Origin of the sequence: Natronococcus roseus (genome assembly GCF_043677095.1) — an archaeon.
GTDB lineage: Archaea > Halobacteriota > Halobacteria > Halobacteriales > Natrialbaceae > Natronococcus > Natronococcus roseus.
Window position 1 is genome coordinate 273,105 of sequence record NZ_JBHLJR010000001.1, and the last position, 54,370, is coordinate 327,474.

Here is a 54,370-nt window from a genome sequence, read left to right on the forward strand (position 1 = left end):
CGTGAGCCCGGACCGATAACACGCCGTCACGGAAGGAGAGGTCGATGTCCGCCTTCTCGAAGCCGGGCAGGTCCATCACGAAGACGTACTCGCCGTCCATCTCCTCCAGGTTCGCTACCCCGTGATCCATCGCGGTCGGCTCGGCGGCGTCGGCCCCCTCGAGCGCCGGCCGGCCGAGTCCGCGGTCGTCGGCCGGGAACTCCGCGTCCCAGCTCGAGCGGAACTGGTCGAACATGCGGTCCATCTCGCGGAACATGCGGTTCATTTCATCAAAGGATCTCATAACTGATCGAGATATATAGGCCACAGTTAATAATAAAGATTGCGAGAACCGGGATAGCACGCCGCTACAGCGCCAGATCGCGGGCGTCGGTGTCGTCGACGCAGTCCTGTTCGTCGCCGAGTTCCTCGCAGGCCTCCCGTAGCAGGCCGTCCAGAATCTCGGGCGTCGTCGGGTGGTAGGCTCGCTTGGGCACTTCGCGGACGTCGACTTTCATCTCGACGAGCACCTGCATCGTCTTGGCCATCACGTCGGCGTGGAGGTGGAGCCCCTGAAACCCGAGCACCGTCCCGCCTTCGGCGTCGACGATAATCGTCGCCTGTCCCTCGGAGTGACCCTTCGTCTTGAACACGCCGTCGTCGCTCGCCTCGCGGGTGACGACGATCGTCTCCATCTCGGTCTCGGCTGCGGTCTCGGGCGTGTGACCGATGCGGGTGAACGGGTACGTTCCCAGCCCCGAGAATATCACGTGGTGGGGAACGTTCGCGTACGGCTCGCACTCCTCCTCGCGAGCGTGGCTGACGATGTTCTGTGCGGCCGCAAAGCCCTGTTCTTTGGCGACGTGGAGGATCGGCTCGCGGCCGTTCGCGTCGCCGACGACGAAGACGCGGTCGTCGTCGGCCGCCTGCATCGTCGACTCGATCCATCCCTCACCGGGCTCGAGCCGGGTCTCCTCGAGCCCCAGCCCGTCGAGGTTCGGCCGTCGACCCGTAAAGCAGTAGAGTTGGTCGGCCTCGAGGATCCGCTCCTCGCCCTCCTGGTCGGCGTACAGTCGCACGCCGCCGTCGTCGGTCCACTCGAGCCGTCGTTCGTCGGCGTTCGTCAGCACCTCGATCCCGAACTCCTCGCGGTAGAGCTCGAGGATCGTCTCGCCGTACTCGGACTCGAACTCGTCGAGGGGGTGGTCGTCGTGTTCGATGACGGTGAGGTCGACGTCGCCGGCCTCGCTGAGGTAGGGCGCGAGCTCGAGGCCGACGTACCCGAAGCCCATGACGATCCCCGAGTCGGGAAACGAGGTCGCGTCGAGGACGTCCGCGCTTCCCATGAACTCGACGTCGTCGATTCCCGGAAGGTCGGGGACGTTGAGCGTCGATCCCGTCGCGACGACGACGTAGTCGGGCTCGAGCCGGCGACCGTCGACTGCGAGGACGCGGTCGTCGACGAACCGCGCGGTCTCGCGGAGGAACTCGACGTTCTCGTGGTCGGCGAGCTCGTGAACGTGCTCGCGGCGGTGTTCGGCGAACCCGGAGATGTGCTCGTCCTTGCGGGCGACGACGGCCTCGGGATCGACCTCGGGGACGCCCTCGAGGCGGTCGTCGTGGCGCGCCCGGAACCGGTGGTCGGCCGCCGAGAGGACCTCCTTCGAGGGCATACACCCGCGAAGAATGCAGAGCCCGCCGCCGGGGTCGCCGTCGTCGATCAGCGTCAGTTCGAGCTCGGACAGCTCCTCGGCTCGCTCGAGCAACCCGTCGGCGACGGCGACGCCCGCGCTCCCGTACGCCCCGATAATCGCGACGTGAACCATACCCGGAATACGAACAACGGGCAAAAAGAGATTCTGCAGGCCGGGGCTATCGAGAGATCCCGCCCTCGTCCTCGGCGACGACCGTCTCGACCTCCTCGCGGGTGACCAGCGCGATGTCGCCGGGGATCGTCCGCTTCAGCGCGGCCGTCGCCGCGGCGTACTCGAGGGCGGTCTCCACGTCGTCGCCCTCGAGCCGGCGGGCGAAGAAGGCCCCCGAGAAGGCGTCGCCGGTGCCGATCGGGTCGAGCGTCTCGGTCTCGTAGCTGGGCTGTTCGACGACCTCGCCGTCGTTCCAGGCGAGGGCACCCTCGGCGCCGCGGGTGACGATGACGGTCTCGAACCCGAACGTCCCAGCCAGCTCGTCGGCCAGCTCGCGGGCCTCGCCCTCGAGACCGAGCACGTTCCGGGCGTCCCGGGCCGCGACGACGAGCACGTCGATCGACGGGAACAGCTCGCGAAGACGGTCGTCGGCCTCCTCGGGCGACCAGAGTTTCGCCCGGTAGTTGCAGTCGAAGGCGGTCTTCGTCCCGCTCTCCGCGGCCGTCTCGAGCAGCTCCGCCGTCGTCTCCCGCAGCGTCTCCGACAGCGCGGGCGTGATCCCGGTCGTAAAGAAGAGGTCGGCGTCCTCGATCAGCCCGGTATCGATCTCCTCGGTCTCGGCGGTCGTGACCGCGGCGTCGCTCCGGTCGTAGATAACGTTCGTTCCGCGGGGTTTGCCGCCGTGTTCGAGGTAGTAGGTTCCCTGCCGACCCTCGTCGCTCCAGACGACCTCGGTGTCGATACCGTACCCCTCGAGCTCGCCGACGACGCGCCGACCCAGCGGCGAGTCCGGCAGTTTCGAGGTCCAGGTCGCCGACGCCGACCCGAGTCGCTGGGCCGCGATAGCGACGTTGCTCTCCGCGCCCGCGGCACGAACCTCGAGCTCGGCCGTCTCCTCGAGCCGTCGCTGGTCGGGCGGCGAGAGCCGCAGCATCGTCTCGCCGAAGGTGACGATCTCGCTCACGCTGCTGCCCTCCGATCGCTCCCGTCGGTACTCGCTGGTGTGCTCATGTGCGGGTGATCGATCGGCTGCGGTTAAGGTGTGTCGTTCGACGCTACGGCAGGTCGGGCGACCGCGAGACGACAGCATCCTCCTCGCGGCGCTCGAGATCGATCTCCCGGCCGAACGCCTCGAGCAGCGCCCGGCTGGTTTCGACGTGGTCGCTCACCCGCGGAATCCGTACCCGTCCCCCCGCGAGCGCGAGAAAGACCAGGAGCTGATCGCTCATGTGGCGGTCGACGGGTGCGTCTTCCTCGAGAAACCGGTTCGCCGCGTCGGCGGCGTCCTCGCCGACGCGCTCGGCTGGTTTTCCCCGCTCACCCAACGCGCCGAACCCGGCGATTCCCGTGCCATGATCGACCCTGATCACCAGCGCGGAGCCCGGCGAGGGGCTCTCGGCGGTTCGCTCCTGTCGTTCGAGAACCTCGAGCTGATCGTCCTCGTTGCCCCCGTTGTCGACGTTTCGGTCGGCGCCCGCGAGGTCGAGCCGTTCGAGGGCCCCCTCGAGCTGGCGGTGGGCGACGTCCTGATCCGCGAGCGACGCCGACTCGGTCGAGTACAGTCGGACGCCCTCGAGGTCGCCCCGCCGTTCGAGCGCCAGGGGCTCGAAACTCGAGGGGGCGATCCGCAGCGTCACTCGACCACCCCCGTCGGGGTAGAACCCGCGGCGATCGACCTCACAGGACGCTACGAGCCCGTGCGCTCCGAGCAGCGGGAGCTTGACCTGTCGGAGGTAGTCCAGCGGCGGCGACCACTCGACGTCCGTCCCTCCCGTCGCGGTCACCGACAGCGGCGCCTCGAGAACCGTCGCCAGCGGCAGGAGGGCGTCGAACAGCAGCGTCACGCTTCCGGCCGTCCCGATATCGACGGCGTAGGAGCCGCCCTCGAGCCCGCCCGCGCTCGAGCGGTCGGGATCGAACTCGACCGTCTCCGCGTCCAGTTCGGCCCCCGAAACCTCGGCGTCGGCGACCGCGGCGAGCGTCTCGAGGACGGCCAGATGCTGATTGGCCAGTCCCGGATTCGGTCGGTCGCCGCGGACGTTCTCCAGCCGGACGGGTTCGTCCTCGAGGACCGACAGCGTGAGCGCGGTCCGGAGGAACTGCCCGCCGGCGTCCGAGCCGTCGAGTTCGCGCATGGCTCGGGGTACGGGCTCGAGTTACCTACCGTTGCCGAACGAAAAAGCCGGCCTGGAACCGTTCAGATTCGCTGGACCGTGTTCAGCGCGTTGATGCGCCCGGCGCCGAACTCGGGGCTGCTTCGCCCGTTGACCAGTTCCGCACCGTGGGCGATGTTGTTCTCGACCTGGTTTGCGTTCATCTCAGGCTCGAGTTCGCGCACGAGACCGACGAGGCCCGCGACCTGCGGGGCTGCCATCGAGGTGCCGGCGAACCAGGCGTAGCCACCTGGAACAGTGGACAGGACCTGGTCCTCTTCTTCGGTTTCGTCCTCGGTAGCGCGCCCGCCACCGGGCGCCCCGACTTCGATCTCGTTCGTTCCGTAGTTCGAGTAGAAGGCGAGTTCGTCGTTCGGGCCGCTCGCGGAGACGGTCATCACACCCTGGACGGTACCCGGAAGGTAGTACATCCCTCCCTGCTGGAGGTTCGTCTCGGCGTTACCGGCGGAAACCGTCGAGACGGTGCCGCGACGGGCGGCGTCCTGCATCACTCGCTGGACGGCAACCCGCGTTCCGTCCTCGTTCATCTGCGGCGGGAACGGTCCCGCGCCGAGGCTGTAGTTCGCGGCGTCGGCACCGATGCTGGCGGCGTAGTCCGAGCCGGCGAGAATGTCGGCGAAGGAGCTGCTATCCGGACCGAGGACTCGAACCGAGACGATCTCCGCGTCGGGAGCGGTTCCGGTGACGCCGACATCACCCGTTGCCGCTGCGGTCCCGGCGACGTGGGTTCCGTGGTCACCGCTATCACCGAGGTGGGGAGCCTCCTCACCACCGTCGACGAATGAGACGCTCAAATCCTCGTTGAAGTTCCCCTCGAGATCCGGATGGCTACCGTCGACGCCCGTGTCGGCGATGACGATTCGAGTTCCTTCACCCGTCGCGTAGTCGTGAGCCTCGAAGGTATCGGTGATTTCCTTGTCCCACTGCAGGTCGGTGAACTCCGCGTCGTCGGTCGTCTGCGGTTCGGCGCTCTCGACGGGGTCGGCGAGATCGACCTCGAAGTTCTCGGTCACGCCGCTGACGCCCGATACCGCCTCGAGGTCGTCCTCGGCGTCCGCCGGCCCGGAGACGATCGAAACCGACCCGCCCGCGAGTTCGCGAGTGACCGAGAAGCCGGCGTCCTCAAACCGGCCACTCGAGCCCCCAGTGACGACGTAGGTAGTCGACGAGCCGGCGCTTCCCGCGCCGATCATTCCGACCGACAGTCCCGCCGCCGTGATTCCTTGCAGCACCCGCCGCCGTGTTTTTGTATGTCGTGTCATAGCGACACAAAAGTCGATCATGGTTAGTAATGTAATAGTTGTGGAACCGGTGATCGAAAGGGGATAAAATATCTGCAGCAGCGGTCGAATTTTGGAAAATTTTGGCAGACAGTCGCGTCGTAATCAGCTACGCTCGAGGAGCGGTCGTCAACGACGTGAACGATGGGTTGACCGCGTTACCGAGAACCCCGACGGCGCGGCGCGCGGTTGGACTCTCGACGATCGCTCTCCGGGACGCTCATGCCGGCGAAGAACCCGAGGTACAGGCAGAGTACCACCAGCCACCCAACGAGTATGAGTAACACACTCACTTTCAACAATGTTTTCATTACTGTATTAATATAAGTACTTTCTGCTCGAGCGGGTGGTACTGGCGCCGACCCGCCCCTTCTATCGAGCACAGTGGCGAGTACGGCTTCGAACGGGAGTCAGCCGTGGTGTCCGGGGTAATCCCGCTCGAACCGGTCCTCGATCTCGCCGTCCTCGAGGCGGACGATCACGGGTCGACCGTGCGGACACGAGTAGGGGTTCTCGCAGTCGTCGAGCGCAGCGAGCAGGTCGACGACCGACCCCTCCGTCAGCGAGGTGTTGCCCGTGATCGAAGGGTAACACGCGAGGTCGCCGAGGAACTCGTCGGCCAGCGCGTCGATCGTCTCCGCGCCGGCCTCCCGGTCGCCCTCGACGAACGAGGTGAGGACGTCCCGTAGTCGCTCGGGCTCGAGGGTCTCCTCAAGCACGGCGGGAACGGTCGTCACGGCGACGGTGCGGTCGTCGGTCCGATTCGCGTGGAAACCCAACCTTGTGAGCGCCTCCCGGTAGCTCTCGAAGGCCTCGGCCTCCGCGGCGGTGAGCTCGAGCTCGACGGGCGAGGCCAGCGACTGGGCGGCGGGGTCGTCGGCGAAGGCCTCGCGCAGTCGCTCGTAGTTGACCCGCTCGTCGGCGGCGTGCTGGTCGATCAGGACGAGTCCCTCGGGGGACTCACAGACGAGGTACGTATCCCGGTACTGACCCAGCACCTGCAGCGAGGGCAGCGAGTCGAACTCGGAGACCTCGCCGTTGGCGGCCTCGCCGCCGAGCGTTCGCTGCTCGGTCGGTCCGGAAAAGCGACGGCTCGAGTCCGCCGAGTGCTCGGGTTCGGTCGCACTCGAGTCGGCGTCGGTCGACGGCTCGGCCGCTCCCTCGCTCGGCTCGACCGGCGTTTCGGACTCCGGTGCGACCGAACTGCGAGGCGCGTCCACACCCTCGACGCTCCCCGTCGCCGGACGTTCGTCGACGGTCGACCCGCTCGAGGAGTCGTCGTCGGGTGAGACCCCCGCGACCGAATCCGACGACGCTGAAGCCGGTTCGGCGTCGGCCGCTCGCGAATCAACTGCGTCGGTGTCGTCCGACGGTGAGTCGGACGCCTCGGCGTCGGCCTCTCGAGACGTCGGCCGCTCGCTCGACGGGCTCGAGTCCTGCCGTCCCGGGCCCGCAGCGGCCGGCCGTCCCCCCGAACCCGAGGCCGAGCCACCGGGCTCGAGCCGGGCCTCGTCCGGCGCCGACCGGCCGCGGGGCGCACCCGAGCGAAGCAGGCCGTGCTCGAGCAGCGCCGACTCGACGGCCGAATCGACTTGCCGTCGGACGGCGTCGTCGTCGTCGAAGCGCACCTCCCGCTTTCGGGGGTGGACGTTGACGTCGACGGCCTTCCCCGGAACGTCGAGAAAGAGCACGACAAAGGGGTAGCGATCGCCCCCGAGCTGGGTGCCGTAGGCGCCCATGATCCCCTCGCGGACGGCGTCGGCCGAGACCGCGCGCCCGTTGACGTACGTCGCGAGGTACTCCCGGCTCGAGCGGTTCGTCTCGGGGTGAGAGACGAGTCCTGAGACGGACTCGAGCGGTCCGACGGGAAGCTCGTCCCCGTCGACCTCGACGGGGATCATCGCCGAGGCGACCTCGCGGCCGTACACCGAGAGGACGGCCGCCTGCAGGTCGCCCTGGCCCGTCGTCGCGAACACCTCGCGACCGTCGTGGGTCAGCGAGACCGCGACGTCGGGGTTGGCCAGCGCGTACCGGGTCACGACGCGATTGACGTGGGCGAACTCGGTCGCCGTCGTCTTGAGGAACTTCCGGCGCGCGGGGGTGTTGTAAAAGAGGTCCGTGACCTCGACGACGGTTCCGGCGGGACAGCCCGTCGGCTCGACCGAGACGATGTCCCCGCCCTCGTAGACGAGTTCCGTCCCGACGCCGTCGCCGCCCTGCGGCCGACTCCTGATTGTCAGCTTCGACACGGAGCCGATGGTGTGCAGGGCCTCGCCCCGAAATCCGAGGGTGGCGACGCCGGATTCGAGGTCCTCGAGGCCGGCGATCTTGCTCGTGGTGTGCTGGCGGACCGCGGTCCGGAGGTCGGCCTCGCTCATCCCGTGGCCGTCGTCGGCGATCCGAATCAGCTCGGTGCCGCCCGCCTCGACGGTGACGTCGACGCTGTCGGCGTCGGCGTCGAGGCTGTTCTCGAGGAGTTCCTTGACCGCGCTGGCGGGCCGTTCGACGACTTCGCCGGCGGCGATCCTGGCGACGGTGTCCTCGTCGAGCTGGCGGATGTCTGTCCCCTCCGGGGTGGTGGTGTCGTCGCTCATTGTGGTGGTCCGAAATCGACGCGCTCGAGGCTTCGGCCGCGTCCGCTGATCATCAGTAACGCGTACTCACAGCGGCTGGTTAGGTCTTACGCGTCCGGAGCGAATGTAGTTACACTCGCCGCATCCGCGGTGCAGGCGGCACTCGTAGCGAAAGAACGAGCACGCTGTGTGTCCAACCCGCCACCGATGCTCACCGGCCTCGCGCTCGTCGACGGCGACTCGCTCCTCGTTGCGGCGCTCGTCGTCGCAGTTGCGCTCGTCCACCTTCTTCCCAACCGATTACCCGTCTCGAGCGGCCGATCGCGCCACGGCCTGCTCTCGGCTGCCGGCGGCGTCTCGATCGTCTACGCCTTCCTCCACCTGTTTCCCGAACTCGACGGCCGTCGGGACTCCCTCGAGGGCGTCGACCTCCTCGTCGGCTCGCTCGCGGAACACCACATCTACGGGCTCGCGTTCGTCGGGCTGGTGCTGTTCTACGGGCTCGAGCGACTGGCCGCGATTTCGCGCTCCCGGGAGTTCGAACACGAACTAGGTCCGTTCACCGACGAGCCCGTCTTCTGGATCCACGTCGGCGGATTCGTCGTTTACAACGCGTTTATCGGGTACGTGCTCGTTCAGGGGGAGACCGGCACCGAGAGCGACGTGCTGTTCGCGGTCGCGATGGCGCTGCACCTGTTCGGCAACGATGCGGCGATGGAACAGCACCACCGGGAGGCCTACCGACGAATCGGGCGGTGGGTACTCGCGGCCGCGGTGTTGCTCGGTGCCGGTCTCGGCGCGGTCTACGCGTTCGGCGACGTCGCGCTCACAGTCCTGCTCGGTCTGCTGACCGGCGGCATCGTCTTCAACGCGATCAAGGACGAGCTCCCCCGAACCCAGGAGAGTCGGTTCTGGGCGTTCGCGGCTGGAGCGGGCGGCTACGGCTCGATCCTGCTGCTCCTGTAGCGCCCACGTTTCGGACCACGTCGCTCCGCTCGGTCCGCCGGGATCGCGACGGCCGCGGCAGCTTCCGGCTCCGATCTTTTTGAGTCAGGTGTCGTTCGTCCGGTATGGACCCGCGACGGGTCGGCTCCGTCGCTCGGGATGTCGTGAGCGTGATCCGCGACCACAACGTGACGTTCATGGCGGGTAGCATCGCCCACGCCGCGTTCCTCTCGATTCTCCCGCTCCTGCTGTTGTTGTTCATTGTCGTCGGCGCGGTCGGCAACGACTACCTGACCGAGCAGATCACGGTGCTGGCCCGTCAGTATCTAAGCCCCGCCGGTGAAGGGCTGGTGTTCGAGGCGCTGACCCACGCCCCCGAGCGCGCTGGCGCGTCGCTCATCGGGGTCGCCTCCCTGCTGTGGGGGATGCTTCGGATCTTCCGCGGACTCAACACCGCGTTCGACGAGCTCTACGGCGGCGGAGAGAGCCCGTTCGCACAGAAGCTGCTCGACGGTGTCGTCGTCTTTGCCGTCATCCTGATCGCGACCGTCGGCGCAGGCGCGGTCGCGGCGACGCTGGCCACGGTCGACAGCGCGCTCGTCGAGGCGCTCTCCCCGCTCGCGCTGCTCGTCGGCCTCTCGGTGGCGTTCTTCCCCATGTACTACGTCTTCCCCGACCCCGATATCGGCGTTCGCGAGGCCCTGCCGGGAACGCTCGTCGCCGCGGCGGGCTGGGTCCTGCTCGAGGTCGTCTTCGGCATCTACGTCGGCCTCGCCGACACCGTCGGCACCTACGAAACGCTCGGGGCGGTTATCCTATTGCTCGTCTGGCTTTACGGCAACGCCCTCGTCTTGCTCGTCGGGGCGACGATCAACGTCGTCGGCGGCGGCTACCACACCGACGGATCGGCACGGAACTCGAGCGACGGGTCGGAGACGACGGAACCCGTTCGTCCGTCGTGATTCGTGCTACGCGAGCCGCCGAGCGCCACCCAGTCGTTCGGCGAACTGCCGTAGCTCGTCGGCCTCGAGGGGCTTGACGGCGTACGTGTCCGCCCCCTCGGATTCGGTCCGGAGCGACTCCACCTCGAGTCGCGACCCCGTCATTACGACCACCGGAACGTCGGCGAGACACCCGTCGGCTCGCAATTCGCCTAACACTTCCCGGCCGTTTTTCCGCGGGAGATGCCAGTCGAGCAGGACCAGATCCGGACGCGGCGCGTCGGCGTACTCGCCGCGCTGGCGGAGAAACCGCAGTGCTTCGACACCGTCTTTCACGACGTGTCGATCGCTCTCCACCCCCGCTTCCTTCAGCATCTCTTCCGTGTATCTGACGTCAGCTGGGTTGTCGTCGACTATCAGTAGATTTCGTAGCACCCGTTCCACCTCTCTTACAATCACTGAATATCCAGTAGCTAATAAATGTATTTCAATATCTCTGATTGTAGGCCGTTGCTACTAGTTAGATAGATCATAAATACAACCGACAGTAAGAAAATCGAGAACCGGGAGTGGACGCGATCGTCGTCTACTCTTCGATCGTTCGTTGCCACTCCTGTACCTTCGAGAGCAGTTCTACGGGCGAGGTCTCGTTCACGTCGACGCTCTCGAGATCCTCGAGCACCCGCTCGGTTTCGGCGTCGAGCGCTCCCGCGTCGTCGTCCTCGGCATTCGATTTGGGCGATCCGCCGTCGGTGTTGGCCGCACCCCTGAACTGCCCGCTCGAGACGTCGAACACCGTCTGGACGGGCTCGCTCGATCCGCCGCCTTTCGCCTCGATCGCCTTCTCCTCGCGCAGGCGCTCGAGGACGTCACGGGAGCGGTCGACGACGGGTTCGGGGACGCCAGCCAGATCGGCGACGTGGATCCCGTAACTACGATCGGTGGGGCCGTCGCGGACGGTCCGCAGGAAGGTGACGTCGCCGTCGCGCTCGTCGGCCGCGATGTGGACGTTGGCGACTCGCGGGAGTCGATCGGCCAGCCCCGTTAGTTCGTGGTAGTGGGTGGCGAAGAGCGTCTTCGCCCGCACCTCGTTGTGGAGGTACTCCGTGGCGGCCCAGGCGATCGAGATGCCGTCGTAGGTCGCGGTTCCGCGACCGACCTCGTCGAGGACGACCAGCGACTCCTCGGTAGCGGTGTGGAGGATGTTAGAAAGCTCGCTCATCTCGACCATGAACGTCGAGCGTCCCTGCGCGAGTTCGTCGAGCGCCCCGACGCGGGTGAAGATCCCGTCGACCAGGCCGATCTCGGCGCTCTTCGCGGGGACGAAGCTCCCGATCTGGGCCAGCAGGACGATGGCGGCGACCTGGCGCATGTACGTCGATTTGCCGGACATGTTGGGTCCGGTGACGACCAGAAAGCCCCGGTTATCGTCGAGGCGGACGTCGTTGGGGACGAACTCGGTCGTCTGCTCGACGACGGGATGACGACCCTGCTCGATCTCGAGACGATCACCCTCGTGCAGCGCGGGGTTCACCCATCGGTTCTCCGCGGCGTGGGTCGCCAGGCTCGCCAGCGCGTCGACGGTCGCGAGCGCCCGGCCGACGTCCTGCAGGAGCTCGGCGCGCATAGCGACGTCCTCGCGGAGTTCCTCGAACAGCTCGTACTCGAGGTCGCCACGTCGCTCCTCCAGACGCAGCATCTCGCGTTCTTTCTCCTCGAGTTCGTCGGTCGTGAACCGCTTGGAGTTCTTCAGCGTCTTGATCTGCTCGTAGTGGTCCGGAACGCCGTCGGCCGCGGACTTGCCGACCTGGATGTAGTAGCCGTCGGTCTTGTTCCGGTCGACGGTGACGTGGCTCAAGCCGTGGCGGCGTTTCTCCCGGTCGGCGAGCCCCTCGAGCCACTCCCGGACCTCCTCGTGGCGCTCGATTACCTCGTCGAGTTCTTCGTCGTACCCGTACCGGAACAGTTCGCCCTGGGTTACCGTCGACGGGGGCTCGTCGGCGATGGCCTCCTCGATGGTCTCGCTCAGTTCGCGGGCAGCGTCTCGATCAGGACGCTCGAGAATTTCGGCGAGCGGCGAGTCGGCGAGGTCCGGGTTCGCGGCGACGACGTCGGCGACCGCCGGCAGCGCGGCCAGCGTCTCACGTACCGCGACCAGATCCCGCGCGTCGGCGCTGCCGTGGCTCGCCTTCGAGGCCAGCCGCGCCAGATCGTACGCCTCGCCGAGGACGTCCTGGAGCTCGTCGCGGGCCAGCGCCGCCGTCGACAGCGCGCCGACGCTCGCCTGGCGGCGCTCGAGGACCTCGAGCGACCGTCGCGGCCGCTGGAGCCACTCCTTGAGCAGGCGGCCGCCCGCGCTGGTCGCGGTGTGGTCGATCGTCGCGAACAGCGATCCCTCGCGCTCGCCCTGCATGGTTTCGGTCAGCTCGAGGTTGCGCTGGGTGGTCGCGTCGAGGGTGACGTGGTCGTCGCCGCGGTGGGCCTGGATGCGGGTCATCGAGGCCAGCACGCCCGCTCCCGTCTCCTCGACGTAGTCGAGGACGGCGCCCGCGGCCGCAACGGCGGACTCGCCGACGCCGAGGCGGTCGACGGTGCCGTCGCCGAACTGCTCGCGGACCGCGTGGCTCGCCCGCTTGGGCGCGAAGGCCTCGGTCTCGTGGAGGGTCAGCGTCGCCTCGAGGCGCTCGCGAACCAGTCCGAGCAGGTCGTCGTCGCTCCGGACCTCGGGGCCCGGCAGCACCTCGACGGGGTCGAACCGGTACAGTTCCGTCAGCGCCTCGTCGGCGTCCTCGGCTTCGGCGACCAGAAACCGTCCGGTCGTCACGTCGGCGAACGCGAGGCCGTACGCGGGGTCGTCGCCGCGAGCGCTCGAGTCCGCGACGATCGCAGCCATGTACTGTGCGTCGGCGTCGCTGGTCTCGAGCAGGGTGCCGGGCGTGACGACCCGGACGATCTCGCGGGCGTGGCCGGAGTCGGTCTCGTACTGGTCGGCGACGGCGACCCGGTAGCCGCGCTCGACGAGCGCCTTGAGGTAGGGCGTCAGATCGTCGAGCGGGACCCCCGCCATCGGGTACGACGAGCCGTGCGAGGACTTCTGGGACAGCTTGAGGTCCAGTTCGTCGGCGACGGTCTCGGCGTCCGCCGCGAAAAATTCGTAGAAGTCACCACACTGCATCGCCAGCAGGTCGGCCTCGGTCTCCTCCTTGAGCGAGAGAAACTCCCCCACGATCCCCGTCGCCTCGGTCATACGCGGAGCCTGGCTCTCCACCGCAAAAACCCTGCGGGATCCGCGGCGAAAGTGATCGCCGACCGTGGTGAGTCGATGACTGTCACGGCCGTCGCTACGGAGGTCTATTAGGTTCCCTGACGTACGATATCACGCTTCGCCAATGGCTGTTCCCGACCACCGCGTACTGGTGCCGGTCGACGTCCTCGGCGGCGAAAGCGTCCCGCAGACGGTGATCGACGTGCTCGCGTCGGTTCCGGTCGTCCTGTTGGGCTACCGCGAACTCCCCGAACAGACCGGGACCGACCAGGCCCGCGACCGGTACGGCTCGCGCGTCCGCGCCGAACTCGACGAGCTTCACGCCGTCTTCGAGGACGCCGGCTGTCTCGAGGTCTCGTCGAGGAGCGTCTTTACCCACGATCGGTTGAAGACCTTCGAGCGCGTCGCCGTCGAAACCGACTGCGACGCGATCCTGCTGGTCAACCCCGCCCCGGTTCTCGAGCGAGTGCTCGTTGCGGTCCGGGGCGACGTCAACCTCGAGTACATCGCCCGGTTTCTGGGTGCGGTGCTCGCGAACACCGACCTCGAGGTGACGTTCCTCCACGTCGCCGACGAAGACGAGCGAACGCGTCGGACCGAACTCCTCGAGGTCGCCGTCGACGAACTCGCCGCCACCGGCGTCGCCCGCGAGCGGATCGACACCTCCCTCGTCGTGGACGGCTCGCCGACGCGGGCGATCCTCGAGACCGCGGCCGATCACAACCTACTCGTCGTCGGCGAGAGCCGGCCGTCGGTTCGTCGGTACGTCTTCAAGGACCGAGCGAAGAGACTGGCCAGGGAAACCGTCGATCCGGTGCTCGTGATTCGCGGCGAGTACCTCGAGGGAACGGAGGGAGCGGGGGACGGAGACGCGGCTGACGACGAGTCCGCCTCGACGGACGACGCTGACGGGTCCGACGAGTCCCTCTGATCCGGCTCGAGCCCGCGTCCAAATCCGGTTACCCCTCGTTTTCGGACCCGCCCTCCTCGACGTTCCGAACGACGAGCACCGGACCGACCGACTCGGCCGCGACGCGTTCGGCGTCCTCGCCGAAGGCGAGCGTCAGCAGCGACGGCGCCCGCTCGCCCATCACGACGGCGTCGTGGCCGACCGTCGCCTCGAGGAGCGCCTCGAGCGGCGGTTCGTCGACCGCGAGTTCGGTTCGAACGTCGATGCCGCGATCGGCGAGGGGAGCTGCGGCCGTCTCGAGCAGTTCGCGACCCGCGGGTTCGTCGTCGGCCGCCAGAAAGAGCGTGACGTCGATCTCCCGCTCGCCGATCAGTCCCGCGACGAACGAGACGATCCGCTCGACGGCGACGTCGCCCGTCAGGGCCACGAGCAGCCGATCGATCGGGCCGGTCGCGCCCGGAATCGCGTACGCCCCGGATCTCGTCTCCGCTGCGATTCGATCGAACGTCTGCTTCCGGTCGTGTGTGAACACGAGGCGGTAGTCGGCGGTTCCCTCGTCCGCCCCGAACTCCGCCGCCAGATCCTCGAGCGCGCCGGTGGCGCGCGCCTCGTACTGGAGCCGCGCCTGATCGGGCGTCGTCTGCTCGGGCAGGGCGTGATGGATCGACGAAAATCACATCAACCTATCCAGCCTCGTGAGAGCTTGTATCGACGAACGTATGGAATCCAGTTCCGCCGATTAGCGGCGGCTGCGAAATCAAGTGACGCGATTCACACCCGCCGTGAACAGTAGTTGCGAATGCCAAAATCTGTGCATTGCTTATTTTCACATCACTTCGGTGAATCGGCTGCTCAGTACAGGTCAAGCAGCCATCACTCAATAGAACGACTATCTGAACCGTTCGATGAGATTAATCGAACCGGGATAAGACCATGCTGACCCGGACGCCGCTTTCTGTGTAGCAATGACAGCAAATCCGAATGTAGCGAAAACCGCGACCACCAGTGCAAGTAGCAAGGGAATTCCAATGAAGGTAAACACTGTATCGAGGGGTGACGGTACCGCCAACAGTTCAGTCGGCTCACCGTTGATTGTTACTTCGTCGGCACCAAGGAAGCCTGTCACGAACGCAGCAACTGCCAGAACAATAACGGAGATATGCCAATTAATCGCGTTTCGGGCGTTCTCTCTCGTAAATTCGTGATCTGAGATGGCATACATGATGGCAGGGCCGACGAAACTGGTGAAAAGCGCCAATACGTGGACGAAAATCCCACCCAAAGAACGATTCTCGGCTTGATCAGAGCCAGACTGTATTGCTGTGGAGGACATTATATTTCAATAGTTAGCTTCGTTCCATATATATTTTCTTTGCTTAGTTTGCATCTGTAGGTAACGACTCGACCGGTTCGTATTCACGGCCCGAATTGAATAAAACCGCACTACCAACTACTGATACGCGTCTGATCCCACGGAAGCCACTTGGCCGGTGGGGTGCTATTTTTGAGTTACGTATTCAGTCATCGTTGCAGGTTAACGAAGCGACCGTACCTGCGGAGGAGTTCTCGAGAGTTGGCGTCTTCCGACGGAGACCTTAACTCAACCTCGTTTTCCCCCACCCATTTCACCAAGTCGGCAACCTGGTCGTGGAACTTCCGTTGTAACCGCTTGATAGTTCGATGTTTCTCGGTGATTCCGGCGTGATCCAGTCGAAGACGAAGCTCTGCGCCCGCCTCGGTGAAGACGTATGCGTGAGTTGTCCCTCTTCCCTCGATTCGTTCTCGTTCAAACAGCCCCTCGGCTTCACCCTCTTGCAACCGGTTCGAGACGGTTGTCCTGCTAATTTCGAGTTCATTGGCCAATTCCGTGTACTGCGAGCCCTCGGGGTGAATTTCGCAGAGTAACCCGATTGCCCCCTTACGCCCGAGGAACTCCGCTACTGACGAGTTCGTGGCCGAGTGTGGTTCTCTTCCCATTCCACTAATAAGTACAGTATGTACTATACTAATACTTGTGGTTAACTGGAGGTGGAGAGGTTTCAGAACCCGACTTTGGCGAAGATCGCAATAGACACTCCATAGATACGATATACAATCCGTAAAAATACGGAAGCCCGGAAGCTACACACCCAAGTATTAGTCCAATATGGACTAATCATCATCACATGTCGTCGTTACAACCTCATGTTTCGGACGCAGTTGATGCCCTCTACGAGCAGGCCATAGAACAGGTTGAGCGGGGACACAACGCTTTCACAGTCGCCTGCACCCTCACCCCGGAAAACCTCCACGAATTCGACGACGCGCGAGCTGGCTGGCACCACCAGTATGGCCTCGACTCACACTTTCGCGCGATGGTACTGCGGGAACTCTGGGACTACGGATGGCAAGACCTCCACAGGACGCTATCCAAACACGATCGCGCTCGGACGATTGGCTACGACCCGGAAAAGATCCCGGAAGGCAAGGACGCCCCGCACCGAACCACCCTCTCCCGGGCGTGGAACAACTATCTCGGGGACGATGTCAAACAGGTCGTTGAGGATCTGTGCGGGCACATACGCGATTTCGCTCGTGAAACCGGAAACCTACTTGGAAGTCAGACCCTCAGCGTCGAGGACAAGGAGGACGTATCGCCACGAACCGAGTACCGCGTCAAGCGAAGAACAGCTCACGAGGCGGCCGACCAGTTCCGTGAGGTGTTCTACGATAAGATCGACCTTGGACTCCCCGAAGGAGCTGCGTACACCAAAGAGGATCTACTCGATCTCTTTCTCCATATGGCCTTTTCCAACGACTTCGCCAACAACGGCGCGAAGACGTGGCGCGAAGAGGTGGATGACGAGTCCACCGCCCCCAGCGGTGAAACACTCCGCAACTACATCGGGATTTTCGACGAGCTTGATGATGGCAAGGTGTCCGAAATGTTCGACGCCCTCTCGGACATTCTGTGGAAGATGGCCGACCGTCGGGGCTATCTCGACGGCTTCGTCGATGTGGCAATTGACGGGCACAACTGGTTGTACTATGGCGACTCGGAGACGCCGCGCATCTCGTCGGTCAACCCTGATCGCGGCACGAACAAGGCATACCAGTTCCTCACGTTGAGCGTGGTCGGAGACGAAGGCGAGAAGTTCACCCTTGCTGTTCGACAAGTGACCTCGAAGCAGGAGAAGCTCGAAGCAGTGAAAGCGATGGTGAAGATAGCAGACGAGCGGGTATTCATTCGAGACGCGATCTTGGATCGAGGGTTTGCCGAAGTCCTGTTCGCGCAGGCGTTGCTCGAGACCGGGGTTAACTTCGTGATTCGCGCCCGTCGAAACTCGAAGACGAAGTCGATGTGGATGGAGTCAAAAGACGGTGTGAACGTCGAACACGGTGTGACCATGTCTCGGTCACGACCACCATACGAGTCGGTTACAATCACGCGTCTCGTCTTGCCGGCGCGGGAGCGGGTTGATTACGAGTACATCACGTTTATCACGAATCGAGAGCTAACGCGGCGACAAGCACGGCGAATCGGCAAGTCCTACGAGCGTCGATGGGGAATCGAAACAAGCTATCGGGTTACGCAGGATTTCTTACCAAGGACAGCCTCTACAGACTTCGCGTTACGCCAGTTCTACTATCGGCTCTCGGTGCTGCTGTACAATATTTGGGTGCTGGTGAACGCCGTCGTGGAGAAGAGCATCGATCATCCGTCTGACGCCTCGCCACCGGTGACGGCGAAGTACCTCTTAGTGGTGCTTCGGAACAAGCACGGCGATCAAAGCGTCACTTGACGGCTGCGTGGTCGGGTTCGCCTGCGATCGTAGTGACAACTGATTTTTGAAAGCGGATTTTCGCGCCGTTTACGCCGTCGACGCGCTGTGACGTGTCAGGAACCACACTCTAACTTTTAGTTCTGTAATATGTGGTGTTTCATCAATTAGGCAATCACTTCTCCAATTCCTGTCCAATGCACACTTCCCAACTACTGTGAACGGCGGGATTCTCTCGCTGTTTAAAGATAGAACGCCGTCGCGAACACCAGTCCGAACCACAGCGAGAGACCGACGACGGCTCCGGCGAGGGTGCCGAGCCCGCGGGAGATGAAGTAGTACCCCCCGCCGCTTTTCGGCATCGCCGTCGCGAGTTCGGATGCCGGTAGCGTGACCAGCAGGGCGACAACCGCCCCGATAGCGAAGGAGGCTGCCGCGGCGGGGCCCGCACGGCCTGCCGCCAGCCCGGGAAAGACGAAGATTCCGGCGCCGATCATCGTCCCGATACCGATCGCCAGCCCGCCGGAGAGGCCGAGGGTGCGCTCGAGTTCGGCGTCGTCGGTGATCGTCGCCTCGTCGGTCTCGATCGCCGGTTCGGCCTGTGGCGACTCGCCCTCGATGTTCGTTCCCCCGGGCGGCGGCGGGTCGTCCATACGGGAAGTAACCCTAGCGGGGCGTATATTTCTACAGGCGGAGCAGGCCGACAGTGTGAACGTTGCCAAGCAAGGCGCGAAGAAACTCGATTGGAATGTGCCTGCTCTCAACAGCCTTCCCGTTGTTCGGAAGGTGCGACGTTCACAAGAGCGAAGCTCTTGTGCAGCCCGCAAAGTCGCTACGCGACTTTGAGACGGCAGACATCGGGGGCCGTGGACGCCTCGACCGTGACCCACGACACCGTTCGAGGGTATCAGACCGATGGTGTCGTGGGAGTGTCCGACTAATCCACGGGAAGCCTCGGGGTCGTACGGAAGATCTTCGATCTTCCGTGACTGAGCGGAGCAAAGCTCCGCGAGGTCCGCGAGACTGAAGGTCTCGCTCGATAACGAGAGAGCTTTGCTCTCTCGAACCACTTGACCCCGAGGCGGTTCACTCCGAACGGTCGCTCGACTCGACGGCGGAGCGTCGGTTCAGAACAGCAGCCCGCCGATCGGAACGTCCTTCTCCCGATCGGGCTCGACGAGGATCGGATACCCCTCCTCGTCGGGGACGCCGACGGTCAGCGCCTCGGATTTGAACCCCGCGATCCGGACCGAGCCCAGGTTCGTCGCACACAGCACCCGACGTCCCTCGAGCTCCTCGGGATCGTAGTGGTGATCCAGCTGCGCTGCGGACTGGATCTCGCCGCCCTCGTCGCCGAGGTCGATCCACAGCTTGGTCATCTTCGGCTTGTTCGCCTCGGGAAACGACTCGGCCTCGAGCACGTCGCCGACGCGGATCTCGACGTCGAAGGGGTTCTCGACCATACCTCGAGAGGGCCCGCCGTTCCCATAATTCTACGCCAGCGGGCAGATTCTACGTCGTCGGTCGAGCCCGCTTCTCGGATGAAGTTTCAATACGGTAGTAGCTAATATTCTGACATGAACCGCCGCCCTCTCCTCCGCTCGGTTGCCGGCGCCTCGACCGCGTCGGCGCTCGCGGGCTGTACGTCGTCGCTCGAGAAGCGCCTCTCCGATCCGGGCTCGATCGACGACCGCGATCCCGCCCCGCTGACCGACGGGACGAACGCCTGGCCGCGCGAGGGGTTCGACGCCGCGAACACCGGATACAACCCCGACGCCGAACTGCTCGAGGCCGAACTCGCGGCGACTCGACTCACCCGGGACGGCGCCGGCATCGACACCGCGTTCGGTGGCGGGGGCGTCGCGGTCGTCGACGACCGCTGTTACTTCGGCACCGGCTCCGGCGACGTCGTCTGCCAGACCTCCTCCGGCGAGCACCGCTGGGAGTACGAGGCCGACCCGGCCGCAGGCGTTCGGTCGATCCCGTCGCTCGCTCGAGATGTGGTCTACGTCAGCTCCGACAACGGAACGTACGCCCTCGACGCCGAGGACGGCGAGGAGCTCTGGACGAACGACGACGCGTTCGTCCGGTACGGCTCGTCCGTACTGACGACGGACCATCTGTACGCGATCGGCGGGGGCGGCGTCCTCGCGCTCGACGTCGAAACGGGCGCCCGCGACTGGAGCGCGGACGCCCCGCACCCGCACGCGCTGGCGGTCGCCGACGGCACGGCGTACACGGCGAGTTCCTCGAGTGCCGGGGGCGCGGCCGCGGTCGCCGACGGCGAGACGGACTGGACGCGCGACGACCTTGACGATCTCCGAGCGCCGCCCGTCGTCGCGGCGGACGTCGTGCTCGGCTGCGACGGCGACGGTCGCCTCGAGGCGCTCGACCGCGAGGACGGATCGACGGTCTGGAGCTACGACCGTCGCGGCAGCGGAGGCGTCACGCCAACCGTCGCCCACGGGCAGATCTACCTTCCGAGCGGAAATGGCCCGCGCACGGTCTGTCTCGACCTCGAGTCGGGCGAGGAGCTGTGGGACCTCGCGACGGGGCTCACCCGCGGCCAGCCTGTCGCCGTCGCCGACGCGCTCTATCTTTAGACAGCGAGAGAGTCCCGTCGTTCACGCCGTCATCAGAAATCTCCGATTTCTGATTGCCCGTCAGACGTAGTCTGACGACCGGGCGTGAATCGCGTCACTTGACTACAAAACCCACCGCTCGATAGCAGGCCGGATATTCAATGCCAATCCGAGCCATTAAGTAGGTTTGACTACATAGGCTATGTATGGCGATTAAGGTCACTCGCACCTACGTTGGTTCCATTCAGAACCAACAACAGGTCTGCGATGGTCTTGACTCGCTCGGAGACTCCGCCTCGAAAATCTGGAACGTCGCACGATGGACAGCCGACCGCATCTGGGATGCGACCAGCAAAATTCCAGACGAAGGCGTTCTGAAATCGTACATGAAGAACCAGTCGTGCTGGAAAGACTTGAACGCGCAATCCAGTCAGAAAGTCATTGAAGAACTTTCTGACGCTTTCCAGTCGTGGTTCGACCTGCGACACAAGTTTGACGAGGCGAATCCGCCCGGCTACCGAAAAAACGGCGACGAACGTCCACGCAGTACGGTCACGTTCAAAACAGACGGGTTCAAACACGACCCCGATAACAACCGAGTCCGACTCAGCAAAGGCTCGAACCTCAAGGAGTATTGGTCAGACTTCCTGCTCTGTGAGTACCAGACGCGCCCCGACGTTGACCTCTCGGAAGTAAACAGCGTGCAGAACGTTCGCGCCGTCTGGAACGGCGACGAGTGGGAACTCCACTTCGTCTGTAAAGTCAGCCTCGAAACCAACGACTCCACAGGTGACAAAGTGGCAGGCATCGACCTCGGTATTAAGAACATCGCCACGGTCGCATTCCCCGACCAATACGTTCTCTATCCCGGCAACTCGCTCAAGCAAGACAAACACTACTTCACCCGAGCAGAGTACGATACCGAGGGTGAGAACGGGCCGTCCGAGAAGTCGATGTGGGCACGCTGGAAACTCGCTGACCGTGAAACGCACTTCTACCACGTTCTCACGGACGCCATCATTACCGAGTGTGTTGAGCGTGGTGTTGGAACGCTCGCGGTGAGTTGGCCCGAGAATGTACGAGAATCCGACTGGGGCAAGACCGGCAACAAGAAACTCCATACGTGGGCATTCGACCGCATCTACCAGTACCTTGAATACAAAGGAGAGATACGAGGTGTCGAGGTGTTGAAGGAGAACGAGTGGGACACCTCGAAGACGTGTTCGGCGTGTGGCGACGACACGAAGTCGAACCGTGTCCAACGTGGCCTGTACGTTTGTTCGACGTGCGAATTGGTGGCCAACGCGGATTGCAACGGGGCAGAGAACATGCGACAGAAGATAACTCCGAGTCCTCATGGCGAGGATAGGAGTAACGGCTGTGTGGCACAGCCATCGACATACTTGTTCGACTGCGAGAGCGGGACGTTCAAAACGAGAGAACAGGTCGTGTCGTAGACCGGCAAATATCCCACCTGCGGTACGGGAAGCCTCGCCGTCGTCGGGCTGCGCCCGACTGCTTGAGGGAGCTTCGCTCCCTCTCCGTTTACGGCGAGGAGGATGTCACGCGGTCGCGTTCGGCGGCCCGTTCGGAAGCGGAGATCTGTACGCGCTCGAGACCGCCGATGAGGCGTAACTCCGACCCGGCTCACTCGAGCCGATCGCACAGCTCGAGTGTCCGATCCGCCAGTGTCTCCGTGTCCGCGGCGACGAGCTTCACCGTCGCCTCCTGTCCGACATCGGCGCGAGTGATCACCGCGACGGGCGACGTCTCGCGGTCGGCGAAGACGCCGTTGACCGGTTCGGTGCTGTTCCCGTCCTCGGCGACGGCCCAACCCAGCTCCTCGAGCGCGTCCTCGACCGCGCCGTCGAACCGACAGTTGACGGCGAACCGAAGCTCCGGCGCGGACTCGCGGGCCGCCAGCAGAAAGTCGGCCAGGTGGCTCGAGGCGCCGAAGCGAACCCCGCGGTTCGGGTGAACCCCCTCGAGCGTGCGCGTGATCCGGCCCTCGACGGCGGCCGTCTCGGCGACCGACTCGGCGTAGGGAGTCGCGCCGACGACGTTCATCCCGACCTCGGGGACGAGCCGCGAGACGTCGGCCGCGACGAGTCGACCGACGACTCCCTGAACCGCCTCGGCGGTCGGCTCGCGGGCGGCCGCGTTCCGCAGGTCGACGGCGTGGTTGACCGCGCCGTGGCCCTCGCCGACGTCGGAGTAGTACCGGACCGCCCGCCCGAGGAAGTCGGTCGCACCCTCGACGGCCGGCTCGAGGGGCTCACCCTTCGACAGCCGGGCGGCGATCGCCGCGGCCAGCGTACAGCCCGAGCCGTGGGTCGCCTCGGTGCCGACCCGCGGGTGTTCGAACGTCCTGACCTCCTTTGCGGTGACGAGTCGGTCCCGGACCGTCTCGCCGGGGACGTGGCCGCCCTTCACGAGGACGGCGTCGACGCCGGTCTCGAGGATCGACTCGCCGGCCTCGCGGGCGCTCTCGCCGTCGGTCACCTCGATACCCGACAGTACCTCGGCCTCGTCGGCGTTCGGGGTCGCGAGCGTCGCTTCGCTCAGGAGGTCCTCGTAGGCGCGCTCGGCCTCGGGCTCGAGCAGGCGATCGCCCGAGGTCGCGACCATCACGGGGTCGACGACCAGCGGGAACTCGAACTCGGGAGCGCGGTCGGCGACCAGCCGAACGATCTCGGTGGTCGCGAGCATCCCCGTCTTCGCCGCACCGACCGCGAAATCGCCGGTGACGGCCTCGAGCTGGGCTTCGACCTCCTCGAGGGGAAGCACGAACGACGACTCGACGCCGCGGGTGTGCTGGGCGGTGACTGCGGTGATCGCCGACGTGCCGAAGACGCCGTGGGCGGCCATCGTCGCGAGATCGGCCTGGATCCCTGCGCCGCCGCCGGAGTCGCTGCCCGCGATCGTCAGCGCCACCGGACGGGAATCGGGTGCTGGCGTTCTCATAGGTGTGGCTATCGCTCCGTTGTACTAATCGGTAGTGGTCGACATAACGGAGTGTCGGCGTCGAGGGGTGACGGAGTCTCGAGGACTCGCTCGTTCGTCCCGTCGCGGACGAGAGCTCGACTGCCCGGCCGCAGGACGCGAACTCGTCAGCTACCGCCCGCCGTACCACTCGGCGAACGCCTCGAGCGCCCGCCCGCGGTGGGAGATGGCGTTTTTCTCCTCGGTGTCCATCTCGGCGAACGTCCTCCCGTTGTACTCGAAGATCGGATCGTAGCCGAACCCGCCCTCGCCACGGGGGGCGACCAGGGTGCCCGCGACCGCCCCCTCGAACGTCTCCGTGCGCTCCTCGTCGGCGTAAGCCAGTACCGTCCGGAACCGCGCCCGTCTGCTCTCCTCCTCGCTCGCGAGCCGCCAGACTCGCTCGATCCCGAGTGTGTCCTCGACGTAGGCCGAGTACGGGCCCGGAAAGCCGTCGAGCGCCTCGACGAACAGTCCCGTGTCGTCGACCAGCACTGGCCCCTCGCTTCCGAGCTCGGCGTAGGCCTCCTCGGCCCCGCGGGTGACGATCTCCTCGAGCGAGTCGCTTTGGAGTTCGGCGTAGTCGTACTCGACCTGCTCGACGGTATCGATCCCCTCGAGGTAGTCGCGGGCTTCTGCGACCTTTCCCTCGTTGCCCGTGACGAATCGGACGGTCATGTACGAACAACCGTTCAGGCGCGTCAAAGCCTCGTCGGTCCCGCGACGTGAGCGACGACCCCGTCGCTGCCGATCGCTACTCGCAACACTTTCGTCGGTGTACTGATTTACTCGGCGTGTGAGTAATACTGACACCGTCCGGCTCGGGGTAGTCGGGCTCGGATTTATGGGACAGACCCACGCGACCAATGCCGAGACCCTCGGTCACGAGGTCGTCGCGGGTGCCGACCTGATCGAGCCGGCCCGCGAGGAGTTCGCGGAGACCTACGGCGCGGCGAGCTACGAGGGGTTCGAGGCCATGTACGACGCGGAGGACCTCGACGCGGTCGCGGTCTCGACGCCAAACGCCTTTCACGAGGAGGCGGTCGTCGCCGCTCTCGAGCGGGGATATGACGTTCTCTGTGAGAAGCCGCTGGCGAGCGACCTCGAGAGCGCCGAACGGATCGCCGACACAGCGGCCGACGCCGACGGATTCTGTATGGTCAACTTCCACAACCGCGTCTCGACGGCGACGGAGGTGTTCAAGGACCACCAGGCGGAGGGCTTCTTCGGCGACGTTACCCACGTCGACGCGAACTACGTCCGTCGGCGGGGCATCCCCGGCGTCGGCTCGTGGTTCACCAACCGCGAGCTGTCGGGCGGGGGCGCCGTCGTCGACATCGGCGTCCACGCGATCGACTACGCGTTGTACCTGATGGACTACCCCGACGTCGAGGAGGTCTTCGCGGTCACCCGCACGGAGTTCGGCCACCGCGACGATTACGTCGACCCCGGCGACTGGTACGACGAGACCGACGAGGCCGTCTTCGACGTCGAGGACTCGGCGACGGCGATGATCCGCTGTGAAGACGACCGGACGATCTCGCTCGAGGTCACCTGGGCGGCGAACCAGAAGGAGACGAACGACTTCGTCGTCCGCGGCACCGAGGCGGGCGCGGCGCTCGAGCTCGGCGGCGAGGAACTGACGCTGTACCAGGCGGGCACGCAGGGGACCGACCACCTCGTCGACTCGACGCTGACGGGGGGCTCGCTCGACCGAACGGGATGGGAGGGCAGCGACGAGCGATTCCTCGAAGCCGTACAAACGGGCGAGCCGCCGGCGCTGAACACGGCCGGGCACGCTCTGACGGTTCAGCGCGTGATCGACGCGATCTACCGTTCCGGCGAGGAAGGGACGTCGGTGTCGGTCGAGTAGCGAGGCTGCCAGCGGACGCTGACGATCAGCGCTGGGAGTCCCGCAGGATCAGCGGGCCGATCGCCAGCGTTCGTTTCGCCGCCGTCGCGATCCGCAGGATGTAGGAGGTTAGCAGGAAAAACGGGATGAGCGTGATCGTAAACGTCATCCCGATGAGCCAGAGTAACGTTTCGACGCCGAGGATCCGCCCGGTGATCGTCGCCGTGTCGACGAACGCCAGCATCATCCCCGAAATCAGCAGCGCGGGGATCGCCGCGTAGAGAATGTACCGCGAGAGGTTGATGAGCTCCCACTGGAAGTACAGCGTCTTGACGTGCTCTCGGGCGGGACCGAACATCGTGAACGCGGTTCGAAGGTCCTCGAGCGCGTCGCGTTGCTCCTCGTCGATGTCGTCCTCGTAGTCGGCGATCAGGCGCTCGATCTGGAAGATGTTCCAGGAGTAGTTGTAGTCTATCGAGGCGTAGACGACGTCGAAGGTGCCGAACTTCGCGCCGTCGAGCTTCTCGCGGACGGTCTCGGCGTTGCCCGTGATGCTGTCGACGAACTCGTCGATCTCGTTCCTGAGATCCTCGTTGTCGGTCGACTCCATGACTTCGTCGAGCGTTTCGGCGCGCTCCTGGGTCGCGTCGATGATCTCGCGAAGGAACGCCGACGGATCCGCCGGCGACGGTCTCCCGGTGAGCTCCTTGATGTACCCGCGAAAGTCCATCGTTTCACTCATTCGCGTCCGCTGCACGCCGAGCGGACCGTTCTCCTGAGAGATGATCAGCTGGCTGATGGTGACGACGAGGGTGACGCCGGTGATCAGCGCGCCGATCATCTGCGTGTACAGCGACTCGATGACGCCTCGCTCCTGAAGCAGGTCCGAGAGCGTCGGATCGACGAAGCTCCCGAGCATGAACAGCGCGAAGAACGTCACCGAGAGCACGCCCGTGACGAGCTGCCGGTTCGCGCCGATGAGTAGCCAGAGCTTGAGCTTGCTCTCGTCGGCCCGCTCGCGCATCGTGTCGCCGGTACTGACCTGGTCCTCGTCGGCGTTCTCGCTGTCACTCATCGCCGCCACCGTTCGCGGGTCGTTTGAACACGAGGTACTTCGTGCCGCCGCCGGTGTACTCGATCGTACTGACGAGCTCCCAGCCCTCCTGGCCGTACTCGTTGAGTACCTCCTCGGGATCGCTCGCTTCCTCCATCGTCGCCGCGCGGGGTGGACGAACCGTCTCGTACTCCCAGACGGTTCTCCTGTCCGATGCCATACTCGTATATCGGAGATCCATCGAAAAAGGGTTCGCGTTGCTACCACGCGGTCGGAGGGAACGAACTTGACTGCGAACGAACCGGTGGTCCGCGCGTGGTGGGTCATCATACTGTCTGCTGTAAGTCATATCCGGTGGGACCGCGAACTGTCCTGCGCTCCCACCGGTACATCGTTACAGCAAATCGTCTCAGTCGTCGTCGACGATGACTTCGACGGGCTCGTCCTCGGTGCCTTCCGTTTCCTCGGTGACGCCCTGCTGTTCCTGCCAGAGGAGCGCCCCGGCGATCGCGACGACGATCCACGAGCGCCAGTTCGCGAGGTTCAGCGTGTAACCGACGCCGAACGGCTTCTCGACGAGCATTCCCTCGCCGGGCTGCCAGTACGAGGAGAGCATCCGACCCATGCTCGGCCGATCGAAGTTGTACGGTACGCCGAAAACCTCTCCGGAGCTTGGCTTGTCTGCCATGCGCGACCGAACGTCGTCCACGATTAAGAGTATTGTGTGCGCAGCCCGCGACGAAACCGAACGCCGGCGCGGTCCTCGGGCGATCGACATCTACGCTGGCGACTCCGAGTCCCCCGCAGAACCGCCCTCGACCGCGACCTCGAGCCCCACGTGAAGCCCCCGTTCCATCGCCTCGAGGCCCATACTCGGTTCGCCCTCGTCGCGGACCGCCGCTTGCTCGTGGGAGAGGGGCACGTGGACGAACCCGACTCGGAACGCGCGGTCGGTCGTCTCGACGAGGTGGCGTGCGGCGTACAGCAGGTCGTTGCAACAGTGGGTGCCGGCGTCGGTCGAGAGCCGCGTCGGGACGCCCGCGTCGCACATCGCCGCCTTCATCTCTCGGCAGGGGAGCGTCGCGAAGTAGGCGTCGGGACCGTCCTCCGCGACCCGTTCGTCGACGACCTCGCGGTCCTCGTTGTCCGCCACCCCGCGGGTGTCCCGCAGGTTGATCCCGACGCGCTCGAGCGAGAGCGTCGGCCGCCCTCCGGCCAGTCCGAGCGCGCAGACGACGTCGGCGTCGTGTTCGTCGACGGCGTCCTCGAGACGGGAGGACGCGCGGTCGAAGACGACGGGGAGGTCGACCCCCGCGACGCTCGCCCCGCCGATCTCGGTCCCGTCGAGTCGGTTCGCGAGCCGGCGGGCGGGGTTCGTTTCGAACTCGCCGAACGGTTCGTAACCGGTTACGAGGAGGTCGCTCATCGGTCGTTCCTCGAGCGCTCACCCCAAGAGACTCCCGGTTCGACGGTACAGCTAACTGCGATCGCGTCGATCGATCTCGTATGGAACGGAACGTCGGTGGACTCGATCGCATCGCTCGAGGCATGCTCGGGATCTGGTTGGTCGCGGTCGCCGCAGCAGCCTACCGGAACGAGAGGCACGAGCGCGCGGCGATCGCGGGGATCGCCGGACTCGGCCTGCTCCAGAACGCGACGACGTGTTTCTGCGGCGGTAACTACCTGCTCGGGATCGATACGACGACCGACTCGAGTGGGGACGAGTAGGAGCGCTACTGGTCGTCGACGTACCGGCCCCGCCCCTCGACATCCGCGAGGCGCTCGAGCACGCGCTCCTCGCCGACCTCGAGATAGCCCTCTCGCAGCGCCGTCCGGAGCGGTTCGGGATCCTCGGCGGTCCCGACGAGGCTCTGGTCGAAGACGTGCAGATCCATCGCGTAGTCCTCGACGTGGTCGGTGTGGTAGCCGAGCCCGAAGTCGATGAGGGACGTTCGATTCGTGCTGTCGCGCTCGCGGTCCCCGTCCGTACGGCCGACCCTGACGTTTCGCGTCGTCACGTCGCCGTGGACGAACCCGGCCCGGTGGAGCCGCGCGAGGTGTCGGCTCACCTCGCGGACCCGTTCCGGCGAGAGTGCCGTTCGAAGGTCCTCCCGGCCGACGTACTCGAGTTCGAGCCGCGACTCGCGTCCGTCGACGTCCGAGAGCACGGGCGTCGGCACACCCTCTCGTCGGGCGAGGCTCGTCAGTCGCGCCTCGATGCGGGTTCGCTCGCGCCGGAGCCGCTCGTCGAGTTCGGGGTGGCGGTACGTCTTGGGTTCGCGGCGCTTGGTCACCCGGCCCGCCTCGGGCTCGAGGTCGACGAGCGCTTCCGCACCCTGGACGCTGCCCTCCTCGCGGCCGAGGGTCAGGTCGGGCTCGTCGGCTCTCCAGGATACCGGCACCTGATCCGGCCGGAAGTCCGGATTCACCCGCGACTCCTCGAGTGCGAGCGTGTCGCCGGCGTCGTACATCTTTGCGCCGAGCACGGCGATCATCCCCGCGTTGTCCCGCAGGAAGCGGGGCTCGGGCGCGTGAAAGCTCGCGCCGCGCTGGGCGCACATCTCCTCGAGCATCTCCCGGAGGCGGGCGTTCTGGCCGACCCCGCCGCCGAGGACGAGTTGGTCGCTGCCGGTCAGCGAGAGCGCCCGCTCGGAGACCTCGGTCAACATCCCGAAAATGTTCTCCTGCAGGGAAAAACAGACGTCCTCGACGGGGATACCATCGTCGTACCGCTGTTTGGCGGCGCTCATGATCCCCGAAAAGGAGAAGTCCATCCCTTTGACGACGTACGGCAGGTTGACGTACTCGCCGTCTTCGGCGGCGGCCTCGACCTTCGGCCCGCCGGGGTGGGACCAGCCGACGTGCCGGGTGAACTTGTCGATCGCGTTGCCGACACCGGTGTCCATCGTCTCGCCGAGCACGCGGTAGCGGCCGTTCCGATAGGCCAACAGGTGGGCGTTCGCACCGCTTGCGTTCAGACAGACCGGCGAGGAAAAGCCGGAGGTGTGGCGACCGATCTCGAGGTGGGCGACCATGTGGTTCACCCCGACGAGCGGTACCTCGAGTGACTGACTCAGTGCCCGCGCGGCCGTACCGACGATCCGAAGACAGGGGCCGAGACCGGGGCCGCGGGAGAAGGCGACGCAATCGACGGGCGGCTCGTCTGCGGGTCCGTCGTGGGTTTCGCGGGCGCGCTCGAGGGCCGTCTCCACGACTCGAGGGATCGCGTCGTGCATGTGCTCGGCGGCCTCGCGGGGGTGGATACCGCCGCTCTCGGGCTGGTAAGCGTCGCTCTCGATGACGACCTCGTCGGTAGCGGCGTCGTAGACGGCGGCGCTGGCCGCCCAGGCGGTGCCCTCGATGCCGAGAACGCGGGTGTGAGAACTCACGGCTAGTTGGCTACTGATCAGTATCGGCGGCTAAAGAGCGGTTCGGCTCGCTACTCCCACTCGGTGTAACTACACTTCCCGCAGTGCAGTCGGTCACCGTGGTCGGCGAGGAAGGTGTCGCCACAGCGAGGGCACTCCTCGCGGTTCTTGCTGCCGTCGTCGTCGTAGAGCTCGTAGCGGGCCATTTACGCCTCCTCCGCGTCGGCCTCTGCGTCGTCGGCGTCGCCGACGATCTTGTTGCGCTCGAGCATGTGCTCCTGCTCGACGTCGCGGGCGTGGTCGGCCGACTCGTAGACCTTCGCCTGGCCGACGGTCTTTCGCATCCCGAACTTGGTGTCGAGCTTGCGAACGACGACCTCGTCGGCGTTCTTGTTCATCTTCGCCGCGAGGCTGTCCCGGACCTGGAGTCGCTCCGGGGTGGCGTCGTCGTGGGACAGTTCGAAGGTTACGTCCGTGCGGTGCAACATGGGGTTTTCCTCTTCGGAAATGATGTCGACGTCCATGATATCACTCAGTTACGCTAGTATCCCCGTGTAGCGCCTAAAAGGATTTCGAAGCGACCGATGTCCCCCGCAACGGTCGGTCACCGTCGAGGAAATCCGAACACTTCCGCGCTCGCTCGTCGTGTGTTCGGGCTCGGGGCCTCGATCGATCCGATCACGCTGCCCTCGAGCAGAAGACATATTACTCGATTGAGTAAACGCTGCAGCCAACGTGCTATCCAGGCGACAGCTTCTGGCGGGGCTCGGGGTGACGGGCGCGACGGCCGCAACTGCCGCGGTGAGCTCCGCGGCCCTCGCGAGCGACGGCGACGACGGTCGGTACGACTGGCCGATGGCGCGATACGATCCCGCCGGAACGGGACACAACCCCGACGCCACGGGGCCGAAAGACGGCGTCGAGGTCGCCTGGCAGCAGGATACCGAGTCGCCGATGCACGGGCTGACGGCGCCGATACTCCTCGGGGAGACGCTGTACGGCGTCGGCCGCCAGTCCCTCGTCGCGTTCGACCGCGAGAGCGGCGAGATCCGGTTCGCGCGGGAGGGCCAGTACTGGTCGACGCCCGCTCGAGCCGCGGCGAAAGCCTACCGGAGCGATACCCTCGCCGCCAGCAGCCGAGAGGGAATTCACGGACTGAACGCCGACGGCGGTTACGAGCTGTTCGGGCGGTCGATCGGCACCGAGCGCTGGCACGCTCCCGGCGAGGAGAGCCGGCGCTGGTCCGGGTCAGCACCACGGGAGCCCTCGCCCGTCGCCGCGGACGGGACCGTGTACGCGGTCGTCCCCGAGACCGACCGCGTCGTCGCCATCGACGCGAGCAGCGGCCACCTCGAGTGGGAGCGGACGATCGGCGACCCGCGCTCGAGCGGAACGAACCGCCCCGTCGTCAGCGAGGGGACGGTCTACGTCTCGAGCCGTCCCGGCGATCTCGTCGCCCTCGATGCCGACACCGGCGAGGTGCGGTGGAGCGAGCAGCCCGACCCGAATCCCGATAGCGCGCTCAACTACCGCAACTTTCGCCCGCCGACGGCGACGGAGGCGGGACTCGTCGTCCCCGACAGGGAGGGCGTCGCGCTGTTAGACCCGACCGACGGAAGCGTTCTGTGGGAGTACGACCTCGACGGCAACGCCACCGACGGCAGCGCGGCCGTCGCCCACGGGACGGCCTTTGTCACCGATGGCGAGGAGTCGCTGCACGCAATCGACCTCGAGCGCGGCGAGCGGGAGTGGACGGCCGACTACAGTCCCGACGTGGACCCGGTCGTTGCCGACGGTGTCGTCTACCTCGGCTACCAGTACGCCGAACTGGTCGCGATCGACGCCGACACCGGCGAGCGACGCTTCGCCTACGACGACTCGGTCTACTTCGCACAGCCGATCGTCGGCGACGGCGTGGTGTACGTCCTCACCGACGAGGGACTGCTGGCGCTCGAGGAGGCGAGCTAACCGTGTCCTTCGATTCCGACGACGCACACGAGCGCCGGGTCGAGGGCGCGTACGAGCGCCGGGAGTGGGACGTCGCGGGCGTGCTCTCGACTGCCGCGTCGCGGCTCCGCCGGAAACCCACCCTGCTCGTCCCGTTCGCGCTCGCGGGGGTCGTCCTCGCCGGTATCGATGCGCTCCGCCGTCGCGATCCGCTCCCGGCCCTCGAGCACGCGGGCCTCGAGGAGGCGACGATCCACCTCGAGTTCGTCGGCTATCCGACGGCGACGAGCGGGACGGCGCTGCCCCTTGAGGCGCTGGTTGGACTCGAACTCCCGTATCTCGTCTGGGGGCTCGGACTGTACGTTATCTCGCTGCTCGCAGTCAGTGTCGCGGGCGTGCTCACCCTGACCGCGCTGCTGGATGGGGAGGCACACCTCGAGTCGCTGCCGTCGTATCTCGGGCTCGTCGTTCTCTTCGATCTCGCTCACCGACTGGTTGGCTCGATCGGCCTGCTCCAGGAGATGGGACTGTTCGGACTCGTTCCGCTGGCGGTGTTGCTCTGGGTGCTCGTCAGGCTCTTCGCCGCCCCCGGGCTCGCTGCCGCGGGCGCGTCACTCTGGACGGCGCTTCGAGAGAGCGGCCGCTGGATCAGTGGCAACGGCTGGTCGGCACTCGGGCTGCTCGTCGTCCTCGGAATCGTCGCTTGGCTCCTCGGCAGCGTCCCCGTCGGCGGCCCGGTCCTGACCGGCGCGCTCGTCGCCCCGGTCCACGCCGTCGCGGTCGCGTCGCTGTTCGAACACTGACGCGAAAGCGGACGATTCGTGGAGCAGTCGAAGCCGTAACAGGATGGGGCGATCGGTTCACGAGGCGGTGGCGCGCGCCGGCGGTCGCCCGAGCGTGAGCGAGGGTGACCGTCGACACTGCGCGAGGTCTTCGCGAGTAGCGCGGGACCGATAGTCCCGCGTACCGTGCGAACGGACACGGAGTGCCCGTGAGCAGATAGCACGAGCGAATGGCTTGGCAGAGCGTGCTCTGCCGGTGGATGAGCGAGGGAGCGCAGTGACCGAGGTTAGCGCGGAACCGTACGTTCCGCGAACCATGCGAATAGTGCGAGACCTCCGGTCTCGCATACCGTGCGAACGGTGCGCGGTTCTGACTGAACGCAGTGAGCGAGAACCGCGATGTGAACGGGGAACAGAGCGAGCCGTGAACGGACGCTACGCGTCCGTGAGCAGAGGGCACTCCGCGCCCGTGAGCAGGAATCGGCTGGGGAGGGTGTGGAAATCCCGTGTGTCCACGATAAGCAACGGTCTCTTTCAGGATCACCTCGAGTTAGCAGTTTCCGATCCGTCTCTTTCGGACGTCGACCGAGCCGATGCACGCGCATCGCTGCGCACCGCACCCGCAGTCTCGAACGGAGAACCGACGGTGACGACTACTGCGACCTACGCTTCGAGCACCGCCAGTCCGCGCGGCGCCTGCGCCTCGAGTCCCTCGAGCCACTCGACGTCGAGGCCGTCCCACGAGTCGCCGAAGTCGCCAGTCCGGAACAGCCCGCGGTTGTTCGCGGCGTAGACGACGCCCCGCTCGGCGCCGGCGGCGAGTTCCGCCCGAACTACGCCCTCGCCGGTCGGGAGCCCGACGTCCTCGAGTCGTTCCCACGGCTCCCCGCCCGGTTTTCGATACACGTACGACTCCGCCGAACTCGCCGTGTGAGCCGAGCCGGCGCCGCTGGCGCTCGAGACCAGCACCGACTCCGGATCGCCGGGGTCGGGGGCGACGCTCCAGCAGTAGCGGTGCTCGAGGCCCTCCTGTGGGTGGTCCCACGACGCGCCGCCGTCGGTCGACCGGGCGAAGCCGTCGCCCGCAGCGGAGTAGACGAGTCCCTCTCGATCGGGGTGAATCGCCATGCTGTGGTTATCCCGTCGGGAGCCAGGCGGCCGTTCCTGCCAGTTTTCCCCGCCGTCGGTACTCAACACGAACGCCCCCGCCTCGATCCCGACGTAGAGCCGCTCGGGATCGAACGGGTCGACCTCGAGCCAGCGGACGTGGTGGGTGTGGGGTCTGGGCGGGAAGAACCAGCCGTCGGCCGAGGGGAGGTCGGTCAGCTCCTCGAGGTGTGCCCAGGAGTCGCCGCCGTCGCTCGAGCGGTAGACCCGGCTCGGTTCGGTGCCGGCGTAGACCACGTCGGGATCGTGGGGACTGATCGCCACCGCCGTGACGGCGTCGCTCTCGAGGTTCTCAGCGCCGCCGTACCCCGACTCGCGCTCGGGGACGAACTCGGTCTCGAGGGACTCGAAGGAGTCGCCGCCGTCCGTCGAACGGTGGAGGCCGCTCTCGAAGGTGCCGACGAACACCCGCTCTGGAGCGTCGGACGAGGCGGCGAGGCACTCGAGGTCGTGTCCCTCGAGTCGACTGGTCGTCGTCCACTCCCCGGACCCGTCCTCGCAGACGAGCAGCCGATCGCGCAACGCGGCGTAGACGGTCGTCATGCTCGAGAGGAGGCGCTCGAGGCGCAGAAAGGTTCCCCCGGAACTGTCGGCCCGTCGATCAGACGAATAGCCAGTAGGCCCCCACTCCGAGTCCGGCGAGGACCACGGAGACGGCGACCAGCACGCCGTACTTGATCGCGACGTTGCGCCGGTAGTGGGCCGCACAGACGTCGATATCCTCGTGGCTCCTGAACGTCATCGTGCGGTCGGCCCCTCGCGTGCAGTCGCCCATCTGACACCGGTCGTCCGAGCCCATACGATGGCTCGAGTCGCTCGGATCAAATCCGTTCCGTTCGCGGTCAGTCGACGGCGAACGTCTCCGGCGCTATCCCGACGCCGCCGAGCCAGCACTCGAGGGTAAGCAGGACGAGCACGAGTCCGACGACCAGCATGAGGATGCCGTTGAGCAGGGTCCAGCCGCCGGCGCCGGCGAGCAACTGGACGAACCCGAGCGTCGTCGCGCCCAGCGCGAGCACCGCCAGGCCGACGCTCGCGATCCGGGGCCAGCCGACGCCCGCGAGCCGCTCGCGGACGGCGGCGGCGACCAGCAGACAGCCGCCGATCGCGAGCCAGCCGAACAGCGCCGCCGTTACGGGCGTCGGTCCCGCGAGGACGACGATCCCCACCGCGAGGACGAGCGTAACGACGCCGACGCCGAGAAAGCCCCGTCGGAGACGGTCCTTTCGGTCGCTCATTCGTCCGCGAGAGTAGGGCAATCGGGCTGGTAACAGTTCCGATCGCGTTGGAAATCGAACGGACTACCGAACCGAAGACATACTTATTTCGATGCAATACGATGCAATACGCATGGAGAACGTCACCGCGCGGATGGGAGACGAGGAGCTGGACCTCCTCGATCGACTCGCCGAACAGCGTGGCGGCGGTCGCAGCGACGCGATCCGAGAGGCAGTTCGACGCGGTGCGCGCGAGGAGCTGATTCGGATCGCCCTCGAGCGCTACCGAGAGGGGGAAGTCGGAATGCGGGACGCCGCCGAGATCGCCGACGTCTCGATCGCGCGGATGATGGCCGAAGCGAACGATCGAAACGTCCTCTCGAACTACGACGAGGCCAACCTCGAGTCGGACGTCGACGCGCTCCGGTGAACCGATGACCGACGAGTAGGGCAACCGTCGAACGCTCCTCGTCGACGCGCTCCGGTGAACCGATGACCGACGAGTAGGGCAACCGTCGAACGCTCCTCGTCGACGCGAGCGTGTTCATCACGTTGGCCGATATCGGTTCTCTCGACCTGCTTCGAGGGACGATCGGGGATGTTCGGATGCCGAAAGCGGTCGTCAAGGAGGTGTCCTCGGAGCCAGCCGAGCGCGAACTCGAACGTGCCCTCGGCGTCTGGATCGCGTCGCCTACGCTGGGACGCGAGCGCACGAGTTCCGAGGAGTGGACCGAGCGCCTCGAGACGGCCGCAACGCACTTCGGAAGATCGACGAACCCGGACGACTGGGGTGGCGACATCTCGCTGCTGGCGGCGGCACTCTTTCACGAGGACCCGGTCGTCGTTACGGACGAGAAACCGCTTCGGGAGACCTGCAAGGTACTGTCGGTTCCCGTCTCCGGTTCGATCGGGGTGCTGATTCGAGCCGTCGAACGCGGTGCCCTCGAGGCCGACGAGGCGAAGGCCAAACTCGAGGCCATGGATGAGGTCGGCGCACGGCTCAGCGCGCGGCTGCTCAAACGTGCCGAGCGGTTGATTGACGACGCTGCTGAAAACTGAACCGTTCGTCCGAACCGCTGTGAGTCTACGTCTGGTGCACTCGCGATTCGCCCGTGAGGACGACGAGAACGGTCGTAGCGGACCGCCTCAGTCGTCGTCCATCGGCGCGGTTACGGGCTCGACGCGCTCGCCGCGGGGTCCCTCGAGGTCGACTTTCGGAAGCAGGTCCCGCAGGTACTGTCCCGTGTGGGAGCCCTCGAGGCGAGCGACCTCCTCGGGGGTGCCAGTGGCGACGATCTCGCCGCCGTGCTCGCCGCCCTCGGGGCCGAGGTCGATGACGTGGTCGGCGTTCTTGACGAGGTCGAGTTCGTGTTCGATGACGACGACGGTGTTGCCGTTGTCGGTCAGCCGGTGGAGGACGTCGATCAGCTTGCGCTCGTCCTCGTGGTGGAGTCCCGTGGTGGGCTCGTCGAGCAGGTACAGCGTCTCGCCCGAGTCCTTCTTGCCGAGCTCCTCGGCGAGCTTGATCCGCTGGGCCTCGCCACCGGAAAGGGTGGTCGAGGGCTGGCCGAGCGTCATGTAGCCCAGCCCGACGTCCTTCAGCAGCTCGAGGCGGCGACGGATCTGGCTCGAGGACTCGAAAAAGTCGTAGGCCTCCTCGACCTCCATGTCCAGCACGTCGGCGATCGTCTTGCCCTTGTAGGTGACATCGAGCGTGGCGTCGTTGTAGCGGGCGCCGTCGCACTCCTCGCAGGGGACGTACACGTCCGAGAGGAAGTTCATCTCGATCTTTACGGTGCCCTGACCGCCACACTCCTCGCAGCGGCCGCCCTTGACGTTGAAGGAGAACCGGCCCTTCTCGTAGCCCCGCTGTTTGGCGAGTTTCGTCTGGGCGAACAGTTCCCGGACGTAGTCGAAGACGTTCGTGTACGTCGCCGGGTTCGATCGGGGGGTGCGGCCGATCGGGCTCTGGTCGATCAGGCGGACGGTCTCGATCGCGTCGAGGCCCTCGAGACCGTCGTGGTCGCCCGGAATCACCGAGGTATTGTCGTTCATCTGCCGCGCAAGCCCCTTGTACAGCACGTCGTGCATCAGGGTCGACTTCCCGGAGCCGGAGACGCCCGTGATCGCGGTAAAGTTTCCGAGCGGGAGGTCGACGTCCAGATCGGCGAGGTTGTGCTGGCGGGCGCCCCGGATCGTCAGTGCCCCGTCGGCGTCGCGCCGTTCGTCGGGCACCGGGATCTGCTCGCGGCCGGAGAGGTAGTCGCCGGTGATCGACTCCTCGCAGGCCTTGACCTCGTCGACGGAGCCGTTGACGACGACCTCGCCGCCCCGTTTCCCGGGGCCGGGGCCCATGTCGATAACGTTGTCGGCCCGGCGCATCGTCTCCTCGTCGTGCTCGACGACGAGCAGGGTGTTGCCGAGGTCGCGAAGCTCCTCGAGCGTATCCAGGAGTCGATCGTTGTCCCGCTGGTGGAGCCCGATCGAGGGCTCGTCGAGGACGTACAGCACGCCCACGAGGCCGGAGCCGATCTGGGTTGCGAGTCGGATGCGCTGGCTCTCACCGCCGGAGAGGGTGGCGGCCTCCCGATCGAGGGTGAGGTACTCGAGCCCGACCTCGCACATGAAGCCCAGGCGGGCGCGGATCTCTTTGAGGATCTCCTCGGCGATCACGCGCTCGCGCTCGGTGAGGTCGGCCTCCATCGCCTCGAAGTAGTCGCGGGCGTCGCCGATGCTCATCGCGTTGATCTCGGTGATCGCGGTGCCGTCGACCAACACCGCCCGCGAGGCGGGCTTCAGGCGGGTGCCGTCACACGCGGGACACTCCGTGACCGACATGTAGTCCTCGATGTGCTCTCTGGTCGAGTCCGAGTCTGTCTCGAGGTAGCGACGCTCTAAGTTCGGGATGACGCCCTCGAAGCGCTTCTTCTTCCGGCGGGTTCCGTTTTTCGTCTGTCGCTTGAACAGCACCTGTCGGCTGGTGCCGTAGAGGAACGCCTCCTGGACGTCCTCCTCGAGGTCCTCGAACGGGGTCGTCAGCGAGACGTCGAAGTGGTCGGCGACGGCGTCCAGCCGGGTCTTGTAGTACGAGCGGTTGTAGCTCCAGGCCTCGAAGACGTGCTTGAGGGGTTTGGAGCTGTCCTGAACGACCAGCCCCTCGTCGACCTCCTTGGTCTCGCCCAACCCCTCACACTCGGGGCAGGCGCCGTGAGGAGAGTTAAAGGAAAAGGAGCGGGTCTCGATCTCGGGGACGTCGATCCCGCAGTGCGTACAGGCCAGATCCTTCGAGAACTCGACGACGAAGCGGTCGTCGGCCTCGTCCTCGTCGCCGAGCGCACCGGTCTGGCGGGATTCCTCGCCCAGCTCCGCGGCGACTTCTTGGGGTGCGTCCGGCAGGATCACCTTCAGAACGCCCTCGGCCTCCTCGAGCGCCGTCTCGACGCTGTCGATGATCCGCGGGCGGGCCTCCGTCGACACCTTCACGCGGTCGACGACGACGTCGATCGTGTGATCGAAGTTCTCGTCCAGCTCGGGCTTCTCGAGCGTGAGGTCGTGTTCCTCGCCGTCGACCTCGACGCGGGCGTACCCCTCGGCGACGAGTTCGTCGAACAGGTCCTCGAAGGCGCCCTTCTGGTCGCGGACGACGGGCGCCGCGAGCTTGGCTTTGGTTCCTTCGGGGAGCTCGAGGATGCGCTCGACCATGTTCTGGGCCGACTGCTCGCCGACTTCACGGCCACACTCGGGACAGTGGGGGGTACCGACGCGAGCGTAGAGCAGACGAAGGTAGTCGTGGAGCTCGGTGACGGTCCCCACCGTCGAGCGGGGGTTGTTCGCCGCGTTCTTCTGGTCGATCGAGATCGCCGGGGAGAGCCCCTCGACGGTCTCGACCTGGGGTTTGTCCATCTGGCCCAGGAAGTTCCGAGCGTACGCCGAGAGGCTCTCGATGTAGCGTCGCTGCCCCTCCGCGTAGACGGTCTCGAACGCCAGCGAGGACTTCCCCGACCCCGAGAGTCCGGTGACGACGGTAAACGCCTCCCGTGGGATCGTAACGTCGATGTCCTTGAGGTTGTGTTCCTCGGCGCCGCGAACCTCGATCGTGTCCCGACTCATAGAGACCTCCGGAGACGGGCGTGAAACGGTGATCGCACTGACGGACGAATCATTATACCCGAGTCAGGAGTCGGAGGAACTTAACCCGTCTGAAAGCCCAACACGAAGCGGTGTGGTAACATTCGACTATCGCGAGAGCCGAACTGACTTCGGTCGGAAGCACGAACGGGTCCGGTATGAGCGACGACACCGGAACGCCCCCGTCGGTCTCGGAGTTCGTCGAGTACTGTCACACCCAGGCGGGCCTGCTGTCCGGTCGGGTCGAGACGATGACCGACGAGGCCAACGAGCTGTTAGACGAGATCGACGAGCGGCTGGCCGAGCTGCGCTCGGAGCTCGAGGAGCGATCGAACGACACCCCGCGGACCGAGCGACCGCCGTCGGCGACCGGACCTGCCGACGGGACCGACGTCGACGACCTCGAGGCCGCGGGACGGGACCTCGAGGAGAAACAAGCGCTCGTCGACGCCAAGCAGGCCCGGATCCAGGCGTTCCAGGAGCTGTCGGCCGGCTACACGGAGCTGGCAGCCGACCTCCAGACGGCGGTCGACGACGGACAGGAGGCGCTGAACCGGGTCGTCGAGTTCGAGGCCGAGGCCGACGCGCCGGCGTACTTCGACGAGCGGGAGACGCTCTGCGAGGCTGCGCTCGAGGCCAGCAACGAGGAGTGAGACGGATCGTCGTAGCGTGTCACCGGTGATCGCTCGGACGGGGACAGCGATCACCGGTACCGAACTACAGCGGTCCGTATGACGGACCAGTGGATCTTTGAGCCGAGCGCCCGAACGCTCGAGTATGTCCCCGACGACCCACAGGTGCACCTGTGGCGCGACGCTGCGGTTCAGACAGGACATGATCGAGGACCGAAGCGGAGTCCGCCGGAGCTGGAAGTGCAAGGACTGCAACACGCCCGTCCCGAACGTGGTGGCCGAGCGCCTCAGCCACCAGCATCCCTCCTGACCCTCGAGTCGAAGCCGTAGCTCGAGGCGTTCGATCGTGAACCGAAAACGCGGTCGCGTCCCGCCGGCCCCATCGACGAGGGAGTGGCGGTTCGCGTCTAGATGTCGCCCTGCAGGACGACGGTGTCGTCGTCGACCCGGTCGACCATGCTCTCGGTGACGAGGTAGTCCTCGTCGTCCTCGCCCTCGACGCCGATCTTTGCGAGCAGGTGCTCCGCAACGCTCGGGTTCGGATCGACGGACGCTCGATCGTCCTCGACCTTCGCGACGATGCCGAGCTCCTTGCCTTCCGCGTCGATCACTTTCTTCCCAACCTCGTCGTCGGACAGTGTCGCTACCATGCCCCGCTCTTCTCAGGGGAGGGGGATAATCGCGGTGCCGTCTCGTGCCGGCTCTCGTCTCCGTCGGTCGGACGGCTGCACACGCGCCCCCGGGCTATTTGGTCGCGGCGACCGAGGATACGACCGACGGCCACACATGACTCACACGCTCGAGATCAGCGACGACCTCAAGGACCGACTCGACAGCCACTGCGACGAGGGTCAGTCCCCCGAGGACCTCGTCGAGGAGTTGGTCTCGATCTACGAGGCCGAGGGGACGTTCATGCAGGAAGGCTACAGCGAGTGACGGACTCTTCCTCAGCGTCGCTCGAGCCGGCTCGTCGGCGCCCTCGGCTCCCGAACCACGTCGAACTCGCCGCCCCGTCGTGGATCCGTTGGCTGGCCGGGGACGCAACTGCTTGGACAAACTCATTAGGGGGCGAGACAGTTTCAGCACTATGAACGAGCGTTACGATGTAGTCGTCGCCGGCGCCGGACCGGCCGGCGCCCAGTGTGCTCGCGACCTTGCGGTCCGAGGCTACGACGTCGTCGTCCTCGAAACGGAGGCGGAAGACGAGTTCCCGCGCCAGAGCAACAAGTCCACCGCGGGGACGTTCCCCTCCATGATGGCCTCCTTCGGAATCCCGGACGACGTCGTGATGCAGTACACCGACAAGGTCGTCCTCGAGTCCCCGACGGACCACTACGTTCAGAGCCAGCCCGGTGCCGTTCTCGAGTTTGCGGATTTCAAGCGGTTTCTCGTCGAGGACGGCCGGGAGGAGGGCGCGGAGTACCGCTTCGACGCACGCGCCACCGCGCCGATCGTCGAGAACGGCGAACCCGTCGGCGTCACCTACAACGGCGACGAGGAGGTGTACGCCGAGATCGTCGTCGACGCGACGGGGCCGGCCGCGCCGATCGCCAAGAAGCTCGGCGTTAGCGATCTGGAACGCGAGAACCACGCCATCGGTATCGAGTACGAACTCGAGGGGATCGAGATCGACCGCCCCGGCTTCGCCGACCTCCACGACGCGATGATGCTCCGGCTCGACCACAACCTCGCGCCCGGCGGCTACTCCTGGATCTTCCACACCGGCGAGGACACCGCGAAGGTCGGCATCTGCTACATTCAGAACGGCAGCCACAGCACGTACGCTCGCGACGACTTCACCGTCGACGACTACCTCTCGCACTGGCTCGACACCGACCCGCGGTTCCGGAACGCCGAGCGCATCGAGGGCAAGCAACACCGCGGCTCGGCTCACATCCAGCCGCCGGGGCAGATGCACACCGACCGCTTCCTGGCGATCGGCGACACGGTTCCGTCGATCGATCCGCTGTGGGGCGAGGGGATTCACACCTGTATGCAGTCCGGCCGGATGGCCGCGGCCGCCACCGACAGCTGTCTCAAACACGGCAACGTCGAACCCACGGCCGAGAACCTCGAGGTGTACGACTCGCTGTGGCACAAGAAGGTCGCACCGAACGTCAGGAAGCGACAGCTGATGACCCGGCTGCTCTACCTCGCGGACAACGACCGGTACGACGAGTTCATGGCCGACCTCGAGCGCCTCGACGAGGAGACGCTGGCGCGGGCGAACAACGGGAACCCGCTCGCCGTCCGGAAGCTGTTGAGCGCCAACGACATCCCGATGCTCGCGAGGTTCGCGCGCCAGCAGCTCGGCGTCGACCTTCCCGACCTCCCGCTCATCGACAAACTCCGACAGTAACTCACTGCCGGCTGTCCGCCTAATGCCCACCGCCCGCCGTCCCCACTCCCGCTCGCCCGATGTCACCGCTCTCCGATCTCTCGCTCGTGTTCGCCGTCGGGCTCGTCACCGGCCTCGCCACCGGGCTCGGCGTGCTCCCGTTTTTCGTCCTCGAGGAGATCCGCGACCGCTGGCTCGTCGCCCTCTGGGGCGTCGCCACCGGCATCCTGCTGTCGGCGACCGCGTTCGGCCTGCTCGCGGAGGGGCTCGCCGCTGGCGGCGTCGGTCCCGTCGCGCTCGGCGCGCTCGTCGGAATCGGATTCGTCGCCCTCGCCGACCGCGCTATCGACGGCTACGAGTTCGCGCCGAACGCCGTCTCCGACGTCGATACCCGGACGGTCGTTCTCACCGTGGCAGTACTGACGATTCACAGTATTCCTGAGGGGATCGCCGTCGGCGTCTCGTTCGCCGATCCGACCGACGGGGTCGTCGAGGTCGCGGGGCTCGCGCTCCCCTCGCTGGCCGTGTTCATGGCGATCGCGATCTCGATCCTGAACGTCCCGGAGGGGCTGGCGATCGCGATCCCGCTGATCGCCTACGGGATGGATCGCTGGAAGGTCGTCGGCTGGGCCGTCTTCTCCGGGCTGCCACAGCCGATCGGCGCCGTCGTCGCCTACGTTTTCGTCACGACCTTCGAGGGACTGCTGGCGCTGAGCTTCGGCGTCGCGGCCGGCGCCCTACTGTACCTCGTCGTCCTCGAGTTCCTCCCGGCTGGCATCGCCGCGGGCGCCGACCTCGAGAACCGCGGCCGACCCGAACTCCTCGCGGGCGCGGTCGTCGGGTTCGTCGCCACGCTCGCGATCATCGTGGCGGCCGAGGGGATCGGCACCGTCTGAGACAGGTTCCTGTCCGTTAGTTCCAACGCAACCGCCGCCCAGGTCGCGGTTGCGTCGATACATCGGTACAGAAATCCGTCTGACCCGACCGCTCGAGCGCACCGATCTCACACTCCGTCGTCCAGTAGCTCCGCCGTCGTCGCCACCGCTGCGAACTCCCCCTCGAGCTGGGCCAGCGCCGTTCGGTGGATCGTCTCGGCGTCGAACTTGTCACCGTCGAACTCGCGGTCGAACGTCGCCGTCGCGTCGGCGACCACCGTCGGCTCGAAGCCGAGGTTCTCGGCCATCCGGGTCGTCGTCGAGACGCAGTGGTCGGTCGTGAACCCGACGAGGACGACCCGCTCGAGCCCGCGATCGCGAAGCCAGGACTCGAGGCCCGTTCCGATAAAGGCGCTGTTGACCGACTTCTCGAACGTCGTCTCCTCCTCTGCGGGCGCCGTCTCGGCTTTGAACGCAAAGCCCGACCCGTCGCTCCGCAGCGGCGAGTCGGGCTCGCTCGAGTCGTGGCGGACGTGGACGACCGGGCGGTCGGCCTCGCGCCAGGCCTCGAGCAGCTCGCTCGCGCGCCGTTCGGCGTCGGGATTGTTCCGCGTTCCCCACGACGGGTCGTCGAACCCCTCCTGAAGGTCGATCAGTATCAGCGCCGGCTCCGTATCGTCCTCCCTCTCCGTCATGGCAACTGCGCACCGGGTTTCGGATGATCTCGGGTGACCGTCATCGGACACTCCTCGGGCGACTGGGCGTCGTCGGCCGTCAGCATGTACTGGGGCCACTCGCGGTCGCCCTCGACGCCCCAGTCACCCAGGTCCGCGTGGGGACAGACGCCGTCGTACCCCTCGAGGCGGTCCTGGATCACGTCACGAGCCTGCTGGCCGGCGTGGGTGTCGGCCGTCACGCCGAGATTCTCGAACAGCGCGCGGGGCTGGAACGTCACCTCGAGCCCTATCGGGCAGTAGCGGCTCTTGCGGTCGTCGTAGAACGGCGCCCGACAGGTCGGGAACATCGGCTCGCCGCCCAGACAGAACTCCCAGCGCTCGTCGTCGGGGTCCGTCGGGATCCCCTCGGGCCAGGGTTCGGGATCGTGGAGATGAAGCGTCTGCAAGATATGCCACAACGTCTCGTGGTACTCCCGCTCGGAGAGGGGCTCCGCGGGCGGTTTGAAGAAGGTCACCAGCGAGGCCCGCGGCGAGTGCTCGCGGTAGATCTCGAGGTACTCGAGGATCCGATCGCGCAGGGTCAACAGGGCGTCGGCGTCGGACGCCGACGGCACCGCCGTGTACAGCGGCTCGCCCTGCTGGACCGACTCCGCGCCGAAAAAGCAGGGGAACGGCGTCCCGTTTCGTTCGCCGAGCAACCCGTCCTGGAACGACCGCCAGTGCGCTTCGACCCACGCCGGAGCGTCGCCGGCTCGCACCCGTTCGTCGAGCGTCTCCTGGTCCATCAGCGACTGGACGCCGGGCTCGTTCATTGCGCGGATACTGGGACCGCGCGGCAATGTACGTTTATGTTGCGCCGCCGGTTTGAACGGGCGAACGTGTGCGAGCCCGCGGGATCTCCGCTCGAACGCTCGCCGACGCTCAGTGCCTCTCGAGTCGATCCCCGACTGTCAGGACGCCACCCTCGAGGATCCGCGCGCGGAGGCCGCCGCGGTGGATCAGCGCCTCGCGGACCCCGCCTTCCGTGAGGTGGCGCTCGAGGTACGAGCAGGGCTCGCAGAGTTCGACGCCCTCGCAGACGACGTCGCCGACCCTGAACCGTTCGCCGTCGAGGTGGTTCAGCGCGACCCCCTCCGTCGTCAGGTTGCGCCGGTGGACGCCGGGCTCGAGCGCGATGTCGTAGTCTCGCTCGACGGCCTCGAGCGCCTCCGTCTCGATGAGCGTGAGGTCGCTGCCGTCGCGGTCGGCGAACGTGCCTCCCACCCGATCGTCGGACTGGTCGTCCGTCTCGGGGTCGGCGAGACAGTAGCGGTCGCCCTCGAGCCCTCGCCCGGCGAGCGCTCGAGCCGTCTCGATCGATCTCGTCGGCGCCCCCTGCTCGGGAGCGACGTGGATTCCACGGATCCGTCCGGTAGTAGTCACGAGCGTCTACAGGGACGCCGCCGAAGTATATCGATCGCTCCCCGCCCGAGTTTATATGGTCCGCTGTCCCGAGTTACGGGATCGACCGCAGGGCGGGTTTCGGTCGCTCCGGCACTGACTTCCAGTACCCCGTCTCAGCGGGGCCGATTTCTCGAGGAGACGACGTCGACCCCGGGGCTGTAGTAACAGACCGGGGATGTCGCCGGGGCGTCGAAGCCGTTGGCCTCGAAGAGCGTGTTCGTCTCGAGGGCGACCGTTGCCGGCCGGAGCGACCAGCGCTCGTGGCTGAGATCGGCGGAGCGGAGTTCGCCCCGACGTCCCGTCGTGTAGTACCGGTAGCGCTCGGTGAGAAACGCCGCGAGCGAGTCGGGGTTCGGCGCGAACGGCTCGCCGACGGGTTCGTATCGACACGCGAACCGGACCGGGGTCGCACCCGGGTGGCGGCGCTCGCTCGCGAACGAGACGTGTCTCGATCCCAGCCGCATCTCGATGCGCGCGTTGTAGTACGGCAGGCGGTGGGTGAGCCGGGCGGCGAGGACGCCGAGGAGGCCGTCGGCGTCGAGGCTGAAGAAATAGACCCCCGACTCCCCGTCCCGGCGAACGTAGGTCCGGAGGTTGAGTTCGGGAAGCCCGAAGCCCAGCCTCGCGGGCGCGCCGCGGGGACGGACGGCGACGTTGCGGTACGGAACGATCGAGAGCCACGCGCGCCCGTCGTAGGTGTCGGGCTCGAGACCGTCCGGGAGACGGGCGTCGACGAGCGCGGGTGCGATCGGCCAGCTCGCGAACAGGAGGTGGCGCCACCCCATCGCGACCGGGAGTGTCATACCGACTCCCGCGACGAGCACACCGAAAAAGCTCGCCCCGGAAACGAGTGCCTACACGTCCTCGGGCAGCCAGCCGCCGTCGACTTCGATATTCTACACCCACCTTTTTACGTCGTCGGAGCGCTCACTCGGCGAGCGACCGCTCCTCGCAAAAATCTGTCCGGCGAGAGCGTAGGCTCTCGCTGACCGTTGCTTCGCTTCGCTCAGCAAGAGCCCAAAAAATCCGCGGCGCGACGCGCCGCGGTTCGGCCGCTCGTGTCGCTACACGTCCTCGGGCAGCCAGCCGCCGTCGACCTCGATATTTTCGCCGCTGACGTACCCGGTGTCGGGATCGAGGAAGAATAGCAGCGGGTTGACCAGGTCGTCGAAGCTCGCGGGGCGGTCCTGCGGGAGCTCCTCGGGGAACTCGTCGGAGTTCTCGACGACGTACGGCGAGACGGCGTTGACAGTGATCCCGTCGTCCTGGGTGTCGGCGGCGAGCATCCGCGTGAACATCAACACGCCCGCCTTCGCGACGAAATAGGGGAAGTTCTTCGGGTTCACCAGCCCCTTCTCGGAGGAGGCGTAGCCGACGTTGACGATCCGGGCGTACTCCTCTTCGCGCATCGCCGGCAGCGCGCGCTTCGAACAGAGGTAGGTGCCGTTGAGGTTGGTCTCGAGCACCCGGTTCCAGGCGTCGAACTCGAGGCCCTCCCAGTGGGCGGGCGCGAAGTCCCCGACGTTGTTCACGAGGACGTTGACACTGCCGAGCTCGGCCTCGACGGCCGCGAAGAGCCCGTCGACGCTCTCGGGGTCGGTGACGTCGCCCTGTACCGTCATCGCCTCGGGCGCGCCCCGGTCGCGGGCCTCCTCGGCGACCTCGCGGGCGGCGTCAGCACTGGTGTGGTAGTGGACGGCCGTCTTCGCGCCGCAGTCGGCGGTCGCGAGCAGGAGTTCGCGGCCGACGCCTCGCGCGCTGCCCGTGACGAGGACGGTTCGGTCCGAAAGGTCGGGATCGTTCATACTCCGTTCGTCGGCAACAGCGGAGAAAAGCGACCCGGAACCGGTGATCAGCGCGCAGAACCAGCCCCGGAACTCCCGAACTTAAGTCAACACCGGGACATAGGGACGGTATGACGTTACAAACGATTCTCCTCGCCGTCGGTCCGGGCGACGCCGACCGAACCGACGAGCTCGCGGAGACCGTGATCGAAGTCGCACAGCCCGCGAACGCGACGGTCGTTCTGGCCCACATCTTCACCCAGGACGAGTACAACGAGGTGCTCGAGAACCTCGAGATGGACGACGGGAGCGGCCAGGTCCGTCCCGACGAGGTCGCCTCTCGGCACTCGACGATCAGAGACCTGCGCCGGAAGTTCGACGAGGCGGACGTCGATTACGACATCCGCGGCGACATCGGCGACCACGGCTCGACGATCGTCGAGCTGGCGACCGGAGTCGCCGCCGACCGGGTCGTCGTCGGCGGTCGCCGTCGCTCGCCGACCGGGAAGGCCGTCTTCGGCTCGACGGCTCAGGAGGTCCTGCTCTCCTCGCCGTGTCCGGTGACGTTCGTCCGCGGCGACGAGGAGAACGGCGACTGAGTCGCTCGGCCGAAACGTCGATCGGCCACCGCTTGGAGTTCGCCTCATCGCTCTCGCAGTCCGTAGTCACGTTCGCAGAACAGTTCGAGAACCCCGTCATTCGGATGGAAGACCTCGAAGGCATCCGCGAGAACAGCTCATGGTCGGGCGTTCACTCGTGGCACTTCGACCAACTCCAACAGTTCATCACATACAAGGCCGAACGTGCTGGTATCCGCGTCGAAAAGGTCGATGCGTACCATACCAGCCAGCGATGTTCGGCGTGTGGTTCGATGGGAACCCGTGATGGCGACCACTTTTCGTGTTCGGAGTGCGACCGTGGACGCCACGCCGACCTGAACGCTTCGGAGAACATTGCACAACGGGAGGGTGAACCATGCACGGCGTAACAGTTCGGCTGACGCGAACCGTGCTACCTCGCTGGTTGAATAGCCAGCCGTCGTCATCGGGCTATGCCCGATTGCTCGTGGAACGTTGTTCCACGCTGTCGACGCCCGCTGTATGCGGGGAGGAAGGCCCTATTGACAGGGCTGCACGCGCTGCAAAGCACGTCCTTGGTCACAACTGGACGGCGACCGTTGACAGGTCACGCGAAAGCGTACTTGAGCCTCGAGGAAACGCGCAACCTGAATATCAACTTCGTGGATTCCCGCGTCTTTAGGCGCGGGAGGATGTCAAGCTGGGGTGGTTCCTGGAGCGCTTGGCTGCGCCGCCCGTTGCGGGATCGGGAATAGTTAAGCAGATAGCACCGTCACGTACCCGCATGGCTATCGATACCGTCCTGCTCGCGGTCGGGCCGATGGACACCGTCCGGGCCGAGGAGCTCGCCGAGACCGTCCTCGAGATCGCGGCCCCGCTCGAGGCGACCGTCGTGATCGGCCACGCGTTCACCGAGGCGGAGTACGAGGAGTTCCGCGAGAACCTCGGCTTCGAGGAGCGCGTCGAGGACGTCGACCCCACCGCGGTCGCAGCCCGTCGGCCGCCGGTTTCCGACCTCGAGGAGCGTCTCTCGGCGGCGGGCGTCGAGACCGAGATCCGCGGGACGCTCGGCGACGTCGGCACCGAGGTCGTCGAGCTGGCGCGGGCGGTCGACGCCGACCGGCTGGTCGTCGGGGGTCGGCGCCGCTCGCCGGCCGAGAAGGCGGTGCTCGGCTCGGTCTCCCAGGAGATCATCCTCGACGCTCCCTGTCCCGTCACCTACTACCGGGATCTCGACGTGATGGAGTGAGCGGGGCGGACGGCTACTCGTCCTCGCTCGTGGTCCGTTCTGTCGGCTCGTCTCGATCTGCCCGCTCCTTCCACCGTTGCTCCTGCCGTCGCTCGGGAACGTGGCGCCGACCGTCGACTAGCTCTCGCCGGACGCGGGCCTCGAGCGCGGCCGTCTCGGCCAGCAGCGTCCCCTGAAAGTCCTCGAGCACGTCGTACGACCAGCGGTCGCCGTCGACGACGCCGTGTGGGAGTAGCTGGGTTCGAATGGCGTCGGCGAGGTCGTCGTGACCGCTTTCTCTGAGCAGCTGTTCGGCGTCGTCGAGGTGGTCCATCCCGTGGCCCGTCGCGTGGTGGAACTCGAGCAGACAGCCCTGAGCGCGCTGGAGCCACTCGAAGCCGAGTTCGACCTCGTGGAGCGCCTCGAGCTCCGCGTCGGTGAGCGCCGCACCCGGCACCGGGTCGGAGTCGTACTCGTCGGTTGCCATACGTTCCCTATGTTCTCATGTGTCATACCTGTGGCGTCCGAGCGTGGTTCGGTCGCTACTCGGTGCCGAGTGAAGATACCGGTAGTTAAGTACGACGACCGTGCTCTGCTGTAGTATGGTCTACTACGCGGGCGTCGACCTCGGCGCGACGAACGTCCGGGCGGCCGTCGCGACCGACGACGCGACGACGATCGGCATCAGTCGCAACGGGACGCCGCGGGGTCCCACCGGGATCGACGTTACCGAGGGGGTTCTTCGAACGCTTCGCGAGGCGTGTGGCGACGCCGGGGTCGCACCCGAGGAGATCGCCGCCGCGGGCATCGGCTCGATCGGCCCGTTCGACCTCGCGGAGGGAGCGGTGATCGATCCGGCGAACCTGCCCGACTCGATCGACCGCATCCCGCTGACGGGTCCGATCGAGAAGCTCATCGACAGCGACGAGGTCCACCTCCACAACGACACCGCCGCGGGCGTCATCGGCGAGCGGTTCCACGCCGCCCGCAACCCCGACGACATGGTCTATATTACCCTCTCATCGGGCGTCGGCGCCGGCGTCTGCTGTGACGGCGAGATACTGGCCGGCTGGGACGGCAACGTCGGCGAGGTCGGTCACTGCGTCATCGATCCGCGCGGCCGGCTGACCTGCGGCTGCGGCCACGACGGCCACTGGGAGGCGTACTGCTCGGGCAACGGCATCCCCGACTTCGCGCGGCTGCTGGCCGACGACGATCCGACCGTCTCGACGGAGCTCCCCCTCGAGAGCCCCGACTTTACCGCGAAGGACGTCTTCGAGCTGGCCGGCGAGGACGAGCTGGCCGACTACACTATCGAGCAGCTCGCCCACTGGAACGCGATCGGGGTCACCAACGTCGTCCAGTCGTTCGCGCCGATCGTCGTCTCCTTCGGCGGGGCCGTCGCCCTGCACAACGAGGCGCTGGTCGTCGACCCGATCCGCGAACGCGTCTCGGGGATGCTGTTGAACAACGTCCCCGAGATCCGGGTCACCGACCACGGCGACGACGTCGTTCTCGAGGGAGCGATCGCCAGCGCCCTGACCGAGGGGACGGGCGACAGACAGCGAATGCGAAGCTGACACCGACCGTTGTCCGTCGACTCCGGTCCGGCGCGCTATGTGGTCCGTCGGCCGCGCGTGCCGGGGATCGCGTCGGCAGTTTTCTCGCGCGCTCGAGCCGTCAGCCGTGTCGTTCCACTCTCGGCCGAATTCTCACCGAACCGCAGCGTTTGTACTCGAGGGACGTCGAGAACCGCCCTCCGGCCGCGAGTCGCCTCGGCGCACGTTCATCGCGGACCGCGGGCGACGCGGCCACGCGGGGTAGCGTTCGACCCGCTGAGCGCGTCCGAACTGGAACCGGTCCGTCGGCGCTGTATCGAACGATCGTGAGGGTTTCCGACCAAACCTATTCATCGCTCGAGTCCGTAGATCGGGCGATGACTGACTCCGAGGACGACCCGCTCAAAGACCGAGTCGAGGCGTGGCTCACGCGCGAGATGCCGATCATCCAGATGCACGGAGGGACCAGCGCGGTCCGGAAGGCCGACCCCGACGACGGCGAGGTCATCATCGAACTCGGCGGCGGCTGCAAGGGGTGTTCGGTCGGCGACATCACGACGAGCAACATCGAGGCCGAACTGATCACGTGGTCCGAGATCGACGAGGTCACGGTTCGCATCCCGGACGCCCGCGAGAGCCTCGGCGGCCCGGACCAGGCCGAGTCGATCATGGGGGTCGACCGCACCGAGGGTGGACGGGGCGACTGGGGCTCCTCGAACCCCGGCGAGGACCACCTCTAAGTCCGATCTCGAGCGGCCGTGGCGGCTGTTGACACGGCCGGAGAGTTTTGGGAAGTCCTATATCCTTTTACACGCCCATTACGGAGTCACAGAGTATGACAACGCCTGGACGCCCGCAGTTCGGAGGTGACGACGATGGCTGACGCGCCCGAGCCCGAGTCCGACGAGGAGGAACCCGAGACCGACGGCGGCGTACGCGCCTACACCGTCCGCCTCGAACTGGTCGACGAGCCCGGCGAGTTGCTCCGCGCGCTCGAGCCGATCTCGGCCAACGGCGGCAATCTCCTGAGCATCCACCACGAGCGCGGCAACATCACGCCGCGGGGCCACATCCCCGTCGAGGTCGACCTCGAGAGCCCGCCCGAGCGCTTCGACGGGATCGTCGACGCGCTGCGAGACGCCGGCATCAACGTGATCCAGGCCGGCGCGGAACACTACGGCGAGGAGCTCTCGGTCGTCCTTGTCGGCGACCTCGTCGAGACCGACCTCTCGGAGACGCTCTCGCGGGTCGAGAGCGAGGCCGACGCGGTCGTCAAGGACCTCTCGCTGGCGGCCCCCGAGGGGACGAACGCGACCGCGAGCGCGCGACTCCGGCTCGCGATCGACTCCGGCCGCGCCGAGCAGGTCTTCGAGACGATCCGCGCGATCGGCACCGACAAGGAACTGACCGTCGTCGAGCCGCTGCTCGGAGGTGAGGCCTGATGCGACTCGCTATCGTCGGGGCCGGCGACGTCGGTCGATCGGTCGCCGACCTCGCAGGTGAGTACGGCCACGAGGTCGTCGCGATCGCCGACTCGAGCGGCGCGTCGGTCGACGCCGACGGGATCGACGTCGAGGGTGCCCTCGAGCGCAAGGCCGGGGGCGAGCCCGTCGGCACCGCCGACCCCGCGACGCTCTTCGAGACCGACTACGACGTCCTCGTCGAGGCGACGCCGACGACGCTGGGCGACGCCGAGCCCGGCTTCACCCACGTCGAGCGCGCGCTCGAGACCGACCACCACGTCGTGTTAGCGAACAAGGGACCCGTCGCCGAGCGCTACGAGGAGCTGCGCGCGCTCGAGGCCGACAGCGCGGGTTCGATCCGTTTCGAGGCGACCGTCGGCGGCGCCATCCCGGTGCTGTCGACGATCGAGGACTGTACGCCCCAAGCGGTGACGGCGGCCCGAGGCGTGCTCAACGGCACCGCGAACTTCATCCTCACGCGCATGGCCGCGGAGGGACTCGACTACGAGCACGTGCTCGCGGAGGCCCAGGACCTCGGCGTGGCGGAAGCCGATCCCACCTTCGACGTCGACGGCACCGACGCCGCGCTGAAGTTCGTCATCCTCGCGAACGTGCTGGCCGACGGCGGGTTCTCGCTCGAGGACGCGACCGTCGAGGGGATCCAGTCGATTCCCGGGAGCGCGCTCGAGCTCGCGGCCGAGGACGGCCGGACGATCCGGCTCATCGGCGAGGCCTCCCGCGATGGGGTCCGCGTCGGGCCGCGGCTCGTCCCCGAAAACGGCGCGCTCGCGGTGACGGGGACGCGAAACATCGTCCAGCTCGAGACCAAACACGCGGGCAGCCTCCACAACAGCGGCCGGGGCGCGGGCGGTCCGGAGACCGCGACGGCGGTGCTGTCGGACGTCGGTCGACTGCCGGAGCTGTAGTCGCCGTCTGCGAGCCGCTGCACTCCGGTATCGTCGGTCGACGGTCGTTCGGCGCGTTCGACTTCCCTCACCTCGACGCCGTCGTCCGGTAATCGAAATCGTGCGTACGAGACACAAACCGCAAGCCGGCGTCGGGTTCGGTCGAATACGCTTTCGAAATGGTTTTAACCGCAACGAGCAAAAGATACCGACATAAGCGCCTTTGCGCGTGAGCTACAACAATGAGCGACAAACGACACCAGAACCTGGCCATCATCGGTCACGTTGACCACGGGAAGAGTACGCTCGTGGGACGCCTCCTCTACGAGACGGGAAGCGTACCAGAGCACGTCATTGAACAGCACCGCGAAGAAGCGGAAGAGAAGGGCAAAGGCGGCTTCGAGTTCGCCTACGTCATGGACAACCTCGCGGAGGAGCGAGAGCGCGGTGTCACTATCGACATCGCCCACCAGGAGTTCTCGACCGAAGAGTACGAGTTCACTATCGTTGACTGTCCTGGTCACCGCGACTTCGTCAAGAACATGATCACTGGCGCGAGCCAGGCCGACAACGCCGTCCTCGTCGTCGCCGCCGACGACGGCGTCGCACCCCAGACCCAGGAGCACGTCTTCCTGGCCCGCACCCTGGGTATCGACGAGCTGATCATCGGCGTCAACAAGATGGACGTCGTCGACTACAAGGAGGACACCTTCGACGAGGTCGTCGAGGAAGTCAACCAGCTGCTCAAGCAGGTTCAGTTCCAGACCGACGGCGCCTCGTTCATCCCGATCTCGGCGTTCGAGGGCGACAACATCGCCGAGACCTCCGAGAACACGTCGTGGTACGACGGCCGTACCCTGCTCGAGGCCCTGAACGACCTGCCGGAGCCGGAGCCGCCGACGGACGCGCCGCTCCGACTCCCGATCCAGGACGTTTACACGATCTCCGGCATCGGTACCGTCCCAGTCGGACGTATCGAGACCGGTATCATGAACGTCGGCGACGACGTCTCCTTCCAGCCCAGCGACGTGGGCGGCGAAGTGAAGACGATCGAGATGCACCACGAGGAGGTCCCCAAGGCCGAGCCCGGTGACAACGTCGGATTCAACGTCCGCGGCATCGGCAAGGACGACATCCGCCGCGGTGACGTCTGTGGCCCCGCCGAGGACCCGCCAAGCGTCGCCGAGACGTTCCAGGCGCAGGTCGTCGTCATGCAGCACCCCTCGGTCATCACGGCCGGCTACACGCCGGTCTTCCACGCCCACACGGCCCAGGTCGCCTGTACGATCGAGTCCATCGACAAGAAGATGGACCCCGCAAGCGGCGAGGTCGCCGAGGAGAACCCCGACTTCATCCAGTCGGGTGACGCTGCTGTGGTCACCATCCGACCGCAGAAGCCCCTCAGCATCGAGCCGTCCAGCGAGATCCCCGAACTCGGGAGCTTCGCCATCCGTGACATGGGTCAGACCATCGCGGCCGGCAAGGTCCTCGAGGTCAACGAATAAATGCAGCAGGCACGCGTTCGACTCGCGGGCACCAGTCCGGAGGACCTGGACGACATCTGCGACGATGTCCGCGAGATCGCGAGTAACACCGGCGTCAACCTGAGCGGTCCGATCCCGCTGCCGACGAAGACCCTCGAGGTGCCGACCCGGAAGTCGCCTGACGGCGAGGGCACCGCCACGTGGGAGCACTGGGAGATGCGCGTCCACAAGCGCCTGATCGATCTGGACGCCGACGAACGCGCACTCCGCCAGCTCATGCGCATCCAGGTGCCGAACGACGTTTCGATCGAGATCGTCCTCGAGGACTGATCTCGACCGCGGATTTTCCGTTTTTCGCGCCCCGGTAGCCGCGGTACTGTCACAGCAGGCGAGTGTAGGCCGCGTGAACTTTTACTACCGTAACCCATACCGGGAGTATGGTGACCCGCTCGCGCCGCAGCTCCGATACCGACTTCCGCTCCGGGAGTCCCATCCTCGAGGTGCTGGTGATCTTCGTGGTCGTGCTCGTCGCCCAGACGATTGCCGCAGCTATCAGCGCCGGATTGATGGCCGGGCTGTTCGTCCTCGGGCCGCCCCTGACCGCGAACCCCTGGACGATCATCACCAGCGTC

57 protein-coding genes and 4 pseudogenes (2 of these 61 only partly in view) are annotated in these 54,370 nt (G+C 66.2%); 28 read left to right on the plus strand and 33 right to left on the minus strand.

Annotation, left to right across the window (positions count from 1 at the left end; translation table 11 throughout):
* The 6 genes from ACFEMD_RS01510 to mutL all read right to left on the minus strand — a co-directional run.
* Positions 1-265, minus strand: the 5' portion of a protein-coding gene (locus ACFEMD_RS01510) for an Hsp20/alpha crystallin family protein (protein ID WP_394739115.1). It extends 188 nt beyond the left edge of the window; 265 of the gene's 453 nt are visible here — the first part of the coding sequence; it begins with the start codon at positions 263-265; its stop codon lies off the left edge, out of view.
* A gap of 82 nt (positions 266-347) precedes the next feature.
* Positions 348-1,805, minus strand: a complete 1,458-nt coding sequence (locus tag ACFEMD_RS01515) for a dihydrolipoyl dehydrogenase family protein (protein ID WP_394739116.1) — start codon at positions 1,803-1,805, stop codon at positions 348-350.
* 46 nt (positions 1,806-1,851) lie between these two features.
* Positions 1,852-2,808: a bifunctional 2-dehydro-3-deoxygluconokinase/2-dehydro-3-deoxygalactonokinase gene (kdgK1, locus tag ACFEMD_RS01520; RefSeq protein ID WP_394739118.1), complete on the minus strand. Its 957-nt coding sequence runs from the start codon at positions 2,806-2,808 to the stop codon at positions 1,852-1,854.
* Between the two features lie 91 nt (positions 2,809-2,899).
* Positions 2,900-3,979, minus strand: a complete 1,080-nt coding sequence (gene rtcA / locus ACFEMD_RS01525; protein WP_394739119.1) for an RNA 3'-terminal phosphate cyclase — start codon at positions 3,977-3,979, stop codon at positions 2,900-2,902.
* Between the two features lie 62 nt (positions 3,980-4,041).
* Positions 4,042-5,280: a S8 family peptidase gene (locus ACFEMD_RS01530; protein ID WP_394739120.1), complete on the minus strand. Its 1,239-nt coding sequence runs from the start codon at positions 5,278-5,280 to the stop codon at positions 4,042-4,044.
* Between the two features lie 428 nt (positions 5,281-5,708).
* Positions 5,709-7,892 carry a DNA mismatch repair endonuclease MutL gene (gene mutL / locus ACFEMD_RS01535; RefSeq protein ID WP_394739122.1) on the minus strand — a complete coding sequence of 728 codons (2,184 nt, stop codon included), beginning with the start codon at positions 7,890-7,892 and terminating at the stop codon, positions 5,709-5,711.
* Positions 7,893-8,078: 186 nt separating this feature from the next.
* Here mutL and ACFEMD_RS01540 point away from each other — a divergent pair, with 186 nt between their 5' ends.
* Positions 8,079-8,837 carry a hypothetical protein gene (locus tag ACFEMD_RS01540; protein ID WP_394739763.1) on the plus strand — a complete coding sequence of 253 codons (759 nt, stop codon included), beginning with the start codon at positions 8,079-8,081 and terminating at the stop codon, positions 8,835-8,837.
* A gap of 104 nt (positions 8,838-8,941) precedes the next feature.
* Entirely contained in the window at positions 8,942-9,778 is an 837-nt protein-coding gene (locus tag ACFEMD_RS01545) for a YihY/virulence factor BrkB family protein (protein WP_394739123.1), read from the plus strand.
* 6 nt (positions 9,779-9,784) lie between these two features.
* Here ACFEMD_RS01545 and ACFEMD_RS01550 read toward each other — a convergent pair whose 3' ends face one another.
* Positions 9,785-10,192: a response regulator gene (locus tag ACFEMD_RS01550; RefSeq protein ID WP_394739124.1), complete on the minus strand. Its 408-nt coding sequence runs from the start codon at positions 10,190-10,192 to the stop codon at positions 9,785-9,787.
* Positions 10,193-10,343: 151 nt separating this feature from the next.
* Positions 10,344-13,004: a DNA mismatch repair protein MutS gene (mutS, locus tag ACFEMD_RS01555; protein WP_394739125.1), complete on the minus strand. Its 2,661-nt coding sequence runs from the start codon at positions 13,002-13,004 to the stop codon at positions 10,344-10,346.
* Positions 13,005-13,146: 142 nt separating this feature from the next.
* Between mutS and ACFEMD_RS01560 the strand changes: the two genes are divergently transcribed.
* Positions 13,147-13,953, plus strand: coding sequence for a universal stress protein (locus ACFEMD_RS01560; protein ID WP_394739126.1), 807 nt, complete (start codon positions 13,147-13,149; stop codon positions 13,951-13,953).
* A gap of 28 nt (positions 13,954-13,981) precedes the next feature.
* Here the strand turns inward: ACFEMD_RS01560 and ACFEMD_RS01565 are convergent.
* From ACFEMD_RS01565 to ACFEMD_RS01575, 3 genes and pseudogenes are all read right to left on the minus strand, one after another.
* Positions 13,982-14,593 (minus strand): annotated as a pseudogene (locus ACFEMD_RS01565) (universal stress protein); the annotation flags it as partial.
* 228 nt (positions 14,594-14,821) lie between these two features.
* Complete coding sequence (locus ACFEMD_RS01570) at positions 14,822-15,265, minus strand: DUF4870 domain-containing protein (RefSeq protein ID WP_278305120.1); 444 nt, start codon at positions 15,263-15,265, stop codon at positions 14,822-14,824.
* A 188-nt stretch (positions 15,266-15,453) separates the two neighbouring features.
* On the minus strand, positions 15,454-15,909 hold the full coding sequence (locus tag ACFEMD_RS01575; RefSeq protein ID WP_278305121.1) for a winged helix-turn-helix transcriptional regulator: 456 nt from the start codon (positions 15,907-15,909) through the stop codon (positions 15,454-15,456).
* Positions 15,910-16,097: 188 nt separating this feature from the next.
* Between ACFEMD_RS01575 and ACFEMD_RS01580 the strand changes: the two genes are divergently transcribed.
* Complete coding sequence (locus tag ACFEMD_RS01580; RefSeq protein WP_394739127.1) at positions 16,098-17,714, plus strand: transposase; 1,617 nt, start codon at positions 16,098-16,100, stop codon at positions 17,712-17,714.
* Between the two features lie 224 nt (positions 17,715-17,938).
* Here ACFEMD_RS01580 and ACFEMD_RS01585 read toward each other — a convergent pair.
* Positions 17,939-18,346 (minus strand): annotated as a pseudogene (locus ACFEMD_RS01585) (amino acid permease); the annotation flags it as partial.
* A gap of 37 nt (positions 18,347-18,383) precedes the next feature.
* Between ACFEMD_RS01585 and ACFEMD_RS01590 the strand changes: the two are divergent.
* A pseudogene (locus ACFEMD_RS01590) lies at positions 18,384-18,634 on the plus strand (hypothetical protein); the annotation flags it as partial.
* A gap of 186 nt (positions 18,635-18,820) precedes the next feature.
* Here the strand turns inward: ACFEMD_RS01590 and ACFEMD_RS01595 are convergent.
* Entirely contained in the window at positions 18,821-19,156 is a 336-nt protein-coding gene (locus ACFEMD_RS01595) for a tRNA-binding protein (protein ID WP_394739128.1), read from the minus strand.
* A gap of 114 nt (positions 19,157-19,270) precedes the next feature.
* Between ACFEMD_RS01595 and ACFEMD_RS01600 the strand changes: the two genes are divergently transcribed.
* Together ACFEMD_RS01600 and ACFEMD_RS01605 are read left to right on the plus strand one after the other, a co-directional pair.
* Positions 19,271-20,296, plus strand: a complete 1,026-nt coding sequence (locus ACFEMD_RS01600; RefSeq protein ID WP_394739129.1) for a PQQ-binding-like beta-propeller repeat protein — start codon at positions 19,271-19,273, stop codon at positions 20,294-20,296.
* A gap of 185 nt (positions 20,297-20,481) precedes the next feature.
* On the plus strand, positions 20,482-21,732 hold the full coding sequence (locus ACFEMD_RS01605; protein WP_394739130.1) for an RNA-guided endonuclease InsQ/TnpB family protein: 1,251 nt from the start codon (positions 20,482-20,484) through the stop codon (positions 21,730-21,732).
* A gap of 190 nt (positions 21,733-21,922) precedes the next feature.
* Here ACFEMD_RS01605 and thiD read toward each other — a convergent pair whose 3' ends face one another.
* Positions 21,923-23,239: a bifunctional hydroxymethylpyrimidine kinase/phosphomethylpyrimidine kinase gene (gene thiD / locus ACFEMD_RS01610; RefSeq protein WP_394739131.1), complete on the minus strand. Its 1,317-nt coding sequence runs from the start codon at positions 23,237-23,239 to the stop codon at positions 21,923-21,925.
* Between the two features lie 150 nt (positions 23,240-23,389).
* Complete coding sequence (locus tag ACFEMD_RS01615; protein ID WP_394739132.1) at positions 23,390-23,935, minus strand: XTP/dITP diphosphatase; 546 nt, start codon at positions 23,933-23,935, stop codon at positions 23,390-23,392.
* A 118-nt stretch (positions 23,936-24,053) separates the two neighbouring features.
* On the opposite strand from ACFEMD_RS01615, the gene ACFEMD_RS01620 reads away from it, so the two are divergent.
* Positions 24,054-25,130, plus strand: a complete 1,077-nt coding sequence (locus ACFEMD_RS01620) for a Gfo/Idh/MocA family protein (protein WP_394739133.1) — start codon at positions 24,054-24,056, stop codon at positions 25,128-25,130.
* A 25-nt stretch (positions 25,131-25,155) separates the two neighbouring features.
* Here the strand turns inward: ACFEMD_RS01620 and ACFEMD_RS01625 are convergent, their stop codons facing one another.
* The 4 genes from ACFEMD_RS01625 to ACFEMD_RS01640 form a co-directional block, all read right to left on the minus strand.
* Complete coding sequence (locus ACFEMD_RS01625; RefSeq protein ID WP_394739134.1) at positions 25,156-26,184, minus strand: hypothetical protein; 1,029 nt, start codon at positions 26,182-26,184, stop codon at positions 25,156-25,158.
* The gene (locus ACFEMD_RS01630; RefSeq protein WP_394739135.1) at positions 26,177-26,383 is read right to left on the minus strand and encodes a DUF4177 domain-containing protein; all 207 of its coding nucleotides are present in this window, start codon (positions 26,381-26,383) and stop codon (positions 26,177-26,179) included. Before ACFEMD_RS01630 ends, ACFEMD_RS01625 begins: the two co-directional genes overlap by 8 nt.
* Before the next feature lie 189 nt (positions 26,384-26,572).
* A complete protein-coding gene (locus ACFEMD_RS01635) occupies positions 26,573-26,851 on the minus strand; it encodes a DUF5808 domain-containing protein (protein WP_394739136.1) in 279 nt (92 codons plus the stop codon).
* A gap of 90 nt (positions 26,852-26,941) precedes the next feature.
* Entirely contained in the window at positions 26,942-27,589 is a 648-nt protein-coding gene (locus ACFEMD_RS01640) for a pyroglutamyl-peptidase I (protein WP_394739137.1), read from the minus strand.
* Between the two features lie 80 nt (positions 27,590-27,669).
* On the opposite strand from ACFEMD_RS01640, the gene ACFEMD_RS01645 reads away from it, so the two are divergent.
* Complete coding sequence (locus ACFEMD_RS01645) at positions 27,670-27,891, plus strand: YgaP family membrane protein (RefSeq protein WP_394739138.1); 222 nt, start codon at positions 27,670-27,672, stop codon at positions 27,889-27,891.
* Positions 27,892-27,896: 5 nt separating this feature from the next.
* Here ACFEMD_RS01645 and ACFEMD_RS01650 read toward each other — a convergent pair whose 3' ends face one another.
* Genes ACFEMD_RS01650 through ACFEMD_RS01660 form a run of 3 tightly spaced genes read right to left on the minus strand, consistent with a single transcriptional unit; the run spans position 27,897 to position 30,055 of the window.
* Positions 27,897-29,552: a bifunctional N(6)-L-threonylcarbamoyladenine synthase/serine/threonine protein kinase gene (locus ACFEMD_RS01650; RefSeq protein WP_394739139.1), complete on the minus strand. Its 1,656-nt coding sequence runs from the start codon at positions 29,550-29,552 to the stop codon at positions 27,897-27,899.
* Between the two features lie 50 nt (positions 29,553-29,602).
* Positions 29,603-29,737 carry a 30S ribosomal protein S27ae gene (locus ACFEMD_RS01655; RefSeq protein ID WP_005552908.1) on the minus strand — a complete coding sequence of 45 codons (135 nt, stop codon included), beginning with the start codon at positions 29,735-29,737 and terminating at the stop codon, positions 29,603-29,605.
* Positions 29,738-30,055 carry a 30S ribosomal protein S24e gene (locus tag ACFEMD_RS01660; RefSeq protein WP_005552907.1) on the minus strand — a complete coding sequence of 106 codons (318 nt, stop codon included), beginning with the start codon at positions 30,053-30,055 and terminating at the stop codon, positions 29,738-29,740.
* Between the two features lie 211 nt (positions 30,056-30,266).
* Between ACFEMD_RS01660 and ACFEMD_RS01665 the strand changes: the two genes are divergently transcribed.
* Together ACFEMD_RS01665 and ACFEMD_RS01670 are read left to right on the plus strand one after the other, a co-directional pair.
* Entirely contained in the window at positions 30,267-31,499 is a 1,233-nt protein-coding gene (locus ACFEMD_RS01665) for a PQQ-binding-like beta-propeller repeat protein (protein WP_394739140.1), read from the plus strand.
* 2 nt (positions 31,500-31,501) lie between these two features.
* On the plus strand, positions 31,502-32,281 hold the full coding sequence (locus ACFEMD_RS01670) for a hypothetical protein (RefSeq protein ID WP_394739141.1): 780 nt from the start codon (positions 31,502-31,504) through the stop codon (positions 32,279-32,281).
* A 642-nt stretch (positions 32,282-32,923) separates the two neighbouring features.
* On the opposite strand, the gene ACFEMD_RS01675 is transcribed toward ACFEMD_RS01670, so the two are convergent.
* Genes ACFEMD_RS01675 through ACFEMD_RS01685 form a run of 3 tightly spaced genes read right to left on the minus strand, consistent with a single transcriptional unit; the run spans position 32,924 to position 34,665 of the window.
* Positions 32,924-33,970, minus strand: coding sequence for a WD40/YVTN/BNR-like repeat-containing protein (locus ACFEMD_RS01675; protein WP_394739142.1), 1,047 nt, complete (start codon positions 33,968-33,970; stop codon positions 32,924-32,926).
* 58 nt (positions 33,971-34,028) lie between these two features.
* On the minus strand, positions 34,029-34,226 hold the full coding sequence (locus ACFEMD_RS01680) for a hypothetical protein (protein WP_394739143.1): 198 nt from the start codon (positions 34,224-34,226) through the stop codon (positions 34,029-34,031).
* 43 nt (positions 34,227-34,269) lie between these two features.
* On the minus strand, positions 34,270-34,665 hold the full coding sequence (locus tag ACFEMD_RS01685) for a hypothetical protein (RefSeq protein ID WP_394739144.1): 396 nt from the start codon (positions 34,663-34,665) through the stop codon (positions 34,270-34,272).
* Between the two features lie 112 nt (positions 34,666-34,777).
* Between ACFEMD_RS01685 and ACFEMD_RS01690 the strand changes: the two genes are divergently transcribed.
* Both ACFEMD_RS01690 and ACFEMD_RS01695 read left to right on the plus strand, forming a co-directional pair.
* On the plus strand, positions 34,778-35,074 hold the full coding sequence (locus ACFEMD_RS01690; RefSeq protein ID WP_394739145.1) for a ribbon-helix-helix protein, CopG family: 297 nt from the start codon (positions 34,778-34,780) through the stop codon (positions 35,072-35,074).
* 110 nt (positions 35,075-35,184) lie between these two features.
* Positions 35,185-35,703, plus strand: a complete 519-nt coding sequence (locus tag ACFEMD_RS01695) for a DUF3368 domain-containing protein (RefSeq protein WP_394739146.1) — start codon at positions 35,185-35,187, stop codon at positions 35,701-35,703.
* An 87-nt stretch (positions 35,704-35,790) separates the two neighbouring features.
* On the opposite strand, the gene uvrA is transcribed toward ACFEMD_RS01695, so the two are convergent.
* Complete coding sequence (gene uvrA / locus ACFEMD_RS01700) at positions 35,791-38,754, minus strand: excinuclease ABC subunit UvrA (protein WP_394739147.1); 2,964 nt, start codon at positions 38,752-38,754, stop codon at positions 35,791-35,793.
* Between the two features lie 176 nt (positions 38,755-38,930).
* On the opposite strand from uvrA, the gene ACFEMD_RS01705 reads away from it, so the two are divergent.
* Both ACFEMD_RS01705 and ACFEMD_RS01710 read left to right on the plus strand, forming a co-directional pair.
* Complete coding sequence (locus tag ACFEMD_RS01705) at positions 38,931-39,425, plus strand: hypothetical protein (RefSeq protein ID WP_394739148.1); 495 nt, start codon at positions 38,931-38,933, stop codon at positions 39,423-39,425.
* A gap of 124 nt (positions 39,426-39,549) precedes the next feature.
* The gene (locus ACFEMD_RS01710; protein ID WP_169331720.1) at positions 39,550-39,714 is read left to right on the plus strand and encodes a hypothetical protein; all 165 of its coding nucleotides are present in this window, start codon (positions 39,550-39,552) and stop codon (positions 39,712-39,714) included.
* A gap of 97 nt (positions 39,715-39,811) precedes the next feature.
* Here the strand turns inward: ACFEMD_RS01710 and ACFEMD_RS01715 are convergent, their stop codons facing one another.
* Positions 39,812-40,054 carry a hypothetical protein gene (locus ACFEMD_RS01715; RefSeq protein WP_394739149.1) on the minus strand — a complete coding sequence of 81 codons (243 nt, stop codon included), beginning with the start codon at positions 40,052-40,054 and terminating at the stop codon, positions 39,812-39,814.
* Positions 40,055-40,190: 136 nt separating this feature from the next.
* Between ACFEMD_RS01715 and ACFEMD_RS01720 the strand changes: the two genes are divergently transcribed.
* The 3 genes from ACFEMD_RS01720 (at position 40,191) to ACFEMD_RS01730 (ending at position 42,638) form a co-directional block, all read left to right on the plus strand.
* On the plus strand, positions 40,191-40,340 hold the full coding sequence (locus ACFEMD_RS01720) for a DUF7557 family protein (RefSeq protein ID WP_394739150.1): 150 nt from the start codon (positions 40,191-40,193) through the stop codon (positions 40,338-40,340).
* A 151-nt stretch (positions 40,341-40,491) separates the two neighbouring features.
* A complete protein-coding gene (locus ACFEMD_RS01725; protein ID WP_394739151.1) occupies positions 40,492-41,763 on the plus strand; it encodes a digeranylgeranylglycerophospholipid reductase in 1,272 nt (423 codons plus the stop codon).
* Between the two features lie 59 nt (positions 41,764-41,822).
* Complete coding sequence (locus ACFEMD_RS01730; RefSeq protein WP_394739152.1) at positions 41,823-42,638, plus strand: ZIP family metal transporter; 816 nt, start codon at positions 41,823-41,825, stop codon at positions 42,636-42,638.
* A 107-nt stretch (positions 42,639-42,745) separates the two neighbouring features.
* Here ACFEMD_RS01730 and ACFEMD_RS01735 read toward each other — a convergent pair whose 3' ends face one another.
* The 5 genes from ACFEMD_RS01735 to ACFEMD_RS01755 form a co-directional block, all read right to left on the minus strand.
* Entirely contained in the window at positions 42,746-43,312 is a 567-nt protein-coding gene (locus ACFEMD_RS01735) for a cysteine hydrolase family protein (protein WP_394739153.1), read from the minus strand.
* A complete protein-coding gene (locus tag ACFEMD_RS01740; RefSeq protein WP_394739154.1) occupies positions 43,309-44,106 on the minus strand; it encodes a YqcI/YcgG family protein in 798 nt (265 codons plus the stop codon). The genes ACFEMD_RS01735 and ACFEMD_RS01740 overlap by 4 nt, the downstream gene beginning before the upstream one ends.
* Positions 44,107-44,215: 109 nt before the next feature.
* Entirely contained in the window at positions 44,216-44,716 is a 501-nt protein-coding gene (locus tag ACFEMD_RS01745; RefSeq protein ID WP_394739155.1) for an MOSC domain-containing protein, read from the minus strand.
* Between the two features lie 134 nt (positions 44,717-44,850).
* A complete protein-coding gene (locus tag ACFEMD_RS01750; RefSeq protein WP_394739156.1) occupies positions 44,851-45,540 on the minus strand; it encodes a YqjF family protein in 690 nt (229 codons plus the stop codon).
* Between the two features lie 261 nt (positions 45,541-45,801).
* Positions 45,802-46,542, minus strand: a complete 741-nt coding sequence (locus ACFEMD_RS01755; RefSeq protein ID WP_394739157.1) for an SDR family NAD(P)-dependent oxidoreductase — start codon at positions 46,540-46,542, stop codon at positions 45,802-45,804.
* A gap of 110 nt (positions 46,543-46,652) precedes the next feature.
* Between ACFEMD_RS01755 and ACFEMD_RS01760 the strand changes: the two genes are divergently transcribed.
* The 3 genes and pseudogenes from ACFEMD_RS01760 (at position 46,653) to ACFEMD_RS01770 (ending at position 48,348) form a co-directional block, all read left to right on the plus strand.
* On the plus strand, positions 46,653-47,120 hold the full coding sequence (locus ACFEMD_RS01760; protein ID WP_005552877.1) for a universal stress protein: 468 nt from the start codon (positions 46,653-46,655) through the stop codon (positions 47,118-47,120).
* Positions 47,069-47,509: pseudogene (locus ACFEMD_RS01765) on the plus strand (zinc ribbon domain-containing protein); the annotation flags it as partial. The gene ACFEMD_RS01760 and the pseudogene ACFEMD_RS01765, both read left to right, overlap by 52 nt.
* Positions 47,510-47,883: 374 nt before the next feature.
* Positions 47,884-48,348, plus strand: coding sequence for a universal stress protein (locus tag ACFEMD_RS01770; RefSeq protein WP_394739158.1), 465 nt, complete (start codon positions 47,884-47,886; stop codon positions 48,346-48,348).
* Positions 48,349-48,361: 13 nt separating this feature from the next.
* On the opposite strand, the gene ACFEMD_RS01775 is transcribed toward ACFEMD_RS01770, so the two are convergent.
* Complete coding sequence (locus ACFEMD_RS01775; RefSeq protein ID WP_394739159.1) at positions 48,362-48,814, minus strand: hypothetical protein; 453 nt, start codon at positions 48,812-48,814, stop codon at positions 48,362-48,364.
* Positions 48,815-48,929: 115 nt separating this feature from the next.
* On the opposite strand from ACFEMD_RS01775, the gene ACFEMD_RS01780 reads away from it, so the two are divergent.
* The 7 genes from ACFEMD_RS01780 to ACFEMD_RS01810 form a co-directional block, all read left to right on the plus strand.
* Positions 48,930-49,907, plus strand: coding sequence for an ROK family protein (locus ACFEMD_RS01780; protein ID WP_394739160.1), 978 nt, complete (start codon positions 48,930-48,932; stop codon positions 49,905-49,907).
* Positions 49,908-50,263: 356 nt separating this feature from the next.
* Complete coding sequence (locus ACFEMD_RS01785; protein ID WP_049891344.1) at positions 50,264-50,626, plus strand: NifU family protein; 363 nt, start codon at positions 50,264-50,266, stop codon at positions 50,624-50,626.
* 135 nt (positions 50,627-50,761) lie between these two features.
* Positions 50,762-51,328, plus strand: a complete 567-nt coding sequence (locus ACFEMD_RS01790; RefSeq protein ID WP_394739161.1) for an amino acid-binding protein — start codon at positions 50,762-50,764, stop codon at positions 51,326-51,328.
* Positions 51,328-52,275, plus strand: a complete 948-nt coding sequence (locus ACFEMD_RS01795; RefSeq protein ID WP_394739162.1) for a homoserine dehydrogenase — start codon at positions 51,328-51,330, stop codon at positions 52,273-52,275. The genes ACFEMD_RS01790 and ACFEMD_RS01795 overlap by 1 nt, the downstream gene beginning before the upstream one ends.
* A 221-nt stretch (positions 52,276-52,496) precedes the next feature.
* Complete coding sequence (tuf, locus tag ACFEMD_RS01800) at positions 52,497-53,759, plus strand: translation elongation factor EF-1 subunit alpha (protein WP_394739163.1); 1,263 nt, start codon at positions 52,497-52,499, stop codon at positions 53,757-53,759.
* Positions 53,760-54,068 carry a 30S ribosomal protein S10 gene (gene rpsJ, locus ACFEMD_RS01805; RefSeq protein ID WP_005552865.1) on the plus strand — a complete coding sequence of 103 codons (309 nt, stop codon included), beginning with the start codon at positions 53,760-53,762 and terminating at the stop codon, positions 54,066-54,068.
* 107 nt (positions 54,069-54,175) lie between these two features.
* Positions 54,176-54,370, plus strand: partial view of a rhomboid family intramembrane serine protease gene (locus tag ACFEMD_RS01810; protein WP_394739164.1) — the 5' portion only. The gene runs 465 nt beyond the window's last position; 195 of the gene's 660 nt are visible here — the first part of the coding sequence; the start codon lies at positions 54,176-54,178; the stop codon falls past the right edge of the window.

Coding starts and splice junctions, on each gene's coding strand:
- ACFEMD_RS01515 (WP_394739116.1), bottom strand. CDS start 1,805: ATGGTTCACGTCGCGATTATCGGGGCGTACGGGAGCGCGGGCGTCGCC.
- rtcA (WP_394739119.1), bottom strand. CDS start 3,979: ATGCGCGAACTCGACGGCTCGGACGCCGGCGGGCAGTTCCTCCGGACC.
- ACFEMD_RS01530 (WP_394739120.1), bottom strand. CDS start 5,280: ATGACACGACATACAAAAACACGGCGGCGGGTGCTGCAAGGAATCACG.
- mutL (WP_394739122.1), bottom strand. CDS start 7,892: ATGAGCGACGACACCACCACCCCGGAGGGGACAGACATCCGCCAGCTC.
- ACFEMD_RS01540 (WP_394739763.1), top strand. CDS start 8,079: ATGCTCACCGGCCTCGCGCTCGTCGACGGCGACTCGCTCCTCGTTGCG.
- ACFEMD_RS01545 (WP_394739123.1), top strand. CDS start 8,942: ATGGACCCGCGACGGGTCGGCTCCGTCGCTCGGGATGTCGTGAGCGTG.
- mutS (WP_394739125.1), bottom strand. CDS start 13,004: ATGACCGAGGCGACGGGGATCGTGGGGGAGTTTCTCTCGCTCAAGGAG.
- ACFEMD_RS01560 (WP_394739126.1), top strand. CDS start 13,147: ATGGCTGTTCCCGACCACCGCGTACTGGTGCCGGTCGACGTCCTCGGC.
- ACFEMD_RS01570 (WP_278305120.1), bottom strand. CDS start 15,265: ATGTCCTCCACAGCAATACAGTCTGGCTCTGATCAAGCCGAGAATCGT.
- ACFEMD_RS01575 (WP_278305121.1), bottom strand. CDS start 15,909: ATGGGAAGAGAACCACACTCGGCCACGAACTCGTCAGTAGCGGAGTTC.
- ACFEMD_RS01580 (WP_394739127.1), top strand. CDS start 16,098: ATGTCGTCGTTACAACCTCATGTTTCGGACGCAGTTGATGCCCTCTAC.
- ACFEMD_RS01595 (WP_394739128.1), bottom strand. CDS start 19,156: ATGGTCGAGAACCCCTTCGACGTCGAGATCCGCGTCGGCGACGTGCTC.
- ACFEMD_RS01600 (WP_394739129.1), top strand. CDS start 19,271: ATGAACCGCCGCCCTCTCCTCCGCTCGGTTGCCGGCGCCTCGACCGCG.
- ACFEMD_RS01605 (WP_394739130.1), top strand. CDS start 20,482: ATGGCGATTAAGGTCACTCGCACCTACGTTGGTTCCATTCAGAACCAA.
- thiD (WP_394739131.1), bottom strand. CDS start 23,239: ATGAGAACGCCAGCACCCGATTCCCGTCCGGTGGCGCTGACGATCGCG.
- ACFEMD_RS01615 (WP_394739132.1), bottom strand. CDS start 23,935: ATGACCGTCCGATTCGTCACGGGCAACGAGGGAAAGGTCGCAGAAGCC.
- ACFEMD_RS01625 (WP_394739134.1), bottom strand. CDS start 26,184: ATGAGTGACAGCGAGAACGCCGACGAGGACCAGGTCAGTACCGGCGAC.
- ACFEMD_RS01630 (WP_394739135.1), bottom strand. CDS start 26,383: ATGGCATCGGACAGGAGAACCGTCTGGGAGTACGAGACGGTTCGTCCA.
- ACFEMD_RS01635 (WP_394739136.1), bottom strand. CDS start 26,851: ATGGCAGACAAGCCAAGCTCCGGAGAGGTTTTCGGCGTACCGTACAAC.
- ACFEMD_RS01640 (WP_394739137.1), bottom strand. CDS start 27,589: ATGAGCGACCTCCTCGTAACCGGTTACGAACCGTTCGGCGAGTTCGAA.
- ACFEMD_RS01645 (WP_394739138.1), top strand. CDS start 27,670: ATGGAACGGAACGTCGGTGGACTCGATCGCATCGCTCGAGGCATGCTC.
- ACFEMD_RS01655 (WP_005552908.1), bottom strand. CDS start 29,737: ATGGCCCGCTACGAGCTCTACGACGACGACGGCAGCAAGAACCGCGAG.
- ACFEMD_RS01660 (WP_005552907.1), bottom strand. CDS start 30,055: ATGGACGTCGACATCATTTCCGAAGAGGAAAACCCCATGTTGCACCGC.
- ACFEMD_RS01675 (WP_394739142.1), bottom strand. CDS start 33,970: ATGACGACCGTCTACGCCGCGTTGCGCGATCGGCTGCTCGTCTGCGAG.
- ACFEMD_RS01680 (WP_394739143.1), bottom strand. CDS start 34,226: ATGGGCTCGGACGACCGGTGTCAGATGGGCGACTGCACGCGAGGGGCC.
- ACFEMD_RS01685 (WP_394739144.1), bottom strand. CDS start 34,665: ATGAGCGACCGAAAGGACCGTCTCCGACGGGGCTTTCTCGGCGTCGGC.
- ACFEMD_RS01690 (WP_394739145.1), top strand. CDS start 34,778: ATGGAGAACGTCACCGCGCGGATGGGAGACGAGGAGCTGGACCTCCTC.
- uvrA (WP_394739147.1), bottom strand. CDS start 38,754: ATGAGTCGGGACACGATCGAGGTTCGCGGCGCCGAGGAACACAACCTC.
- ACFEMD_RS01705 (WP_394739148.1), top strand. CDS start 38,931: ATGAGCGACGACACCGGAACGCCCCCGTCGGTCTCGGAGTTCGTCGAG.
- ACFEMD_RS01710 (WP_169331720.1), top strand. CDS start 39,550: ATGTCCCCGACGACCCACAGGTGCACCTGTGGCGCGACGCTGCGGTTC.
- ACFEMD_RS01715 (WP_394739149.1), bottom strand. CDS start 40,054: ATGGTAGCGACACTGTCCGACGACGAGGTTGGGAAGAAAGTGATCGAC.
- ACFEMD_RS01720 (WP_394739150.1), top strand. CDS start 40,191: ATGACTCACACGCTCGAGATCAGCGACGACCTCAAGGACCGACTCGAC.
- ACFEMD_RS01725 (WP_394739151.1), top strand. CDS start 40,492: ATGAACGAGCGTTACGATGTAGTCGTCGCCGGCGCCGGACCGGCCGGC.
- ACFEMD_RS01730 (WP_394739152.1), top strand. CDS start 41,823: ATGTCACCGCTCTCCGATCTCTCGCTCGTGTTCGCCGTCGGGCTCGTC.
- ACFEMD_RS01735 (WP_394739153.1), bottom strand. CDS start 43,312: ATGACGGAGAGGGAGGACGATACGGAGCCGGCGCTGATACTGATCGAC.
- ACFEMD_RS01740 (WP_394739154.1), bottom strand. CDS start 44,106: ATGAACGAGCCCGGCGTCCAGTCGCTGATGGACCAGGAGACGCTCGAC.
- ACFEMD_RS01750 (WP_394739156.1), bottom strand. CDS start 45,540: ATGACACTCCCGGTCGCGATGGGGTGGCGCCACCTCCTGTTCGCGAGC.
- ACFEMD_RS01755 (WP_394739157.1), bottom strand. CDS start 46,542: ATGAACGATCCCGACCTTTCGGACCGAACCGTCCTCGTCACGGGCAGC.
- ACFEMD_RS01760 (WP_005552877.1), top strand. CDS start 46,653: ATGACGTTACAAACGATTCTCCTCGCCGTCGGTCCGGGCGACGCCGAC.
- ACFEMD_RS01770 (WP_394739158.1), top strand. CDS start 47,884: ATGGCTATCGATACCGTCCTGCTCGCGGTCGGGCCGATGGACACCGTC.
- ACFEMD_RS01775 (WP_394739159.1), bottom strand. CDS start 48,814: ATGGCAACCGACGAGTACGACTCCGACCCGGTGCCGGGTGCGGCGCTC.
- ACFEMD_RS01780 (WP_394739160.1), top strand. CDS start 48,930: ATGGTCTACTACGCGGGCGTCGACCTCGGCGCGACGAACGTCCGGGCG.
- ACFEMD_RS01785 (WP_049891344.1), top strand. CDS start 50,264: ATGACTGACTCCGAGGACGACCCGCTCAAAGACCGAGTCGAGGCGTGG.
- ACFEMD_RS01790 (WP_394739161.1), top strand. CDS start 50,762: ATGGCTGACGCGCCCGAGCCCGAGTCCGACGAGGAGGAACCCGAGACC.
- ACFEMD_RS01795 (WP_394739162.1), top strand. CDS start 51,328: ATGCGACTCGCTATCGTCGGGGCCGGCGACGTCGGTCGATCGGTCGCC.
- tuf (WP_394739163.1), top strand. CDS start 52,497: ATGAGCGACAAACGACACCAGAACCTGGCCATCATCGGTCACGTTGAC.
- rpsJ (WP_005552865.1), top strand. CDS start 53,760: ATGCAGCAGGCACGCGTTCGACTCGCGGGCACCAGTCCGGAGGACCTG.